Genomic DNA, 55242 nt, shown 5'->3' with positions numbered 1-55242 from the left:
GGAATTGTTGCAGCGCTTAGATCTCCATCCCCAAGAAGTGAAACAAGCCGCGAATATTGAGGCTCAAATTGACCAACCCGTTTCAAGACAAGCTGGACACGCTCTCTCGGCTTGAGAAGCGCCGCACGCTGATCCCCATCGACGGGATCGATTTCAGCTCCAATGATTATTTGGGCCTATCAAACCACGACGGCATCCGTCACAGCTTGGTGGAAACCTTGGCCAACGGCGTCGCTTTGGGCGCGGGCGGCTCACGCCTGCTGCGTGGCAACCACCGAGAGCACGAAGACTTGGAAGACTTCGCCTGCGCTTTTTTTGGTGCTGATAGCGCGCTGTTTATGGCCACGGGCTATCTGGCCAATTTGTCCTTGCTCACCACCCTGCCCCAACGCGGCGACGTGATTTTGATGGATGAACTGATCCATGCCAGCACCAAGGAAGGGGTTCACGCGGCCACGGCCAAGCACGCCAAGTTCACCCACAACGACGCCGGGGCCTGCGAAGATGCCCTGAAACGCGCTCGTGATCGCGGCGCCAAAGACGTCTGGATTGCGGTGGAAAGCGTCTACTCTATGGACGGCGACGTGGCCCCGCTGGAAGACTTGATCGCCATCGCAGATCATCATGGGGCTTACCTGATTGTCGATGAAGCTCACGCCACGGGCATTCATGGACCGGACGGCAAAGGCTTCGCCGCCGCCTTTGAAGGGCGCGACAATGTGGTGGTGCTGCACACCTGCGGCAAAGCGTTGGGCCAAGCGGGCGCACTGCTGACCATGCCCCACGTGATGAAAGACTACCTGATCAACGCGGCGCGCAGTTTCATCTACACCACCGCGCCCACGCCCCTATCTGCGGTCGCCGTGCAGCGGGCCCTGGAAGTCGTCCACCGAGAGCCCGAACGCCGCGATCGCTTATTTGATTTGATCGCTTACGCGCATCGCATTTTTAAAGACGCTCCCGGAGTCATCCCCGGCGAAACGCAGATCATGCCTTTGATGGTGGGGTCAGATGGAGACGCCCAGGCCTTGGCCCTGCACCTGCAAGCCCAAGGCTTCGACATTCGCGCCATCCGCACGCCGACAGTGGCCGAAGGGGCGGCGCGGTTGCGTTTGTCGATCACGCTGAACGTCACCAAAGCCGACATTGATGCCTTGGCCGACGCCTACATAAGCAAGGTTGGATGATGAAAAGCCTGATCGTCACCGGAACCGATACGGGCGTGGGCAAGACCGTGGTGGCGGCCATGCTGACCCTGGGCTTAGACGGCGTCTATTACAAGCCAACCCAATCGGGCAGCGCAGACGGCACCGACAGAGACACCATTCAGAATCTGACAGGCTTGGGTGATGAGCGCATCTTAGAAAATGGCATCACCCTCAGCCAACCGCTGTCGCCCCATCGCGCCGCCGAATTGGACGGCGTTGAAATTGACTTAAACGCCCTCACCCCGCCCCCGCAAACGGGTCGCCCCCTGATCATCGAAGGGGCGGGCGGCTTGTTAGTTCCGGTCAATCGCGACACCTTGTTCATCGATCTGTTCGCGCGCTGGCAGCACCCGGTCGTGTTGGTGTCACGCACCGGGTTGGGCACCATCAATCACACCCTGCTGTCGTTAGAAGCGCTGCGTCATCGCAATATCGATGTTTTGGGCGTGGTCTTCGTCGGTGATGAAAATGCCGACACCATCTGCACCATTGCAGACATGGGCCGTGTCAAAGTCTTGGGCCGTGTGCCGCTGATGGATGACATGAACGCGGCACACCTCACCCACATATTTGAAACGCACTTTCGCCGTGCAGACTTTGAAGGTGACGCATGAGCTCGCCCATTTGGCACCCCTTCACCCAACACGCGCTACAGCCCCACATGACGCCCATTGCCCGGGCCGAAGGCGCTCACCTGTTCACCGATGAAGGCCGGCGCATCATTGATGCCATATCGTCTTGGTGGGTGGTGACCCATGGCCATTGCCACCCGCACTTGATCGAAGCCGCCCACCAACAAGCGGGCAAGTTGGACCAAGTTATTTTTGCCGGACACACCCATGAACCCGCCGAAAAGTTGGCCGCAGCACTGGTGGAGATGACGCCCCAAGGTCTCGACAAAGTGTTTTTTTCCGACAGCGGTTCAACGGCTGTGGAAGTGGCGTTGAAGATGGCACTGGGCTATTGGCATCACTTGGGCGAAGGCAAACGCAACCGCATCATCGTCATGGAACACAGCTATCACGGCGACACCGTCGGCACCATGTCAGTGGGCGAGCGCGGCACTTTTAACAAGCCCTATGCATCTTTGTTGTTTGACGTCGACACCATCCCCTTTCCCAAACCGGGGCACGAACACGATACAGTAGCTGCCTTGGAGCGCATCCTCATTGACCATCCAAATCAAATCGCAGCCCTCATCGTTGAGCCTTTGGTGTTGGGTGCGGGTGGTATGCTCATGTACAGCGCCGAAGTGTTGCGCGATTTAAAGCAGCTCTGCGAACGCGACGACGTTGTGTTCATCGCCGACGAAGTGATGACCGGATGGGGCCGCACCGGCACCTTATTTGCGTGTGAACAAGCGGGCATTGCGCCCGATATCCTGTGTACGTCCAAAGGCTTGACGGGCGGCTTTTTGCCGTTGGCGGCGACGCTCTGCCAAACGCGCTTTTATGACGCCCACTTCAGCGAAGACCGATCCAAGATGTTTTTTCATTCCAGTTCCTACACCGCCAATCCCATCGCCTGCGCGGTGGGCTTCGCCAACACAGAATTGTGGCGCGCTGAACCCGTTCAAGAGCGCGTCGACACCTTGGCGGCCCATCAAGCGGCACACTTGCAGAACCTTAAAGGCCATTCTGGATTTGAAAACCTGCGCCAATGCGGCACCATTTCAGCGTTGGATGTGAAAGTTTCAGATCAAGGCTACCTGTCCAACATTGCGCCCAAGCTTTACCAACACTTCCAAGGCTTGGGCGTATTGCTGCGGCCCCTGGGCAACACGATCTATGTCCTGCCGCCCTATTGCATCAGCGCCGATGATTTGAACGCAGTCTATGACGCCATTGCCGATGCGCCGAACGTGTTAAAGCTCTAGTGCCGATTTGAGGCGCTGAGAGAGACGTTTAATTTCGCGTTCAAAGTAGCTTTTGTCGTCGAACGCGCGGGCCAAAACCAGTCCCCCTTGGATACGCGATAGAGTTTCTTCCGCCAAATCTTCTGCCACCGCTTTTTTCACACCGCCCCGACACAAGGCGGCGACAAGCGCCGTATTCCACCGCAAAAAATATCCATTCACGGCCGCACCAAATGTATCGCGGGTATCACTGAGAGCAAAAACGCCCACCAAGCACACCCGTCCACCACATTGAAAGTACGTCATGCATGCTTGCAACATGTCTTGCACCGCCAAGGCGGGCTGAATGTTTTTATCGTCTAAGGGTTGGAACACATGATTTTCGAACCAGGTGTCGATGTCGTTTAACACGGCACCAGCCATCTCTTCTTTGCCGCCGGGAAAAGCGTGATAGAGACTTCCTTTTCCCAGCCCGGTCGCGGCACTGATGTGCGCCAAACTGGCGCCTGCAAAGCCGTATTCGCGAAAGACTTCACTGAGACCTTGAACGACCGTTTGAGGGCTTTGCACACGCGCTGGCATGAATTTACGTCTTTACTGGATAAGGGGTTACAGGCGCAATGCGGTGCACCAGAACGGCCACAAGGACCAACGCAAGACTGCCCAACAGCGTCGGAAAAATCAAGTAATCAAACCCAGCCCCCGCCATCATCACGACAAGAGGATCGGCGCCCGCAGGGGGATGTGTAACGCGCAGCGCCGCCATGACGGCGATGGCCAAGCCGACTCCAATGGCCATGCTCCACCACGTTACGGGCAAAGCCATTAAGACGACCAAACCAATCAACGTCGAAACAAAATGTCCGCCAACCACATTAACAGGTTGCGACAGCGGACTGATGGGCACGCTGAACAGCAACACACACGTCGCCCCAAACGGGGCCATCAGCCAAGAAACACCGGATGCTTCACTCATCATGGCGACCAGTGAAATGGCAACTGCACCTCCCAATCCAGCCTTCACAACCGTGCGTAAATCCGTCACCGGTTGAAGTCTTCGCAAATAGCCGTTCATGTCACACTCCCGTTCTGTACTGAACGGTACAATGGCAAAAAAGCAAACACCTGTCAAGGGCGGCAAGTCCCTCCCCTACAAACCACGGATCATCATCTGAAAAAATCGCGGCTGATTATTCGTTCAAAAACGCTTCGATTAAAGCTTTCGCTTCATCGGATTGCCAATCCGCCATACCGATCACACCGCCGCGCATCCGCCCGGTTTTGTCGAGCACGAATGTGGTCGGTAAGGTGTCCAGATCAAACGTGCGCAAAAATTTTGAATCTGGATCATAATAGGTGGTCAGCGCCATCAATTTACGTTTACGCAAAAAGTCCGCAGGCGTTTCGCGCCCTTGTTTGCCGCTGGCGACGGGCACGACGGCAAAATCGCGCCCGGAAAAGGCGTTTTGCAACGCGTTCAGGTCCGGCATTTCGGCGATACATGGCGGGCACCATGTAGCCCACAAGTTAAACACAACGATCTTGCCACGAAAGGCTTCAAAGGTCACGTTTTGGCCGGCTTCATCCTTCATGACAACGCCCGGAATAAGCGGGCCATCAGTCAGCAAACTAAAGCCGTCAAGTTGATCGGCGGCCTCCGCTACGCTCAGTTTTGTATTGGGCGCGTGAACGGGTACTTTTGGGGTCGATTGCAAAAACACGCCCCCCCCAGCCGCAATACACACGAAAGCGATCAATAAAATAACAGGAGTCCGTTTGAACATAAAAATTTCCGCTGACGAGGCTGTGGGGAAGTGGTTCTATACCGCCATCATATCAGACATATTTGCCAAGACGTCAACTTTACAAAGCGGAGAAATTTAAAATGAATGGCTCAACGTCAACACCCCCAACAGCACGGTGACGCCCCCGATGCCCCCTTGCAGCAGGTTCTGGCTCCAGGTGAGAACCTTACTGGAATACACCAAGGGCACGGCGATCACCGCGGACAAGGCCGCCATACCCATCATCGAACCGACGCCAAACAAGGCAATGTAAAATAACGCAAAATCAGGGTCGATTACCGTCGAAGCGGTCAACACCAACAGAGCCGCAGACCCGGCCATCCCGTGCATCATACCAATCAAAACCGTGCGGTAGGGGATCGTGGGCACGTGTTTGTGATCGTGGGCGCGGGTCGTATGGGGCACTTTGGGTTCATGGCTGTGAGCATGAAAGTGGGCAATGCCGTCCTTGTGGCGGTGGACATGAAAATGCACCCGTTCGCGCCACAAGCGCCAAAGCACACTGCCGCCCAAGGCCAGCAACATGACGCCAACGCCCGCTTCCAACCAACGCGCAATATCGGCCTCAATGGATTTCCCAAGATAAAAACACCCCCCGGCCAAGGCCATCAAGGTGATGGTGTGGCCAAGTCCCCAAACCGCGCCATGGGCAATGATGCGTCGAGCGGTTTTTTGTTTTGTTGCAATGCTGGCGACCGCCGCGACGTGATCGGCTTCCAGCGCGTGCTGCATGCCTAAGAAAAATCCCAGAAACAAAATTGAAATCATTGCCCCACTCCCGCATCCTGAGATGCCTGTTTGCCAACACTTCGTCCCCCTGCACTTCGGCCACCCGCACTTCGATTTGCTGCACATGGCAACCGTAACGTAAACACCGCGCCGCCGTCGGGACTGTTGGCGACCTTCAAGGCTCCACCATGGTCCTTGGCAATGCCGTAACTGATCCACAAGCCCAGCCCGGTACCTTCACCCACTTTTTTGGTGGTAAAAAAGGGCTCAAACACTTTCGAAGCCACATCGTCGCTGAGGCCTGGACCATTATCGCGCACATAGACCATTATGCTGTCACCCGCTTGATAACCTTCAACCGAAACCTGCGGCGCGGTTAAGCCCGAAGTGGCATCCAATGCGTTTTCAATCAAGTTGACGAAGATCTGATGAATTTGACCTTCGTGGCCGCTGACAAACAAATCGGCGGGGATATCGACGGTGAACTCTTCTTGGCGACGACCTCTTTTCGAAACCCAGCGCAGGGCCGTATTAACGACCTTGGCCAAATCGACAATCTGTGGCTCATCAGTGGATGAAAAAGACAAACGGCGCAAATTCGAGACGATGTCGCTGATCCGTTCCGCACCTTCCAATGTGCCTTCAACCAAAGACAGCAGATCGGACAAGACATGGTCGATCTTCGACGTTTTACGCAGGTCTTCCCGCTTGGATGCATCCAGACCGTTATGGATCGCCTTTAGATACTCGGCCAAGCGACGGTAATAAACGTCCAGCATATGGATATTGCCGTAGATGAAGCTGATGGGGTTGTTCAGTTCATGGGCGACGCCCGCAACCAAGCGGCCGAGGCTGGCCATCTTTTCTTGCTGGATCAATTGCTGCTGAACTTGTTTAAGCTCTCGATGCGCCAAGTTGAGCGCTTCGTATGCACGGCGCAACTCTCCAACGGGACGCCCCGTAAGGACAAGCCCGGCGCTCTTGCCATTGTGATCCAAGCGGGCGGAACAATTGATGGCAAAGATGTCCGTTACTCCGCCAGCCGTTTGGAACTTCACTTCGCAATCACGAATTTCGTTGTTCACCCAGCCCCCCAACACGGCGGACAGATGATCGTCATTGCCGTCTGCGATCAAGGATTTGAGCGGCGTACCCGACAGCGTATCGGATTGTTTGCCAATCAAGTTTGCCATGGCTGAGTTGACTTGCTGCACTTCGCCGTTTTCATCGCACACAATCAAAATGTCGGAAACGGATTCAACCACGCTGGAAATAAACCGCTGAGCTTCTTCCAGCGCCGCATTCTTTTGCTCCAAGTCAACTTCATAGCGAATGAGATCGGAATACACTTCATCCATCTTTTGAATGACTTCGACCCACGCCGATTCCTGGGTGTCGTCAAAGTGCAATGCCTGAATCTCGGTGACGTGATCAAGAAGCTTTTCGGGGTGCTCACCCATGTCGCCCCCCTTCCAGCCAGGTCACCTTTTTCAAATCATAGCGGTCCAGCTTTTTGCGCAAGCCCACTCTAGACAGGCCCAATTCATCCGCGACGCGGGTGATGTTGCCGCGATGTCGGACCAAAGCGTCGGTGATCAATTGGCGCTCTAAGAATTCGACTTGTCCCTTCAACAAACCGACTTCCCCAATCAGTGCGTTTTCGTTACTTTCATAGTCTCGCAAAATCTTTGGCGACAAAACATTTGTGCCGAGCATCGCATCATCCGTCAGCGTCACCATGCGCTGAATTTCATTTTGCAGCTCCCGCACATTACCCGGCCACGGATAGGTCTTCATGGCCGCCATTGTGGCAGCGTTAATCCCCTTCACCACCTTACCAAAAGAAGCCGCCACATCGCTCAGCACATGATGGGTCAACGGTTCAACGTCCATAACCCGGTCTCGCAGAGGCGCAATGTGGATGGGAAAGGCCGACAAACGATAATACAGATCACCGCGAAAACGTCTGGCTTCAACTTCGTCTTCAAGATTTTTGTTGGTGGCAGCGACGACGCGCACGTCTACCTTGCGAACTTTTTGCGCGCCCAGGGGGCGGACTTCGCCTTCTTGTAAAACACGCAACAGTTTCACCTGAAAGGCCGGAGACGTTTCACCGATTTCATCTAAAAAGATAGTCCCGCCGCTGGCCACTTCAAACAGACCGATGCGGTCTTGATAGGCTCCGGTAAAGGCCCCCTTTTTGCACCCAAACAATTCACTTTCCAAAAGCTCATCGGGTAAAGCGCCGCAGTTTTCGACGACAAACGGCTTGTCTGCGCGCGACGATCCATAATGAATGGCGCGCGCCAGAAGTTCTTTTCCGGTGCCCGATTCACCCGTAATCAGCACCGAAATATCAAACTCCGCGCAGCGCTTGGCCAAATTGATGGTTTCGCCCAATGCACTGCCTTTGCCGTGCACAATGCGGTCGAAATGAAAATGCTTTTTGGCGATGGTCTTTTTTTCCGACACCTGACGTTTTAGGGTCTGGGTCGTCAACTTCATTTCCAGCGCTGCGGTTTCATTTTCCTTTTGCAGGTCGAGAAGTTCATGCGCGCCGCGCACGATTTCGATCAACTCCTTGGGGTGCCAGGGTTTGGTGATGTAGCGATAAATGCCCGCATCATTGACGCCGGCGATGATGTCAGCGGAATCCGAATAGCCGGAAATGATCATGCGCACGGGATCGGGCCAAGCCTCTCGCACACGGGACAAAAACTCGACACCCGTTTCGTCGGGCATGCGCTGATCGCACAAAATGACGTGGATCATTTCCGATTGCAGCAGTTTTTCCGCTTCCTGAGTATTGGACGCCATCAGCACGTCAAAATCTTCCGACAAAACGCGGTTCAAAGTTTCGAGCGAGCGAACCTCATCATCTATAATCAATACGGTGGCGCGCCCCGTCATAGCGCCTTGCCTTTGCGCATATTAGTCAGTGGGCGTTTCGCCCTGTGCCGAGCCAACGATGCAGGTGTGCGCGATTTGGGCACGCGGCAGATAAAGTTGTAACGCGCGATGTGGTAACTGGGATCAAATCCATAGAAATTCAGCTTCATCACGGCCAGTTCCTCTGCACGGTAACTTTCCAACGGCTTTTCGGCTTCGTCTTGCTTCCGTCTTGTGCGCTTGACCTCAAGCAAGTCTGCCAATCCGACATCCGTTGACAGCGCAGCCAAGTGATCTTTCAAGCGTTCATCAAAAACCTCGACATCGCCTTCGAACACATCATCAACAAGGCCAAGGCCGCTCGCTTGAACCATGCCCACGGGCAGGCGTGTTTGCATAACGGCAGCAGCGTGCTCTTCACCCACCCGACGCGGCAAGACGTAGGTCCAGTATTCAGAACCAAACAAGTTGCCCATATCTTTGTAATGCGGGTTCAAGACGACACCTTCGCGGCCAATCACTCGGTCCGCACCCAGGGCCAAAAACACCCCCCCGGCTCCGGCATTACCCCTCAGCGCGGCAACGACCAGATGCGATGTGGTGGTGATGATGGCGCGAGCCAAATCGTCAATCGCGTTGATGGCATGCCACGATGCATCTGCGGGGCTTTCGGCCTGTTCGATCCAACCAAGATGGATGCCGTTTGACCAATATTCAGAACCTCCCATGAGGCAAACAATCTTGGTTGGCCGGGAACAAGCCTCTTGATACGCCGCCAGCAATCTTTCGCTTTGGTTGGGTGTCAACGCCCCCCCTTGGAAATCAAAATACAGATAACCTACATCACCGCGTTCTTCATAACGGATGTCCGCGATTGCTTCGCCCAGCGCCAAGTCATCAACTGCGCTTTGCAAAACGGTCACGGCAGGCAGCTTCAAGGACCGGGGAGCGTCTTCGCGCATGTACCCCACCCAGACGGCACCGTCCCGCGTGCCAATGGCAACGGCCCCTTGGGCAGACTTGGCCAGCAACGCCCCCGGAGCCCCGTTCAGACCGTCTGCTGCGTGAGCGTCAAACACTCTGAGGGGCCGTCTGTCCAATTCTGCTACTGCGCCCGGTTGACCGTCGGCACTTTTGATTTTGCGCAAAACCGTTTGCACATCATCCGCCGCCCAATCAATAGCGCGATCAGCGCGTTTACACAGGGGGTTTTCTCGTCCCAGCAGCGGCACTTCTGGACAGCCCACGCGCCCCAACGGGCCGTCGCCGTTTTCAAACCGAGACAAGGCTTCCGCCAAGGCTGAAGAGGCCGCCTTGGTCACTTCGTTGCGATAAAGGCTGGATTTTGGCACGGGGCGCAGGGGAAACGTTCGCCACGCCCACACCGGGCCGCCATCCAGCTTTTGCTCAGCTTGCAAAATGGTCACGCCACCCTGGGCATCCTTGTTCAGTATCGCCCAGTCCAAGGCCGATGGCCCCCGGTCGCCCGGTGGGCCAGGATGAACGATAAACGTCGGCACCGCTGAGATGACGTCATGAGGCACGGCGCGTTTTAAAAACGGCGCGACAATCAGATCGGGGTTAGAAAGCGCCACCGCTTCCCGGCACAGCGCATCATTAACGTCCAGTTCAACCGTCACGTCGTGTCCCGCTTCACGCAGGTCGACATGAAGGCGTTGGCTCAAACTGTTGAAGCTGTGACAAAGCAAAAGGATGCGCATCAATACGTACTCACCTAACAAGTCCTGGTGGTCTAACAAATCCTGGGCAGTTGTTCACCCGATAGCCAATCGACCATGCGTTCGCCGCCAAACGCGGTTTTCATACGCACAAAATTGCGTTCATCGGCCACCACCTCGCCAATCACGGCGGCGTCCTGACCTAAAGGATGGGCGCGCATCAGGGCCACCAAATCATCCGCCGCTTCGGGCGCGATAATGGCGATAAGCTTGCCTTCGTTGGCGACGTTCAGTGGGTCCAAGCCTAACAGCTCACACGCGGCAACGACTTGGGGTTTCAACGGCACGTCCGCCTCACGAATGCACATACCGACGTTCGATTGTTCGGCCAGTTCGTTCAAGGTCGCCGCCAGACCGCCACGGGTGGGATCGCGCATGCACCGAAGTGCCGCGCCGTGACCCGCCACCATGTCCGCAATCAGGGTGTGCAAAGCGGCTGAATCTGATTCGATTTCAACTTCAAACGACAAATTTTCCCGCTTCGACATCACCGCGACACCGTGATCGCCCAGGGTTCCACTAACAATGATTTTATCACCCACCCGCGCTTTGTCGCCGGACAGCTCCAAACCCTTGGGCACAACGCCGACCCCCGCCGTGGTGATGAACACGCCGTCGGCCATGCCCTTGTTCACCACCTTGGTATCGCCGGTGATGATGGGCACGCCAGCCGCCCGCGAAGCGGCCCCCATGCTGTCGACAATGCGTTTCAGGTCGGCTAACGGAAAACCTTCTTCGATGATAAATCCGGCGGATAGATATAGCGGCTTGGCGCCCGAAAGCGCAACATCGTTGACGGTGCCGTGCACGGCCAGGGAACCTATATCGCCGCCGGGGAAAAACATCGGTGTAATCACATAGCCATCTGTGCTCATCACCATGCGACCTTCGCCAACATCAAAGGCTGACTGATCGTTGCCTTGGGCCAAAAAGTCATTGTCGAACGCATTTTTAAAGATCACTTCGATCAAATCGTTCATCGCCCGCCCGCCCGCACCGTGGGTCAAATTGACCCGGCCCGATTTGATGTCCAGCTTGGCTTTGCGCGTTTTCATGTTGTTCATGCTCGTGCCTTGTTATTGTCGGCCTTATCTTCATCGCGAAAACGCCCATAGGTCCAATGCGCAGCACAGGAACCTTCGGACGAGACCATACACGATCCCATCGGGGTGTCGGGCGTACACGCGGTTCCGAACAGTTTGCAGTCGGTGGGCTTTTTGACGCCCCGCAAAATCGCCCCGCAATCGCACGCCGGGTTATCTGGGGTGGGCACATAGGTCATCGAAAACAAGCGCTCCGCATCAAATTCGCTGTAGCTATCCTTGATCCGCAGCGCGCTGTAAGGGACTTCGCCCAAGCCCCGCCATTCAAAGGTTTTACGCAATTCAAACACGTCCGCCACATCGCGTTTGGCGTGTTCATTGCCGTGGCGTTTGACCGCGCGGGAAAATTCGTTTTCAACCAAATTGGTGCCCGCGTTGACTTGGCGCACCAACATCAAGATCGCTTGAATCATGTCCAACGGCTCAAACCCGGCGACCACCACGGGGCTGTGAAATTCTTCCGCGAAATATTCATAAGGCTGGGTGCCGATGACGGTGCTGACGTGGGCCGGACCGACAAACCCGTCCAACTGCACCGTGCCCAGTTCCCGCACGTCGGGGCTTTCCAAAATATTTTGAATGGCCGCCGGTGTCAGCACATGATTGCAAAAGACTGAAAAGTTTTTCAGTTTCTTTTTCGCCGCCACCTTGATTGCCAACGCCGTCGGCGGCGTCGTGGTTTCAAATCCGATGGCAAAAAACACCACCCGGCGTTCCGGTTCTTGTTCGGCGATCTTCAACGCATCCAAAGTCGAATACACCATGCGAATGTCGGACCCGTCCGCCTTGGCTTGCAGCAGACTGCGGCGCTTGGACGCGGGGACACGCATCAAGTCACCATAGGTGCACAAGGTGACATTTTCACGCGACGCCAATTCAATGGCCTGATCGATGCGCCCCACGGGCAAAACGCACACGGGACAACCGGGACCGTGAATCATGTGCACATTGTCGGGCAACATATCGGCAATGCCGTACCGGGAAATCGCATGGGTATGTCCGCCGCAAAACTCCATGAAGGAGTAGTGACGTTTTGGATCGGCTTCCGCACGAATGCTGGCAGCTATCTTCGCCCCCAATTTACCATCGCGAAATTCGTCAACGTACTTCATGACGTGACCGCCGCCAGCGCGCCTGCAGCTTGCATTTCATCGAACAGCGCCAACGTCTTTTGCGCTTCTTCCGGGTCAATCACCGACAACGCATAACCGACATGGACAATCACGTAATCGCCCTCCACCACATCCGGCGTCAGTGCGATGGAGATGTCTTTGAGCACCCCATCCAAATCGACTTTTGCCATGTCATCGCCAAGGCGTTCTTTGACCCGGGCCGGAATTGCCAGACACATGCGCTAAGCCTCCTTTGATTGGGTTTGGGTGGCTTCGGATTTGATCCAAGCATACCAGTCATCCAAACCTTCGCCGGACGTGGCCGACACTTGCAGCACACGAATATCCGGATTGACGCGTCGGGCGTTTTCAATGCAGAGATCCACGTCGAAATTCAAGTACGGCAACAGATCAATCTTGTTCAACAGCATCAACCCCGCCGCATGAAACATATCGGGATATTTCAGCGGCTTATCTTCACCTTCGGTCACCGACAAAATCACAACTTTGAGTTTTTCCCCCAAATCAAAACCCGCCGGGCACACCAAGTTGCCGACGTTTTCAATGAACAACAGACTGTTTTTTTCAGGAGCCAGGGACTCCAAGGCGCGACCGACCATGTGGCCGTCCAAGTGACAGCCCTTTCCAGTGTTGACCTGCACGGCCTTGGCCCCGGTGGCGCGAATGCGTTCGGCATCGTTGGCGGTTTGTTGGTCGCCCTCGATCACGGTGATGGGCACATCGCCCTTTAAGTCGGTGATGGTGCGCGCCAGCAAGGTCGTTTTACCGGAACCGGGGCTGGAGACAAAGTTCAAAGCCAGAATACCCAGCGCCTTCAAGTAGCCGCGATTTTCAGCCGCGTAAGCATCATTTTTCGACAAGATATCTTGTTCGATTTGAACCATGCGGCTTTGGCTCAGACCTGGAGCATGGGCATGCGCCGGCCCCTGCCCATAATCGTGATTGTGACCATGATGATGCTGTTCATGACTGTGGTCGTGACTGTGGCCATGGTCGTGATGATGATCATGGTCGTGACTATGCCCGTGGTCATGCCCGTGACTGTGGTCATGATCGTGGTCATGAGTGTGGGCATGAGGCGTCTGACCATCGATTTTGGTTTCGCCTTGGGCGCATCCACATACGTTACACATCAGTTGACCTCCAAATCTTTGATCCGCAGTTCATCGCCGCTGGTGACTTGCAGTTGAAATCCACCACATTCGGGACAAGCGTCATAACGCTGGGAAATTGGAACGGGCTTTTGACAAGGCATGCACCACGCCGTGCCGTCCACGGTGATGATTTCCAAGACGGCATTTTCCGCCAGGGAATTCTTTGTCACAACATCAAACCCAAACTTCAACGCTTCCAATTCAACCCCCGCCAGAGCGCCAATTTCCAAGCGGACCTTTTCCACAGACGTGAACTTCTGCTCGGCGGCTTGGTCTTCAATGACCTGAAGAATACCTTCGCAGATGGACAGTTCGTGCATCAGGTTATCCTCACTTCATAGGCCACACACGGGTCGATGGCGCTGATCACGGCGTCGGCCTGTGCTTTCAGGTCAGTCACATCTCCATCCGCAAACGACAACGCCTTCAGCGCTTTGGCCGCGATGCCTTGGGGGTGGAAATTCCATTCCGTCGGCGCCAAAATCCGGTATTGGTCCACTTTGCCTTTGTCCATCCACACGGCATGGGCAAGGCGACCACGAGCGGCTTCAACTTGAGCCAAGCCGATACCCTTTTCGACAGCCGTTGCGATGTCCTTGTTCAGGCCCCCTATGGTTTCACTTTTCGACGCGTCAAGCAATTGTCGCATGTGGTCAGGAATCTTGGCCAATTCCACCAACAAGGCGATCAAGCGCGTCATCAAACCCGTACCGCTTTGGGCCATCAGGTCGCGGATCACGCTCTCTTGGGCTTGGCGCGCCAACGGGGTCGTCTCATAAGAATGCCCCTGCCAGGTCGGGAAAGCAATAAAATCGTCTGTTTTCATGGCATTAACCAAGTCCGCCCCCTTCAACAGAGGCAGCCCATCCAGTGCGCCCGCGCCACCGATGCGCCACCACTCTTTTTGATCGATTTGCCCCAACAGAGCCGCCACATCCGTGGATTGCGCTGCGATCCACGGCGCCAGCGCTGCCGAACCTTGGCGAGCACGCCATGTACCTAAGGGCTCCCCATACACGGCGCGGGCCAAATAATCGTCTAAACGGTCAATGTGTTCCGCCAGATCGCCTGCACAATCGCCATCAGCACCTAACTTAAAAACCGAGTCCAGCGCCGCTTTCATCTGCTGGGTCATCGGCATAATGTCACCAATGCCAAACCGTTCAGAGGGACGGCCGATCATCATCACCAAGCGCAACAGGTGTTCACGCGCCGTTTCCGCCCAAACCGCTATTTCTCGCGCTGCCCGTATGGAAGGGCTCACGTGAAGGCCCAATGCGTGTTCAAAAGCCCCAACAGCGGCACACGTTTGCGCGGTTCCACAAATGCTATAGAGCGTCGGAATCAGGGCCAATACGTTTTCGGGCGTTTTCCCGGCAAACAAGGATGTGATGCGCAAGGGACGCGAAGACGCAATGCCTACGCCGAGAACCTTACCCCCTTCCACCTCGAAGCTGATATCTAGACGCCCTTCAATGCCCATAAGTCGCTATTCGCCTTCATTCCGCCCACTTGATGACACTTAGATGGTAAACCTCAGTATGGACCAAAACCAACCGAATAATCGGCGAAATCATGATAAATTGAAGCCTCAAACCAGAGGGCGTGATCCGGTCCGGACGCCACCGCTCAAAAATGCCCGGCGGCCCATTTCTTTTGGCCTGGTTTTGTCCAACGTCGTTTCACCATCTACGACAGGGTTTGCAGCGGCACATTCCTTTTTTTTGATGGATTCCATGGTTTCGCCGTCCAAGAACATGGCGAGGCGTTTTTCATCGAGTTCGTCTTCCGGATGTTCGTTTTCGACCATCAAAACTTCCAGGAAGGCCACCGCACCGGCAACGGCATGGGGCTGATGTTCAAAGTCGTTCATCGGTGAATGCAGGGCAAAACCGTAAAAAGGACCGACACCGTCAATTTCATTGGCCATAAAGTCGTAGGCACGTGCCGGAAAGGTGAAGGACCGCTTGGTTCCCACAGTGACGTTGCTCCAATCTTCGTCATCGCCCGGGAACACCGCCAGGGTCATCAGCCACGGCGTCACGATGATGCCAACAACACGGCCGTCGTGTTCCATGAATCCCACCGTTTCAACCTCCAGCATGGTATTGACGATGGGAAGCCCCGTCATGTTTTCACGAAGGATGACGTCAAAGGCTTGTTGAACGTCTATGGCGAGTTGCTCCGGTGATTTCATGATTGACTCTCTTGCTTTACAGGTTGGCGATATCGGGGAAATAGCGGTCGACGTCAATCGTCTCTTCGCCGTTCATGATGGCGGTTAACCCATCCAGCGCTGAATTGATTTGGGCGGCGTCTTGTTCTGAAATCACTTCGCGCGCTGAACCTAAAAAGTTCAACACCCAGGTGCCGACGGGTTGAGATCCAATCAGCATCAAGTTGACGTCCTCAATGCCATTTCGACCTTCGCCGCGGGCGACAAAATCGCCCGCTTCAACGATCTTCAGGGGCACGCCTACGCACATGATCCAGCCGCTTCCAACTTGGCCTGCTCCGCCCAATAGCACGGCAGGCATTCATCGCGTTTGGCGAACTTAACACCCAGGCTGGCAAGCTCTCTCACCAACATCGCGACCATTTCGCTCAATCCTGCTTTTGCTTCATCGCTGAGACCCAGCTTGTTTTCCAGGTGATGGGGAACCATGCCAATGATGGTGACGTGTTCCGGGGCATCGCCGCTTAAGGTCATCAAGGCCAACAGATCTGACAAACCCAGTTGATGGTTGGACAGCTTGGTTTGAAAAAACGCCGGAACTTGATCGTCGGCAATGCGCACGATGGTACCGGCGGGGGCGCCGGTATTGATCGCATCGGCGACGATCAAGTGCTTGACCCCACGCATGGGCTCAAGCAGTTCCGTGCCTGTGGTGCCGCCGTCCATAATGTCGACGCCACCGGGGCTGGACGTGATGATGAAACGGCTTTCGAGTTCTTCGATGGCGCGCACACCAACACCTTCATCTTGCATCAACACGTTGCCCATGCCGATGACCAGGATTTCACCATTGCCGTAAATTGAATAGTTCTCTGTCATAATGCTTTGACCTTCACGATTTCCTTTTGTTCCGTATCGACCATGTGAATGGCACACGCGATACACGGATCAAAGGAGTGAACGGTGCGCAACACTTCCAAGGGATTTTCCGGATCGGCCACCGGGTTGTCCATCAATGATGCTTCATAGGGTCCCGGCTCATCATTCGCATCGCGGGGTCCGGCATTCCAGGTGCTGGGCACCACGGCCTGGTAGTTTTTGATCTTACCATCTTCGATAACCACCCAATGCGACAATGCTCCGCGCGGTGCTTCGTGGAATCCAAAACCTTCAATTTCACCCTTGGGGAAGACCGGCGCGTTAAACGTGTCGGCATCGCCCGAAGCAATGTTTTCCACCAACTTGGTCCATTGATCTTTTAAGACATCGATCAACACCGCACAGCGCACCGCGCGTGCCGCGTGACGGCCAATGGTCGAATGCAGCGCCGACATGGGAATTTCAGATGCACCGGAAACCGTTTTGATCACGCCAATGGCTTGATTGAGATAGTTGGTGTAACGCTCATTGCCCGCGGCGACGGAAACCAACACGTTCGCCAACGGCCCCACTTCGGCACGCTTGCCGTAGAACGTCGGCGCTTTAACCCAAGAATATTTGCCTTCGTCCTGAAAGTCTGTGTATTGCGGATTGGTTTCGCCCTTGAACGGGTGCAAAGCCTTGTCGCCTTCATACCACGAATGCTTCGAGCTTTCCGCCACACCGTCACGGAAGTAGGAATCGTTGAAGTTGGTGATCGGTTTATAGCTGGCCAGATCGCCGTTTTCAATGTAACCGCCAACCATATCGAACTTGGTGCCTTTGGTGTCTTGCGGGCAATCGGGAACCGACAGGTAATTCATGACGCCACCGCCCAGTTTGGTCCAATCCAGGTAGAAAGCACCAATCGCCGGAACGTCCGTCAAATACGCGGATTTGACAAACGGCTCCAACTTATCAATGAAGCCTTTGACCAACATCAGACGTTCAATGTTCAGCACCGACGGCGCCTCATGGCTGATGGAATTGCTGATGCCGCCGACCGCAACGTTTTGGATGTGCGGGCTTTTGCCGCCCAAGATGGCGACGATTTTGTTGGCGTGGTTTTGGATGTCAAGCGCCTGCAAGTAGTGCGCAACGGCCAAAAGGTTCACTTCCGGCGGCAACTTCATGGCCGGGTGGCCCCAGAAACCGCTGGCGAACGGGCCCAGTTGGCCGCTGTTGACGAAGGTTTGCAGTCGTTCCTGAACGGCGCGCATTTCGTGTTCGCTGTTCATGTGCCAATCAGAGAGGCTTTCCGCCAACTTAGAGGTGGCCTTCGGATCGGCCTTCAACGCTGAAACCACATCCACCCAATCCACCGCAGACAGGTGATAAAAGTGCACGATGTGATCTTGCACGGCGTGGGCTGTCTGGATGATGTTGCGCACCAGTTGCGCATTCACCGGAATTTCCATTTGCAGCGCGTTTTCGACGGCGCGAACAGACGTGATGGCGTGCACCGTTGTGCACACGCCACAGAAGCGCTGCGTGTACATCCAGGCTTCGCGCGGGTCGCGGCCGATCAAAATCTTTTCGATGCCGCGCCACATCTGGCCCGACGACCACGCTTTGGTCACTTTCCCATTATCAACTTCCACATCAATACGCAGATGGCCTTCAATCCGGGTAATGGGGTCAACGGTAATACGTGTTGTCACGATCTTTTCTCCTTAGCCGAATGGTTCAGGCGTGTTCGCTGCGATGCAGAACAGGCATGGTTTTCACGATGATCAAATAGACCATTATTTCGATTGCAATGATGCCCAAGGTCACCATGATTTCCGGAACAGAGGGGAAGTATGAATATCCAGGTCCCGGATTGTAGGTGAATAAAAAGGCGTTAAAGCGATAAAGCGATCCGGCGAACAACATGGACACGGCGGCAATCAACAAAGCTCCACCGTTATGCCGTTTTGTTGCCGACAAAAGGACGAATGCCGGGAAGATAAACAGCGCCATTTCCAAAATGAACATCGCGCTGGAAAAATCCCCCGCAAACATCAGGCCCAATTTCCCCTGCCCCGCCAAGACGCCCAAGCGAACCAGAACAAACACAGCCATCAAGCCCACAGCGATTTTTCCCAATACACCCAACAAAGGCGTTTCAGATTTACCGCCAAAGCGGACATGAGACAGCGAGGCTTCGAAGATGACGATAGAAAAACCCATGATCAACGCACTCACCACTGCGAACAGCGGTTGGAACTGCATGGTCTGCCACAACGGATCAACCTTGTAGCCCATGGCGATCAGCAAAGATCCCAGCGATGACTGGTGCATGGTTGGCAACACAACGCCCAAAGCGATGAACAAGAACAGCACCTTGTTGAGGGCTTTGAGCAAGCCTGTTGCACCGATCTTCTCCAAGAATGCAGGCGAGAATTCAATAATCAGTACGATGATGTACAAAGCAACACACAGGCCGACTTCTAACATCACGGAATTGAAGTTCCAGTTCCAAGGCAGAAAAATATTATAAAATTGCCACCAACGGCCCATATCGAAAAACGCACCAAAACCACCCAGGGCATAGCCCAACAGACTGGCCAACAAGGCAGGGCGCACGAGGGGATGGTACTGGCCTTTGTTAAAAACATAGACGGTGAACGCCAAGGCATACCCGCCACAGGCCAAGCCCGTGCCGATCACCACATCGTAAACCACCCAAATCCCCCACGGGAACCCGCCATTGATGTTTGCCACCGCACCCATGCCGTAAACAAAACGCTGGATGATAAAATAGACACCGATGGCGGCGATCACGCTGAGGATCATAAACGGTAGCGTGAAGATCCGTCCGCCGGCTTTTTCATGCGCGCTCATGAGCCTTCTCCTTCTTCGTCGGTATTGCGTTTGACGACATAAGACAGCCCCGCCATCAAGACGGCCGGCAATGCCAGATAACTGTACAGAGAATGCTGCACCCCTTCGGCGACCGAACACGCAGACCGCTCACCCAATGGCGGCAAGCCCAGCTTGTCGAACGAAATGGCCGATATGTGCATGACGTTGGTGCCGCCCGCTTCCGTTTCCCCCCAAATGTGTTGTTTGTAGGTGGGGACACGTTTGTCGTGATAGCTGCCGGGGTTGCTCACATCGCCGCGAGGATAGGTATAGGTATCGCCGGGTTTCAATTCCATGCGACGCTTGGCTTCGGCCAGCAAGGCTTTGCGCGTGCCAAATAACGTTGCGCCCGTTGGGCACACTTCGGAACACCCTGTCAGTAGACCGTTGTCGATGCGTTCCACACCTTTCTGGTTGCACATCTGACACTTCATGATCTGCCCGAAGGGCTTGTCGTATTGGAACTGAGGCACGTTGTAGGGACACCCCGCCATGCAGTTGCGACAGCCGATGCAGGCATCAGGGTTGTACGAAACGATGCCGGTTTTTTCGTGCTGCGTCAGGGCCGTCACGGGGCAGACGGAGACACATCCCGGGTCCACACAATGCATGCAGCTGCGCTTTTCAAACGCAAAGCCGTTGTTTTCAGCGTCCTTGGTCGAACCGTCACCATTTTTATAGGTTTTGATAACGTTCAAGGTGTCACCCGATAAGTCGCGGGCTTCATCCCAGGCCCGGATTTCACTTTCCGTAACCGGGGGCATGTCGTTCACTTGTTTGCACTTGGCAACGCAGGCTTTGCAGCCAACGCACAAGGTTGAATCAAACAGCATACCGATGGCGTCTTCTTTGGGCTGAAGGTTGGGGCGTGCTTCGGCGGTGACCGGGGCCAAAGCCCCCCCTGTGAGCACCGCCGCGCCCGACTGTAAGCTTCCTTTGAGGAAATCCCTGCGTTTCATGACGCGCCCCCTTAACTGTTTTGGTCGTCGGAATTGGAACTGTCGTCAGACGCGCTCAGCTTTTTCGCCGCAACCAATGTTGCCCCGACAACCGCACCGACCGCAGCACCGCCCAACGCCGCCGCCCCCGGTGAAACACCACTTGAGCTTTGACGATCATCAATGTCGGGGAAATTGTTCGGCGGCGTATGAGTCTTCACATCCGCAAGCGCAAACATCGGCTTGTTGAAGCCGATACCTTCTTCGGAACAGCCAAAGCACGGATGGCCAACCCCGATGGGCCACACACCGCCGCCGACATTGTTAAATTCAAGGCTGGGGCAGTTGTTGTAGGTTTCCGGTCCCTTACAACCCAACTTGTACAGGCAGTGACCCAGCTTGTGACCTTCATCGCCAAACTCTGTCGCAAACCGCCCCGCATCAAAGTGCGGACGACGATAACAGTTTTCATGAATCAAACGACCATAAGCCCATTTGGGACGGTTCTGCGCATCCAACGGCGGCAGTTTGCCGAACGTCACGAAGTACAAAACCGTGCCCAAGAAGTTCGCCGGGTTTGGCGGGCAACCAGGAATGTTCACCACGGGCTTGCCCGGCAACACAGCCTGAGCACCTTTGGCCCCTGTTGGATTGGGCGATGCCGATTGAACACCACCCCAGCTGGCGCACGACCCAAACGCAACAATGGCGGCGGCGTGTTCGGCGGCTTCGCGGGTCAGGTCCAACATGGTTTCGCCGGCAATTTTGCAATAGATGCCGCCATCATTAACCGGAATGGCGCCTTCGACCACCAACAGGTACTTGCCCTTGTTGGCTTCCATGGATTTTTTCTTGATCTCTTCAACCTTGTGCCCAGCACCCGCATCCAGGGTCTGGTGGTAATCCAACGAGATCATGTCCAAAATCAGGTGCGCCAGAGACGGCTGTTCGGAGCGCAACAGCGATTCCGTTGGTCCGGTACATTCTTGTCCATGCAGCCAAATCACTGGCGGGCGCATCTTAGGCTCGGCAATCGCCTTCGCCATGGCGAACGCAGATTTTGTCGACAGCCCCAAGGACCCTGCAACGCCCATACAGAACGTTAAAAAAGTTCGGCGCGAAACGCCCAGTCTCTTTTCGACTTCAGAAAAATCAAAGCCATCCGTATCAAATTCTTTTTCAGCCATCAGGGCCTCCGTTATCAAGCGGGCGTTTCATGACCACGGCCTTTTGACAAAGCCGACGGCGCAGCACTTAGGCGGCAATACTGCAGCTTCTGTGCCAGCTTCTATTTTCCTGAAAAAACAACTTGATAGGGCGCACTTTTGTTTGACGCAAAACTGAAATAGCGCAGAACAATAAACTTAGTACCCACTATCGGATACTAAGTTTTCATCATAAAATATCGTGAAATTAGAGATATTTAGGGCAAACCGCGGCGTTCACGGCATGCCTAATGTACCGTGCACACCATGCAGGGATCAAAGGACCTGACCACGTGCTGCACGGCAACGGGGTCTTGTTCCCCGTTGCGAACGGGGGTGCCTACCAGCGCTTGTTCAAGCGGTCCCGGCAGACCACTCGCGCACCGTGGGGAAAAATTCCACGTGGTGGGCGCGATGATTTGATAGTGCGACAAATGACCGTTTTGAATCTCCAACCAGTGTCCGAGACTGCCCCGCGCCGCTTCCACAAGACCAACGCCCGCGCCGCTCTCGGGTAACGCGTCGGGCAGGCAAAACGGTTCCCCCGGCTGCAGGGCCCGAACCCAGTCTTCCAAGGCCAGAACCAGGCGGGCCGTTTCAATCAGCCGCGCAACAATACGCACCTGAACGTTGCTTTGGCCCAACTTGAGAAGGTCCCTCACCAAAGGCTGCGCATCAACGGCTTGCCGCGCCAATGCGCCGACTTCAACGGGCTTTGCATCCAGACGTGGCGCTTTGCACCACGTGTAGGCGCCGTCTTTGTTCACATCGATGTGGGCAGACGACTGGCCGGGATGCCCGCTTTCCCCTTGCATCCAAGTGCTGGTCAAATCCTCGCTCAAGGTTGCAACATCAAGGGCGTGGCCGCCTTGGGTATGGTCAAAGACACCTTGGACAAACAGCGCGCCTTCGCCCGATGCATACGCGCCAAAGCTCATCAAGGGCAAAGAGGTTTGCCCCAACGCCTCCAAGCCGCACGCCGCAGATACAGACAGAAAATGCGCAAAATCCCCGCTGGGGTGCTGATCCGCCCACGCCAACAGCGCTTGGGTATCGGCAAGGCTTATCACCGCCTCCAAGGTGTCCGCGAACAGCGTCCTTTCCAGATAAAGGCGCAGATCATGGACGATGGACAAAAGCCGCACCTTGCCCCCTTTATCCACGGACTTGGTGGACCCGCCGGGCTGGAACGCAAGGCTGTGCGGCCATTTCCCGGCCAAAATACCCATCACGTGCAAAAGGCGCTGACGTTGTTCCAACCACGCCATCGCGCCTGTGCCTTGGGTGGCCTTAAACCGCGCCGCCGTTAAATCAAACCACGCTTCGCCCGCATAAACATCGCGGGCAAAATCGGGCATGAAAAACAGATAAAAGTGGGTCAGGTGATCGGCCACATTTTCTGCCGCATGGGCGATGTTGGCCGTCAGAACGCCGTTGGGGGGCGGCGTAAGGCCAGCGACCGATCTTAACGCCGCCGCCGCCGCCAAAGATTGCGAGACCGAGCAAATGCCGCAAATGCGCGGTGCGATCACCAAAGCATCCAACGCCGGGCGCCCCTGCAAAATGGCTTCAAAACCGCGATAGAGAGGAGAGATCGCCTGTGCCTCAACGACCTGGCCGTCATGGATTTCCAAGTTGACCTCCAAGTCGCCTTCAACGCGGTTAAAGGGCCCGACCAACAGCCGTGTCATGGCTTATCCCCTTTAGCCTTTTTTGCACTGGTGTTTTTTGGGGCCGGGCGCACGGGCGGCACAATCACATGGTCGGCATGGGCATTGCGGCGCACCCGGTCCGGGGTCGCCGATTTGGAAAGCGCCGCAAGCGCAACAAACCAGGCTTTGGGCATATCGACCGGCAAGCCCACCGGGATACCCGCAAGCTTTGGAGTTTCATGATAGTTTTGGATGTTCTGAAAACCGGGAGCCGTACAGGCAATGCACGAAAAACCGCCCTTGGTGCAGGACCCTTCGCCATTCCAACCGCGCAGATTGCAATCGCCTTGGGCTTGGGTTGCGCGACAGCCTAAGTTTTCCATCAAACAACCGCGATCGGACAAGGTCGCCGCACTGGCCTTGAATTCATAAAACTCGTTGCGGTCACAGCCATGGTGCGCCAAATGGTTGGAAATAAACCGCGGCCGCCCCAGGGCATCAAGGTCTTCGCCCCTGAGATCGCCCATGGACAAGGCGCTCAACGTTTCCATGATCCACCCGGGATGCGGCGCACAGCCGGAAATGTTGATAACCGGAAGACCGGCCCCCGAGACAAAACTTTTGCCCAACAAGCCACCCACGTGGTCATCCAAGTACTGCAACCCGGTGGCTTCCGTTACGTCGCCTTTAGCGGCGGGAATGCCACCAAAGGCCGAACAGGTACCGACCGCAACAACGTAGCGCGCACGCCCTGCAAGATCGCGAACAAGATGAGCGAAGGGACGGCCAAAACTTGCCGACATTTGAAACTTACCCGACCCCTTCGGCCCGGTCATCAAGGTGCCTTCGACACACAACGCGTCCAGATGCACACGATCATTTTCAATATCGTCCAACAGGGAACGGACTTCCGAACCGGTCGCTTCGCTCAGCGCCGGATGCCATAACACGTCAATGGCGCGCCCGCGCAGTTCGTCAAAAAGGTTGCGGCTGCCCGCTTCCAAAACAGCCATGGTGCACCCGCCGCAAGACCCGGCTTGTAACCACAAAACTGTAAATGGGTCGCGCCCCAACGTGTTCTCCTATGTTTAGTAGGATAAACCTCGCATTTAGAAAGGGCCGCGTCTAGGGTCAAACACCGCCGCTGTGGATGATCTCATAGTACAGCACTTCAAGTTCGTTCTTGTGCTTGGTTTCTTCGTTGGCGAGATACTTAAACAGGTCATGGATAGGCCCCGGTTCGGTGCTGTCAGCCAAGGCGAGATACTGCTCCATGGCGGTATGTTCACGCATCAAGGCATATTGCAAAACGGTCTGGTCGTCAGGGTTTTCACCCAAATCGGGCACATGCACACAATCTGAAAACTTGCGGTCACTGGCTGGATCTTCGATTTTGATTTCCCGTGCCTCATCTAAGTCATGACGTTGGGCCAACATGGAAAACAGATCCAAGTGGCTCTGTTCTTCTTCGGCCAATTCTTCCACCAAGTAGCGGATGTGCTTGCTGACCTTGGGGGCTAAGTCGTGATAAAAATCCCGTGCGGTGCGCTCGAACTCGGTCGCCACCTCCAAGATGTCTTTCAGTTTGGTCAGGTGTTTAAGCTTTTCGTGTCCATGGCCGTGGGTCATGCCTTGACCTCCTGCTGTGCAAAAAAGCCGTGGACGCTTTTGGCCACCCGGTGACCATCGGCGACGGCGTGAACAACGTCCGGACCGTTTACACAATCCCCGCCCGACCACAGCCACGGCAAGGATGTTCGTCCATCCCCATCCACTTTAAGCCGCCCGCGGTTCCATTCCAAGGCTTCCGTCAACGCCTCGCCCAACAGGCTCACGTCAGACGCTTGACCGATGGCTTCGATGACCATTTCACCTTCGTGAAGGCATTCATCCGTTTCATCGTAACTGGGGGCAAAGCGTCCCTGATCATCGAAAATAGACACCACCCGCCACGTTTTCAAACCGCGCAGGTTACCGTTTTCGTCGATCACCATTTGCTGAGGGCCACGTGCATCTATAATCTCAATGCCTTCTTCGCCGCATTCTTTCACTTCATCGGGATCGGCCAAGAAATGGGCGCGATCTTCCAGCGCCGTCACGGTCATGTTCACTTCACCGTACGTCTGCTTTTGCAATCGCGCCACACTGCGGGCGATGTCCATGGCGACATTGCCGCCACCGATCACAACCGCGGTGCGCGGCACATCAAACGTTTTGCCGTCGGTGATGTCGCGCAACAAATCCACTGCCTTGGTCACGTTGGCATGTTCGGCCCCCGGGATGCGGGTTGAACGGCCCAGATGCAAACCAATTGCCAGCACAGTGGCATCATAGTCTTGCTTCAATTGATCCATGGTGATGCCCATGTCGTTGTTGGGGCCGATGCGGGTATTGCAGCGGATGTCCACGCCTTGGGCCTCAATCACACCGATGTCTCGATCCATAGCATCGTAAGGCAACCGATATTCGGGAATACCGTAGCGGGGCATGCCGCCGGGTTTGTTCAGGGCTTCGAAGACCACCACTTTGTGACCCATCCGCGCCAAATCAAAGGCCGCCGTTAACCCCGCAGGGCCAGAGCCCACCACCGCAACGGTTTTACCCGTCGCGGGTGCGGGCGCACCGATGATGTCGACATAGCGCTCATAGGGGACTTGGTCCGTAATGTGGCGTTTCAGCCAGCGGATCGCAATCGGGTCTCCTTCGTACTGCGCGGCACAAACCGTTTCGCACTTATGGGTACAAACCCGTCCGCACACTTGGGAAAACGGATTGGTTTCATACAGCAGTTTCAGACCAAGTTCATAATCGCCTGCACGCACGGCGGCGATATAATCGGGGATCGACATATGGGTCGGACAGGTGGCGACGCACAAGCCGCACGCCACACAACGGTCAGCCTCCAACTTGGCCTCGGCAACCGAATATCCGTTGACGATTTCGGAAAATGAATTGATCCGAACATCGGCATCAGTTTCGCCCATGGGAATGCGCGCATGCAAGTTCAGGCGGTGAGCTTCGGGGCGTTGATAACCCAACTCGGCATCGTCCCATTCTTTTTTATCGACACCCGGCGTATAGAGATAAGCATCCGCGTCCCGCTCCACCCACTGATAGGCGTTGGACATGGTCAGCGACCCGGTGGTGCAAATGTCAACGCACAGCGCGCACCAACAGCAGCGGCCATAATCAATGCGCGGACGCAGCCCGGAATCATCGCCTTGGGTGACAATGCCGTCGACCGGCAACATATCGATGGCCCCGTTCTGGCAAATCGCTTCACAGGTGCCGCAGCCGATGCATTTTTCCATATCGTTTTGATGAAAACCGCGATAGCGCGCCGAACCTGGACGATCATTGATGGGATCGGGGATCGTCACCGGATCGCGAAGGATATATTTCCACGCACTAAAGGGGGAGAGAACGTCGCGTAAGCTCATTTCTATCTCTCAATCTCGGGTGGGTAGGTGTGCAGCGAAACCATCAGCGCCGCCACGTCGGAAATGTTGACGTTGACGATCAGTCGTTCCAAAAGTGCGACGGCATGGGTGTACGATGGCCCCCGCACATTCACGCGGCGGGGATAACCGCTGCCGTCCGTGACCAGGTAATAGCCATACTCACCGCGCGAACATTCGCCCCGGATATAGGTTTCGCCACGGGGGATTTTCCAATGCAAAACATTGGGCAGCTTGGTCATCAACGGTCCGGTCTTGGGCATCTTGGCAATGATTTGGCGAACCAAGTCGATGGACACCAAAACATCACGACGGCGCACGTCTGCACGGGTGAAAATATCGGAATCGTGTCCGATCACGGGTTCAAAATCAAGCTGCGGATAAACCAGATAGGGCTGATCCTTGCGCACGTCCTTCACCACGCCAGCGGCCCGCGCATTCGGTCCGGTGACGCCATAAGGTTCCAGCAGCGCCGGGTCGATGTAACCGACACCAACGGTTCTTTTTTTGAACACCGCATTGCAGAACATCACATCATAAACGTCGCTCATGGTGCGTTCGATTTCTTGCAGCGTTTCTTCCATGCGCCCCGCAAAGCCATCGGGCAGTCCGTCGCGCACGCCGCCGGGGAGAATAAACATGTGATAGATGCGCGCGCCCGTCAGCTCTTCAAACCGGTCCAGCATCAAGTCGCGCACATAGGTGGTCCACTGACCAATAACGCCTTGGCCCAAGCTGCCCGCCTGACCGCCCAAGTACATCATATAGCTGTTGATGCGGCCCATTTCCAAGATCAAGGTGCGGATCCAGTCTGCGCGTTCCGGCGCAACAATTCCGGCCAGCTCTTCGACCGCTGCGGCGTAACAGTATTCATTGAAATCCGGTTCAGGCACGCAGATGCGACACACGATGGGGAAGCACTGAATAAAGGTGCGCCGCTCCATCAATTTTTCAAAACCACGGTGGAGGTAACCGACATGGGTCTTCGCCTCAACCACTTCGTCGCCACACACCGTCAGCTCCAGCGACATGTTGCCGGTGATGCCGGGATGCTGTGGTCCCTGCCAAAGTTTCAGATACTTGCCCGACGTCAAATCTATGTCGAGCGAGCCATCCGCTTTCTGGCTTGGGTATTGGCTGCGATCAGGTTGGTAGAGCACCATATCAAGCCCCGTCCGGGTAGAGTTGTTTTTTCATGTATTCAGCCGGGTCGTTGGTTTCGCGACCCGCCCGATGGGTGAATGTTTCGTCGGCATATTTTTTGGTATCGAACTCGCGTCGATAGGGCGGAATGTCGGTCCAGCCTTCCAAGATAAACGGATCGTGCACGCCGGGACTGTCGGGAAAATCGATGCCGAACATCTCACACAGTTCGCGCTGATATGTCGCCGCCGTCGGCCACACATCATGGACTGTCTCCATCGACGCACCGTCGCGCGCGATCATCACACGAAGCCCCAAGTCGCGCCGCTTTTTGCGATCGCTCAACAAATAGGTCAGTTGGAAAATGCCCTCTTCCATCCAGTCGACCGCCGTCAGCAGAACCAAATGGGTGAAACCTTCCAAATCGCGCAAATGCAGCAACAGCGCGCGCAGGTGTTCGCGCTCGACGGTGATAAATCCTAAGTCTTCGCGCTGGACGGTTAACTCGCCCAGTGGAAAACGTTTGTTCAGTTCTGCATACAGTGTGCGCATTATATTTTACCAGTTGTAATCGGGCATATCCCAGTCTTGGATCACCTTCTTCTGGTTTGCCTTGTACCAGTCGAAGTTTTTTGCATAGATGTTGGCGCCTTCGCCTTCCCCTGCGCGGATAATCTTTTTCAAATCTTCAAAGCCTTTCAACAAAGCTTCGGGGCGCGGCATGCAGCCTGCGATGTACAGATCAACAGGCAGATATTCATCGAGCTTCTTGATGGTGTTGTAAGAATCCCAATACATGCCGCCGTTGATGGTGCAAGATCCCAAGCCGATGACGTATTTTGGGCTTTGCATTTGTTCGTAAGAGCGGATCACGCGCTTCAGCGTCTTCACCGACAGATAGCCGGAAATGATAAACAGGTTCGATTGGCGCGGCGTCGGACGCCATTGCACGCCATAACGATAGGCATCAAAGCGAGGCGTCATCAACGGCCGCATTTCGATGGCCCCGCACCCGGTGCCAAAACCCAAAATCCAAATGGATTCAGAGCGCGCCCAGTTGAACAGGTCTTCAACAATCTTCACATACGCCGGGGGATGAACCTTGGGCGGGGCGTCGCAATAATAATCATTGAGTGGATCGACTTCGAATTCGAAGCCGTCCGGCCCGGTGATTATACGTTTTTTCAGTTCGTCTTTCATCTCACCTCACACCCACACCAGACCCAAAACGCCCATTGGCACAGCCCAAATCAGGAACCAGCGGATCGATTGTTCGACACGAAAGCGCGGGAACACCACGCCGACAAAAACCGACACCATGTAAATCAAAAACACTTTGAGGAAAAACACCGGCCAACTGGCCGCGCCGCCAAAAAAGAGGCTCATAAAGATGGCGATTTTGGCGATGGGGAAAATCACCCGGTTGGTTTGCATCAGGGCCAGATAAGACGAATGATATTCCGTCGGCGGGCCGATGGGAATTTCTTGGGGGGCCAAAACAACGTCAAACGGCGGACGCATCATGGAGCCCAAAAACGACATCATGGCGGCCGCTACTGCAAACGGGTTGGTGAACAGCGTCCAATTCAAAATGCCGCCTTGCTGGGCGGCGACGATATCCGTAATCGACAAGGTTTGATACTGCAACGCCACCGCAAACACCGCCATCGCCAGCGGCAGTTCCGCCATGGTGACTTGCGACAACCCGCGCGAGATCCCAATGGCTGCATAAGGGTGGCCGCTTTCGCCCGCCCCCAGCGCCATCCCCAGTGTGCCGAAGAATATAAAGTACAACGCCAAAATCAAATCACCGGCGAAGGAGAAGTTTGAAAAGACTTCTGAGCCGTAAATGATCGGCACAAACAAAATCAACCCAACCCCGCCCGTCAAGCGAAACACGGGGCCCAGATAAAACATAAAACCATGGGTGATCGACGAGCGCAGGCCGTAGTTTTTGATCAGGTCGATGTAGTTCTGATAAATCGGAATCCCATGACGCCGCCCCACCCGCGCACCAATCTTGGCGATCAGCGCCGTCATCAACAGACCGTAATTGACGACGATGAACAGCGTCAAAAGCGCATAGGGGATTTTCATCCATTCAAACATCAAACCAGCCCCCCCACCAAAATCAGGTACACAACGACGACAAAGGCGAGAAGATGAAACGCATAGGTCTGTCCGTTACCGGTGTAAAGTTTGCGGGTAAACTGAGCGGTGTGATGCAATGACCCGGTCAGGCCATCCCAAAACTGGGTGACGAACGGCTGAACCATAAAGCCCAACGCTTTGCGATAAGGGGCAAAAAAGTTCCATGCAAAATGGGTCGTCTCGGGCCGATAAGGGCGTTCCGCCGCAAACACAATGTTAAACTGCTTCACCTTTTGCGCGTTGTGATTCAAGTACACCAACCACGCCAGCAAAGTCGCAAAAATCACTCCGATGGTGATCATAATGGACACCGGGCTCCAATAGCCAAAATCACTGGAGATGGTGAGCCCTTCCCAATTGAGACCGCCGTTGGGGAAATACGGGTTCAAGAAGGCATCAACACGGCGCAGCGCCAGACCGGGGAAGACTGCAAAGCCCAGCAAAAACACCACGTAGATCATCTGCGGCACAACAATCCAGAACGGGGCCTCTTTCAAGCGTCGATGTTCGTCTTTCAGCTGGCCCAAAAAGATCGTGTGGATCAAACGGAACAGATACAAAAACGCAACCGGGCCGGACAAGAAGATCAAGATCATCGGCAACCGGGCGTCCGCCGTCATAATCGCATTGTAAAAAATCCATCGTCCGCCAAAGCCCGACAAAGGCGGCACGCCGGAAACGGCAATGATGCCGATCAGCACCGCAATAAACGAAAGCGGCATCAACGCAATCAAGCCGCCCATGCGGTACATGTCGCGGGTGCCGGTTCGTTTAGCAATGCCGCCGACGGACAAAAACAACATTGATTTGTAGACATAGTGATTGATGACAAACATCAACGCCATGAGCCAGCCCAAGTGGTTCATCATCGCCAAACCAAACACCGCATAGCCCATCTGGCCAATGGATGAATAGGCCAGCAGACGTTTGGCGTCTTCTTGGAAAATCGCCATCAAGTTGCCCAGCAACGCCGACAGCGCGCCGATCCACAGCAACACATAGGTCAGCTCAACCCCATAGAACTGGGTCTTGCCCATATTCAACAACAAGACCATCAAGCCAAACAGACCCGCTTTCAGCAAGATGCCCGATACCATCGGCGAAACATCCGTCTCCGCCTCGGCATGGGCACCGGGCAACCAGATGTGCAGACCAATGGCCGCCGTCTTGGTCATGAAACCAATCGCCAACAAAATGAACACCCACGGTGCCAACGTTGCCGGAACCTGGGCCAAGGCTTCCAGGGGAATGCGGGGGGCGCCACCAGCGGCCAGGGCAAAGCCAGCCAAAATGGCGAATGCGCCGCCTAGGGAAAAGATGATGTACGAAAGCGCGTGCGGCTCGGAAAATTTACCGCGCAGGATCAAAAAGTACGAACCGACCGTCAGAATTTCCCAGGCGACAAAAAAGGAAAACGAATCTTCGGCAACGATCAACATCGCCAAACCGGCATACATGAGCATGGCGGACGGATAGAAGCCGATGCGTTTGCCGTGGGTTTCATAGCTTGCCAGCAAGATCACCGCGCCACCAATCAAAATGATCGCGCCGAAGATCAGCTGCAACTGATTGTAGTTTTCGTAACTGATGGCGAAAAAGGCCACCAGACCAACGATGGCCAGGGTGTTTTTCAGCTTGGCAGGCAGTCCCTCCAACGCCAGGAAGCTCAACGCGAACAGCACCGGCAGCGCCTGCAACACATTGGCAAAATCGGAAAGTGCACCCCAGATGTAACCAAGGCCCCAGGCGCTCACGACGCCAACGCCGATCACGACCAACTTGCGCGGCAAAAACGCCACGGGCTTGGACATCGCACTTTCAACAGACGCTTCGCGTTTGATGATGTAACCGAACCAACGGAACAAATACCCCACTTCAAGCAAGGCCCCGAACAAGATAAAGACGACCAGCGCCAAGCGTCCTTCGCTGACCAAGGCATGGACCAATTCCCACTTGGCATAAAAACCGGGGAACGGCGGCAAGCCGATCAACAAGGCCATGAAAGTGGCAAAGGCAAACACCAAAAAGGGGTTCTGGCGCAACACCGCCCAGGCGCTCAACTGGCGCTCGACCACAAGGCCCGAAACCCAGAACAAGCCAGCCTTGGCAACGGAATGGGCCAGCAAAATACCGCCAACGACAAACAAGTAATGTTCGCCCAATACGGCGCGTTGACCGATGACCGTCAGCACCAAACCGACTTGGGCGACCGAAGAATACCCCAGCAAGCGCCGATCATTGGTCTGCGACAAAGCCAGCAGATTTGAGCCCACGAAGGTCACGATGCCGACGCCCGTCGCAATCTTCGGCCACGGTTCGCCGCCAATCAACAGCACCTTATCGACCGCAAACAACATGGCCGCGCTGAAAGCTGCGGAAAACAGGGCCGAAAAAGCCGGGTGCGCGGATTCATAAATATCCAAGGCCCAGCCATTGGCGGGGAACGGCTTCAATTCCACGATCAACGCCATGAGGATGAGGAAAAACGCCAACGTCCCCCCCTTCATCAAAGCCACTGATGCCTCCGCCATGCCATCGATATTCAAGGTGCCGGTGGCGTGGTAGGCAAAAATAATCCCGACCAACAGCAAGATCGAAATGATTTGCGATATGACCAGATACTTAAAACCAGCCCCCAGCGCGCGCGCATCAGCGGACAGCAGAACCAACCCGGCGGTGGAAATAGCCGTCAATTCAATGAACACAAACAGGTTAAAAATGTCGCGAGTCAAAATGATCCCGCACAGCGCCAACACGGCGACCAGCAACACCGCCATCGCGCGTCGCCCCAGGCGCATCAAGGTGCCTTTTAAATACACGCCGACCATCAAACCCATGGCGTTGACCAACAAGACCAACACGGCTTCGGGCAGCCCCATGCGCAAATTGATGGCGAAGGGCGGATTGTGCCCCGCCGTAAACACGTCAACACCGACCGCACCGTCAAACACAAACGCCCACAGCCACGACCCCGCGACCCAGCTCATAAACGCAAGCGCCGCCAGCGTCACGCCATAGGCGAAGCCGCGCCACTCTTCGCGCAACAGGCCCAGCAAAAACGCCGCCCCCAGTCCGCCCGCAATGATGAATAGGGTGCTTACCATTTCAGATCCGTATACTTCGAAATATCAAGGGTGCGCTTGGTCTCATAGAGTTTGTAAGCATACGTCAACATCAACGCCGTCACGCCCAGGCCGATCACAATGGCCGTCAACACAAGGGCCTGGGGCACCGGATCGATGATCCGCAGAGACGCATCTGCGGCAGTGACGGCACCGTCAAGAATAGGCGCCGTGCGTCCCGGTATGTAGCCAACGGCCACCAAAACCAAATGCGTTCCGGTGCTGGCAATGGAGAACGCCACTGTCATGCGCAAAATGTTGCGGTTCGTCAGCGCGCCATAAAGCCCCATCAAAATCAAAAGAAATCCGGTTATCAAGGCAACGTAGACCATCAGCGATCCCTCGATTCAGACAGAGTGACCATCATGGAGCTGAATTCCGCACCAACCTTAAGGCCAATCAACGTGTAAATGACGGGAATAGCACCCGCTGAAAACAGCGTGCCGAACGCCCCCAGCGGCAAAATGCGATTGTCGAGAAAGCCACCTGCCAAAACCAGTCCGAGCACGCCGATGACCACGTAAAGGATGCCTGAAATGGATTCAACGCGGCTGATCAAGCGGTGATTGAAGCGTTTTGTCGGATCGCTCAACAACAGCAACAGCAACGCAGACGCTAAGATCGCGCCGCCCTGAAAGCCGCCGCCCGGGGTTAAGTGACCGTTGACAAAAACATACACGCCAAACAGCAAAACCAACGGCACCAACAAGCGTGTGCCCGTTTGCAACAACTCACCCGAAGACAGCGCCTTTTTTTCCGCCACCCCTATTATGGGTGTGCCCGACGGACGCGGTTGCGTCAAAATCAAAGACACAATGGTCGCCGTCAAAAACAGCACCGTCACTTCACCCAACGTATCAAGACCACGATAGGTGACGATGACGGCCGTAACGATATTGGCGGCACCCGTATCTTCCACACTATGATCGGCATAATAACTTGCCGTCGTGTTCAATACTTGATCGGGGGTGAAGCCCAGCAACAGGCCGACAAACATCAATCCCAGACCCGCCAACAGCAAAAGCGCCACAAACTTTTTAATCATCTTTGCCCCCCTTCACCCGTCCCATGACGAAGAAGAACAAGAAAGTCGTCAAACCGCTGCCGATGGCCGCTTCCGTCATCGCCACATCCGGTGCGGCAAGCAACACAAACATCACCGAAGCAAACAAGCTCACCGCCCCAGCCGCAAGCACGGCCATGGACAAGCTTTGTCCCCGAAGTGCCACGTAAGCACTGGCGATCATGGCGCACGCCAGCAGGAGGCTCATGACGAACATGACTGTACTCATGATCGATCTCCAGGTTCGTCGCCAAATTGGTCAGTGACCATCGTCGCCATTTTCTTGGCCCCACTGCGATAGGCCGCGCGGGCCAAAACTTGCGAAGACAACGGATTGGTGAACAGCAAAAACAAACCAATCAACAGCAGCTTTAAAGACCAGTCCGGGTGCAGACAAGCCGCCCCGGCCAACGTCAACAAGGTTCCCAGGGTTGTCGTTTTGGTGCCCACCTGAATACGATTGAACACATCGGGCATGCGGTGAAGCCCAACCCCGCCGAGAAACAGAAAAGCCGTTCCCAAAACCAACAGCAGCGCGCCTATGATGTCAATGATCGCCCCCATCACGCCTTCCTTTCCACGTAACGCGCAATCACAATCACACCGAGGAAAGACAACAACGCATACACCAGCGCCACATCCAGATAGATAACGCGGCCTTCAAACATGGCAGCAAAAACAATCCCGGTGATGGCTACAATGGTCAGAACATCAAAGGCCACAACCCGGTCAGCCGTCGTCGGTCCTTTGACGAAGCGCGCAAGGGCAAGCAAAAAGGCGCCACCAGCCAAGCCGGCGGCGACATAAATCAGGACCTCAACCATACATCCGCTCCAAATACCGCTCAAATCCAGCAACGATGAGCGTCGTGGCGTCTTCCATGTCGACCGCTTCCACCGTAACCCAATGGATATAAAGCCAGTCATCTTCCAGCTCGACCGTCAAGGTGCCCGGCGTCAAGGTGATCGAATTGGCCAGAAGCAGTCGCCCCATGCGGCTTTTCAACCGGGTGCGCACTTTGACGATACCGGGTTTAATCGGCAAAGACGGCGACAGCACGATGATGGCGAGGCGAACATTTGCGACGATCAGTTCTTTCATAAAATAAACAAAATACTGCACGCTCGCCCAAAGAGAGCTGGGCAGAATGCGAAATTCAAACAGAAAGGAAAGGCCGTCCCGAAACAACACGGCGATGACAAATGCAGCCACGCAACCAATGGCTAGAGTGTCCGGTGCTAGAGAACCGTTCAGCAAAACCCAAAACATAAACAGAGTGACAAACAGCTCAACGGACTGTCGGGTCGAGCTCAACACTTCACTGTTCATCTTAACTAGCCTTCGTTCTCGACGCCCCACACAACAATCAACCGAAAGTGCTGCGAGTGCAAGAGCACATTCGAATTCGTCTAAAATATTGTGCTCAAAAGCGTTAATTTATACGCCTTGCCTCTAAACCTTGGGCGATATGGGAACAATCTGGCCACGATCCGGTTACACCCGTATTACAGCCCACAAAAGGAACCGCTCGATCAGTTCATCCATGACGCTCAGACACAGAGAAAGCTTTCAACTTTTAGTTTGCCAGTCATGAGAGTCGCGCTAAGCTGCCCGCATGCTCAAAACTGGAAAACAGTGCGGGCCGTTACCTGGGGAGGTAACACATAGGTAAATAGCGTGCACAGGCACAAGGCTTTGCGCGCAGGAGGGGGTAAATTGCGCATAACCAAGAAGATTCTCACCGATCTTGCCATATGGATGGTGACATTCGGCGTTCTGGCAGGCATCGTCTTTCCATTTTTTGTGCAAAGTTTAGGCGTGTCAAAAGACATCGCGCTGAGTTCGTCATTTTTTTTTGCGACTTTATGTGCCGGGGTTACTGTTGGGGCCATAAACTATCTCATCGCCCTGTGGGTTATCCGCCCACGCCTGCGCTATCTTTCGCATAAAATGGGCGAGACGGGCGCGCAAATCCAAAAAGCGACTTACACCGGCGACTGGACCGGGTGCAGTCCCGAACAGTGTTCCGTCAAGGTCGAATCTGAGGACGAATTGGGCGACTGCGCAATTGCTTTCAACAACTTGCTGGACTCCTTTTCCGAATCACGAAACGTTGAACAAGCTGTTGTCAATTTCACACGATCCTTGTCGAGCACGCTCGATTTCGAGGAATTGGCGGAAAATGCCTTAGCAAAGATCGTCTGCTACACGGGTGCCCAGGCAGGCGCTATCATCGTCCAAGCCTCGGGGGAATTGGAAATTGCGGCCTCACGCGGCATCAAAAAGCCAACAACTCTGCTCGACAGCGACTTGGTACGCCACATGTTTCGCGATGGCGTCGAAATCAAATTTGAAATGCCGGAAAATCTGATCATTGACGGTATCGTTTCAGACTTTAGACCCCATGAAGTAATCGCACTACCGATCTCCTTCAACAATGTTCCCATTGCCTCTGTGGTGCTGGCTTCTTCGGCTGGCTTCAAACGGGGAGACTTGAGGGTGGCGCGCCTGTTCCGTCAAGGATTGGGGCTGGCGCTGCAGAACGCTTTGGCGCATCGCCAACTGCAACGTGTTTCTGCCTTGGACCCGCTGACGAACGCCTACAATCGCCGCTTCGGCATGAAACGGTTGCACGAAGAATTCAGTCGTGCCGTGCGCACGCGGGGAAATCTGGCCGTTATTATGTTCGACATTGACCACTTTAAAAATGTCAACGACACCTACGGCCATCTTGTGGGCGACCGGGTGATTGTCGCCGTATGTGCTGCGGGTCAACGGATCTTGCGCGAAGACGATATCTTTGTGCGCTACGGCGGTGAAGAATTTTGCGCCATTCTGCCCGGCGCTGCGGCGCAAAGCGCCCTTGACGTCGCCGAACGCATCCGCCGCGTCGTTGCCGAAACTCAAGTGGAAGAAGGTGAGCAACGGGTTAACGTCAACATCAGCGCAGGCATCGCCGTCTATCCAGACAATACGGTCGATAACGAAATCGATCTGCTGGGTCTTGCCGACAAACAGCTCTACAATGCGAAACAACGCGGTCGCAACTGCGTGTCCATCTAGGGTCAGGACCTATATATTTTCCGCCACCCCTGGCATCTGAACCCGCAGCGACCTATATCTATTTAGTGCGCAGCGTGTCATTCTTACGACTGTGCCGAGTATATTCACATAAAGTATACCCATCCTCTGTCGCCCATATCGTGGCAAAGAGGATGCATATGGCTGCTGGGATGGTCACAACTGCCCCGTCGGACATTCTTCACGTGTTTTCGTTAATTCAAGTATGGCAAGGCTTTGTGAGCCCGCAGTATGCAATGCCCTGTCACCGCAACCCGTAGCGGGTGGGGCGGCGTCGCGTGCTCGGGACCATCAGGCCGCAACTGAAATCCAGATAGGACACAGAGAATGACAAGCGAAGCCAAACACTCAAATGACGACATGGCCGAATTGCGCGCCAACCTTGAAAAACTGACGGAAGACGTCGCAAAAATCAGCCAATCCATGGCGAGTATCGTCAAAACACGCGCAGGCCAGGCCGCGGACGACATTCGCGAAGGGGTCAAGACTGCGGCTGACGAAATCAGCGAAAAGAGCAAGGACTCAAAAGACGCCATCGAAAAAACCATCCAGGAAAGACCCTTTCAAAGCCTGCTCGCGGCGTTCGGAGCCGGATTGCTCATCGCACAGCTTTTTCGCAGGCACGGATAAGACGGTAACGAGGCTCACCATGCCCACCATGAAGGTGTTCCATTGGATGGATAAGATCTGCAGGTTCCGCGAAAATATGCGTTACCGTTTAACCAGCACGGCCATACTGATGGTCGGTGCGCTCCTTATGCTTGGGGCCATCGGATTTATCGTCGCCGGTGGCTTCCTTTGGCTTTCAACTCAGGTCGAAAGCTACGCGGCGGCGCTCATCGTTGCCGGTGTGCTCTTTTTGATTGGTGCGATCGTCATTGCCGTCGCCCTTGGGCGAAACAACCGTAGCAAGTCGACAGCGCCCGCTGCCCTCACCACGCCCGACAGTGATGCACAAATGCTCTCGGATCACATGGTACGTTCTGCCCTCGCGGAAGTGGCTGAGGCACCCTTTCAAGCCGCATTTGTCGCCGTCGCGTTGGGGGTAATCGTCGGTTTGCTACGCCCCAAAAAGTCACCGTGATGGATACGGTTCCGATTGCCGAAACGCCTGAGTCCCTTGTCGATGTACCGGTTGATCCCCCAAACCTAACTCAAGACGAGTTGATGCGGGTGGTGCGCGCGGCTATGCCCGGCGCGGTGGTCGGACTTGCCGCATTGGCTTCCCTGTACACGATGTACTTTGCCGCTGATCTCATCGTACCGATCTTTCTCGCCTTGTTCCTCAGCATCATCTTGCGGCCGATGGTTCGCGGGCTGCAACATCTCGGCACCCCCCAATCCGTCAGCGCCCTGATCGTGCTGCTCGGGCTTGTCGGGGCCATCATCAGCGGCCTCATCAACCTATCGGCACCCGCCGAGCAATGGCTGCATCGGCTGCCGAGTATACAAAAAGACATTGAAGCCAAAATATGGCCCGTCACGAAGTCCATCAAACAGGCCACGGAAGCGACCGCCAGCATTGGGAAAATAGCCGATGCGGCTAGCAGCACACCGAAAAAAAGCGAAGTCACAATCAAATCGCCGTCGTATTTCGACCACGCCTTCAAATCGACGCTGCTGACATCCGTTCAGTTTTTGATCATCATCGCGTTGACATTTTTCTTTCTGACACAAAACAATCTCCAGGCGCATGCCTTACCAAAAATTCCTTGGCTAAAGCACAATGAATTGATTGAAGACATGCTGGCCTCCGTGCAGACCACAATCACCCGCTTCCTTCAGATCAGCGCCGGAATCTACGTCATGCTCGGCGTCCTTACGGGGCTGGCCATGTACGCCTTAGATATGCCCAACCCGGTCTTATGGGGCGTGCTGGCGGCGGTTCTTGGATTCATGCCGTATGTCGGCCCGATGATCGTCTTCAGCTGCATCAGCATCGTGTCGCTGCTCACCTTCGATACCTGGTGGCAGATTTTGATGCCGCCCATCGCCTACGGTGTTTTGACGATCGCCGAAGGGAATTTCGTGACGCCAACCATTCTCGGTCGACAATTGAAACTCAACCCCATCGCCGTCTTTCTGTCGATGCTTCTGTGGACGTGGGTGTGGGGCATGGCCGGCGCTATTCTTGCCGTTCCCATTTTGGTCATTGTCATCATTGTCGCCCGCCATATTGCCTTGATGGTCCGTAAATCAGACGATGTCCTCGCCGAATAAACAAGAACCGCCAATGTCTCCTTCTCATGGTTTAGGTGACGTGACACAGCTTCAAGAGATTTATTTTTGCGCCCGAATTTCCAGCAGAGTTTCCTGGGCCGTGGCTTGAGTGTCGCCGCCCGCTTCAACGGCTTTCAGCGCAGTCCGTTCAGCCTCCTCAATCTCCCCCAAGCGCATCAAGACATGCGCCAGATTATTGAGTGCCACGGGATTTTCGGGCTCGCGCTGCACGGCGGCTTGAAGCCGGGCCTTTGCGTCGTGCAACCGGTTCGTTTCAATTAAAATATTGCCCGCAGAAATCAGCGGTGCACTCGCGTCCGGCCAATGCTTGGCTGCAAAGGTAAATGCCGTTAAGGCGTCCGACACATGATCGGCGCGCTCCAACCCGTAAGCTTCTTGCAGCCAGTCCGATATAGAGGTGTTGTCCGGTACGGGTCCATTCGGTCCAACGATGACAACGCCCCAATACCCGGACCGTCGCCAGGTATGTTCAAATGTTTTCATCGGCATCACTTGCCTAAATGTCGTACCGGATCGCAAGGATACGGTTTCTGCTGCCAAGTCATAGCCAACGATCACGGCGTAATGCCAGCGCGGCACGATATCGAGCGACAGGTTTTGCAAGATCAGCACGGGCCGCCCCTGGGCAACGTTCACGAACGCATCGCTCAGGTTGCGAAGTGGCAAGGCAAGCCGACCTTGTCGGCGTGTCCCGGTGATGATTTCGGTTTGAAGGGTGCCTTCGCGACCCGGTGTATAGACGCTTTCAGCAAGGCTATCGGGCTCGGTCTTAAGGCCCGTTGTGTTCAATACGGTGGCCAACGCTGCCGGTCCGCAAAAAAACCGCGTTTGGGCGAAGAATGGCACGTCGGTCAATTCAACAGACGCACGAAGCCCTTGGGGCGGTGACGCAGTGAGTTGAGCCGTCATGGGCGTTGCCGCACAACCACTCAACGCCACCAGCGCCACCATCCCTGCAAGAGCGCGTATTTTCAAACGATACCGTTGCATAGAAAGTTCACGCTTAGGTCGGGTTTGCCGAACCTTTGTTGGTAAAGCCGAACACGCTGGTGAACCCAAGCAAGTCGGTGATCAGCAACACAACGAAAATGAATACCATCGCACCGATAATGCCGCCAACGCCTTGGCCCGCAGGAGCACTTTTAATTTGCTCGGCAAGTTTTGCGACTTCGTCATCACTGAGTGCAGCGACACGAAGATTGGCTTCGTTGGCATTTACGCCCAAAGATTCAAACTTCGTGCGAACGTCGGCGCGGCTCATGAATTCATTCACAATGGCGCGATCACCTTCCAAGGCTTGAGCCTGGGCAACACGATCATTGTTGATCAGGGCTGCGCTGACAGGAACGATGGGAACGACGGTTGCACTGAACGCGATGATCACGGCCGAAGCAATGACTTTAATGCTGAGGTGTTTCTTAGACATTTTTGTTTTCTCCATGGGTCAAAAAGACAACGGGCGGAAAATGCGCCATCACACCAATCTAAGCGGCATAACGTCGTAAATTTTCAGGACGCAAGACATGAAAAGCAAAACCATCGATTCCATTGCGATGGCTGAAGATTTATCATTGTAGAAAAACGACCGGCCAATAAGTATTCGGCCATATACGTGACATATGATATGCAATGTACGGTTAGGTTTCTGTCTTAAATTTTACCATTTATTTACTGTAAAACAATCCCCGTCACACCCTTCCCTGCCTTTAAAAATGGGTTGAATCAAGGATCATACGACATGGCCGACTTGCTCTGCGATATTGGCGGCACGAACGTTAGACTGGCCTGGAAGACCGGACAGGCTGCGTATGCAGAGGAGCGCTGCTACAAGGTCGCGGATTTTTCTTCCCTAGATGAGGTCATCAAGACATTTTGCGACGGCCGTCAAATTCACGATGCCTGCATCGCCCTGGCCGGACCGACGAGCGAAAACACCCTGGCCCTGACAAATGCGCATTGGCGGTTTTCACGCTCCGACGTCAAACGCCAATTTGCCATAAACCGCCTGGAAGTCATTAATGACTTCACCGCACAGGCCTGGGCCGTGCCTTATCTGGATGCCCATGAAAAGCACCAAATTGCAAAAGGTCAAGCCAAGGACAACACCCCCATCGCCGTTATCGGACCGGGAACCGGCATGGGGGTTTCGGGACTGATCCCGGTGCCACAGGGCTGGAGCGCGCTTTCGGGAGAGGGCGGGCATGTGTCGTTCGCGCCAGTCGATGACGAAGAAATCGAGGTCTTGCGCGTCTTGCAGAAAAGATTTGGCCGCGTATCCATTGAACGATTGTTATCAGGACAGGGCCTTGAAAACATTCATCAAGCTCTGGCGGAGATTGAGGGGTTGTCCGTTCCAACACGGACGGCACCCGCCATTTCGTCAGCGGCGCTAGATGCCGAAGCCGTTCGTGAAGGACAAGCTTCACTCGAAAAACAGGCCCTGACCATGTTCTGCGCCATTTTAGGATCCTGTGCAGGAGACATCGCCCTGACTTTAGGCGCTTGGGGCGGCGTTTATATCGGCGGTGGTATCGTGCCGCAAATTTTGGGTTTTTTTGCACGAAGCCCCTTCCGCAGCCGCTTCGAACACAAGGGACGTTTCGAATCCCGCATCGCCGCCATTCCAACCTATGTCGTCACCGCCGAACACCCAGCGCTCAAAGGCACGGCGGCGTATCTGAGCCAAACTTCATAAATCAATGTGGTCCTGGTTTAATTTTTCAGGTCATTCATACGCGTTCAAATCCTTATGATTTGATGGCTCTGAACAGTGCACCAACGGTTGTTTCAGCGGTCGAGTAGTCAGAAAACCCAACCAGTTCGGCGTCTCTGAAACCGACCTGCTGCAACATTTTAATGTAGGCTTCTGGGGCCACCGTTCCGGAAACGCAATCGGCCCAGGACTCGCATTGGTCCGCAGGGAGCTCGGCAGGGACTTGCGACCGTACCATATCGGCAAACTGCAGGCGGCCGCCAGATTTGAGAACGCGAAAGGCTTCCGCAAATACAGCCGACTTAGACGGAGATAAATTTATCGATCCATTTGAAATCACCACGTCCGCACTTTCATCATCTAAGGGCAAGGCCGAAAAATCAGCCTCAAAAGCCTCGATATGGCCTAACCCTAACACGTGCGCATTGGATTTTGCTTTGTTCACCATGGCTGGCGTAACGTCAAAACCAATGGCTTTGCCGGTTTTTCCGCACAACAACGCCGCAATGCACAGGTCGGTTCCGGCACCACACCCCAAATCCACGACCGTTTGACCTGGCAAAATATCACCGAGGTTAAACGGGCACCCGACGGCGGCAGACGATTCCCAGATGATAGCGGGAAGTGCATTTAACCAGCGTTCATCATACCCGAGCCGACGCGCATTTTCCTTACCCTTAGCCCAGCCAAAATCTATATCTGGCGATGTGGCCAGATCGGTATAAAGAGACATGATCGCAAGGACGTGGCTGCTGTTATCGACCGGACCACCTGTGTTGCTCATCTGCAGTGCACCTTATGCGTAAATGTTCATATATTTCATACAAATAACACGCAGGCAGGAAGCGATGTTCTTGTCATTCGCCACCATGCACTGATCATGAATGCGCATAATCAGTTGCGGCAGCGTGATTTTCATCCGTTCTGACATATCTTCCAGGACGGTCCAAAAGACCTTTTCCAGCCGAATCGTGGTGCTGTGCCCATGAATTCTAAATCCCCGCTTTTCAGGTATGAATTCATTCACCTGGTCGGTAGAGCACGCGTTGAACATGTGCCCCAAAAAGTTTTCAGGTTCGATTTCAATAAAAATTGACATGGCTTTGAGCCTACCTACAAAGGGGAAAAACCGAACAGCATCAATCCCATAAGACTGAGCGCAAGATCCTGACCGATATTATTTTAACGTTGTTTGCAATAATTACTACCACCCTGATTTCCGACAAGCCTAACGTAAATCAACGCTGCAAACAAAAGCAGCCCTAACACCAATAACTGGGGGAGGCTTCCTGCAAATGGAGTTTTTCAAAAAGACCCTTGATCCGGTCATTGCCTTGATGGCCATCGCCGTACTCGACATCTTTCTGTTTTTGATTGTTGGCGCATGGACCGTCGGTGGTGGTGAAACCATGATGACTGGCCTGATCGCAGAAGTGTTCATGGGCGACGATCTCAAACGCCTGCCCTTTTGGAACCTCGTGTTTAAACCCGACATCGGATATTGGAAAATTTACATCAGCCTCGGCATGTTGTTCGGTGCTTTTGTCGGCGCCAAGCTCAGCGATGAATTTTATCTGCGCTTTCCCCGTCGTATGTCGGAATGGGTGATGATCACCATCGGCGGGTTGCTGATGGGCATCGGCATCCGGTTGGCATTTGTCTGCAACGTTTCAACGTTCTTTGGCCTGACCCCGGAAATGAACTTGGGCGGTTACCTCGCCATCAGCGGCATCGTTGCGGGCGCATGGGTTGGCTCAATGATTTCAAAAAAATTCTGGAGGGTTGAGACATGTCCGTCATTGGCGAATGCATTGTGGCTTTCATATTCGGATCTTGTGTCGGCCTGTTGGTTCAGCGTTCACGCTTTTGCAATACTGCGGCGTTGCGCGACGCCATGTTATTCAGCACCTATCGCAACACCAAAGCTTTATTGGTGGCGATGATGATTTTGACCTTTGGGTTTACCTTGTTCATCACCTTTGGCGAAGGCCACACCATGCACTTTGACGTTGGCCTGAACACCTTTGCCGGGTTGTTCATTTTTGGCGTCGGTATGGTTTTGGCCGGAGCCTGCACGGTGTCCACCTGGGTCAAAGCGGGTGAAGGCAATATTGGTGCGGTGTGGGCCTTGATCTTCACGTTTGTCGGTATGTTCCTGTTTTCCCTGGTGTGGTCAGTCGATTATTGGCCCCCTGCACCCGTCAGCATGACGGGCGAACCGAACTTGGAAGCCCTGCAATTGGGCTATGCCAATGCCGCCACCTTGCAAGAAAAATTCGGCATTCCGGCCATCGTTTTCGGATTGATGCAAGTCGCCGTTTTATACGGCATCTACCGCGCGATCTTGCGCAAAGAAGCCATTCAGGCCGGGCACCACCGCGAAGTGTCTGAGAGCCACGAAGCCAGCTCAACACCTGCAGAATAATCATTTGGGAGTAAAAAATTATGGGACTGTTCAGTAAAAAACCAAAAACCGAAGAAGCGGCAGCCAGCCATGACGTTACCCTTGGTGACGGCCAGACCTACACGGTGGTTCAAACCGTCGATTGCATCGGCGACAGCTGCCCGCGGCCGCAACTGATGACCAAAAAAGCCGTCGGCCAAATCGACGTGGGTCAGGTGATTGAGGTCCAGGTCGACAATCCGTCCTCTATGGAAGCTTTGCCGCCACTGTGTGACGAAATGGCCGCAACACATCTGGAAACCGTGAAAGATGCCCGCTGTTGGAAAGTTTACATCCGCAAGGACTAAGGAAACGACATGTCCAAGATCATCATGAACATCTACAGCTGGGGTGCCTTGTTCATATCCATTGCGGGTATTGCAGCGATGCTGATTTGGCCACCGCAAAGCTTGCGCGTCGATCGCGATGGTGTGCCGCATTTCACACCCAAGGCCCAACATCCTGAAACCGGCGAAGCTGTCAGCGTGAACACCCTGATCCATCATTATCGCGGCGATTGAGGAACACCAAACCATGGATATAGAAACCACATCCCAACTCGTCATGGCGATTATCGCGTTTGGCGTCATGTACATCAGCTTCCTCAAAAACACCTTATGACTTGGCAATCGGATTGGAGATTTCCACATGGATAGAGACAGTTTGATTTTTTGCATTGGTTCGCTTGCCGTATCGTTGTTGGTGGCGGTGGTGGCCTTTCCGTTCATGGCGATGGATGAAGACATCGTCGAAAAAGCAGCCACGCCTCAGCCAGCCTATGAAATGGGCACTGTTGATGTGGGCAAAGGCTTTGGTGAACTGCCCGTTGAAGAGTTGATGGCCTATTACGTGGACAATCCACCTGCCGCCGCTGCGTCCGGGGCGGCCCCAATAGTCCGTTTCGGAGGATGTTGAGAAGATGAACAGACGTGCATTCAGTGTCGGTCTTGTGAAGTGGTGCGTGGTGCTGACGTTCAGCAGCCCTGCCCTTTCAGCTGACGACTTGATGTCTGTCGCACACGTTCAAGACGCCCGGCAAACACACGTCATCGATACGCGTGATGTAGAGGCGTGTGAAGGTGCCTCTCTCCCCGGCGCGCGCTGTCTGCCGACGAACAATTTTGTTGACGGCAGCGGGAACCACATTGGGTTTCATGCTTTGCGCTGGTTACTGGGCACGGTCGGATTAAGTGGGGCAGAGCACGTTCTGATTATTGGCAATACGCGCGAAGAGACTCGGACCGTTGGCGCACTCTTGTACCAAGCCGGACAAATGCAGGTGTCGATGCTGAACACCCCCTTTATCGCCACAGAGAATGCCCCAGGTGGCGAAACCCGCAGCATGAGCCGCGAGGTGATTTTTACTGCTCCCATGCGCGGCAACATTGATTTGAATCAGTAAGGAAGACCCATGGACGTTCTGTTGCACATTACAAATCCAGACGCGGTTCACATCGCCACCCCCTTGGCACGCGCCTTTACCAACCGGGGCACCGCGTGGGGATGCTTCCTCACCAACGATGGCGTCAAGGCCTTGGGTGATGCTGGGTTTATGGATGCGATTTCTGGTGCAGAGCGGACCGCGGTTTGCGAACATTCTTGGGATCTGCATATGAGCGGCCATGATTGCCCGGTCGAAAAAGGCAGTCAAACCATCAACAGCACTTTGATGGCGCAAGCAGCCAAAATCGTAAGCCTGTAAGGAGCCTATGTCATGACGACAAAATCCATTTTGGTCCTGGGTCGGCGCGATCACACCGAAGCCATGCGCGTGGCTGCTGGCCTGACCATTGTCGGCAACGCTGTCAGGTTGATCTTTATGACGGAACCCGTTGCAGATACCCAAGCCAATGCCGAACAGGCTGAGCTGTTGGACCTGTCCGACATCACACCCGAAACAACTGTTGCCGAAATGGCCGAAGATCTGACCTTTTTGGACGCAGATGCCTTGGGCCGAGCCATTGCCGAAAGCGACCGTGTTGTCAGCTTGTAGGCAAAAATGAAAAGACGGAGAAACCGCCATGAGGACGATTTTGGAATTAAACACCGGCTTATTTCCTGACGGCGATACGGTGGCCAATGCCATCGCAACGCGTGTTGGGCAAGACCAGGTTGTCAGCCTGGATATGAGCAACCTGAAAATCGACGACACTGAAAGTTGGGATGCGGCAGCTGTTGCCATTCTTGACGCTGATTTGGTCGTCACCGTGTAACGGATCAACCGTTACGCTTAGATCAAGAAAGGGAGTTTCTAATGATGAAAGCAAGACGCGTTCTGGGGACTTGGTTCACCATCGCTGTTGCCGCGATGATGATTTTCACTGTGAATACGGCACAGGCCGCTGATCCGTTGGTGGATGTGGATTGGGTCAAATCCAACAGCACCAAAGCGGGTGTGGTAACCATTGATGCCCGTGGCAAATCAGATTATTTACGCGGTCATATTCCCGGTGCCGTAAACACCGACTACGCCAAAGACGGCTGGCGTGTCGGCATCGATGGCGTGCCGGCCATGTTTCCGGAAGATCCCTCCAAGCTGGGCGCTTTGATCGGTGGTCTGGGCATCGACAATGCAAGCCATGTGGTGTTGGTTGCACCGGGCAACAACTCGTCCGATATGGGCACGGCCGCACGCATGTATTGGACCTTCAAAGCCCTTGGCCACGACAATGTGTCAATCCTCAATGGCGGCATGAATGCGTATTTGGCGGCTCAGGACAAAGATGGAAACCCAACCAATCCATTGGAAAAGGGTGCCGCAAATGTGACCGCCAAGACCTTTAACATTGCTTTGAGAAAAGACATGATCCCGTCCACCGCGGATGTTAAAGCGGCGTTGGACAAAGGCGTGGTCATGGTCGACAACCGTACCGCCGACCAATACATGGGCGTAAACCGTCACGGGAAATCCAAAGCCAGTGGTACGATTCCCGGTGCGGTTAACATCCCGCAAAGCTGGATGACCGATAACGGTGGCGGCATGTTCCGTTCCAAAGACACGCTTGCCGAACTGTATAAAGCAGCTGGTGTGCCAACGTCCGGCGAACAGATCAGCTTCTGCAATACCGGTCACTGGGCCTCCATTGGCTGGTTTGCATCTTCGGAAATCCTCGGCAACAAAGATGCAAAGATGTACGATGGTTCCATGACGGGCTGGACCGCCGCGAATATGCCGACGGAAGCCAAAATCGAGGTCAAATAGGCCACAACCCCATAAGGACTTTATGACACTTATAGCGACCACTTTCATAAAGTTCACATCTGCGACCGCGGTGCTGTTTGGCATCGCGGTCGTTGTCGTTTTATTCATGACCGAGACACCCGCAATGGCGGATCGTTCACTCCCGCAAGAACTGGCGGCAGAGCTCCTCATTGTCCGCAGCGACCTTGTGCGCCTCACAAATGAACCGGGGCTGCCCGCAACACATGCTGAGGGATTGCAACAGCGTATCAAAGGCTCTTTGGGGCTTTTGCCATGGTTGCTGCAACAGGCTCATGATGAGGCAGGGGCGGATCAACTGCTCAAGGCTCAATCATCGCGCCGTTTATTAATCACCGTCTTGAATCAGTTGATCATACGCCACCCCCTCGATACTGCGCCCTATGCAACAGAGCACCTAACGCCAACACAACGGCGCGAAGCTTCCGCCATTCATGATGCGTATTGCGCCAGTTGTCATGATGATATGGGTGACGGCGATGAAGCCAGCATTCTGCCCAGCCGTGACTTGTTTCTCATGGCCAAAGAAAGTTCGTCAGAAGCGTTCTTGGCGCGTCTCATAAATGGCGTAAAAGGCGACGAAACGATGCTGTTCACCAACCCCCTTACGCCACGCCAAATCAGTGCCTTGTGGCTCTATTACAGAAAACGGTAAATGTTTCGTCCCAGCATTTGATGAGTGGGGTGTTCGCGTTGACAAACAAGACAATTGAGGCTGTTCCCTGAATGTGGTAAAGATGCATATAAAATACCACTATTTAGGAATCTCCTATGTCTGAGCCGCGCCGCAACGAAATCAGGACCCAAATTGTTGATCAAACCGGCATTGATGAGGCCATGATCGAGCACCTTGTGCATCGTTTCTATGACCGCATCCGTGATGATGGAGTGCTCGGCCCCATCTTCACCGCGCACATCACTGATTGGGAGCCTCATTTGCGAACCATGTGCGACTTTTGGTCATCCGTTGCCTTGATGACGGGACGCTATCACGGCAACCCCATGGGCAAACACGCACATCTGCCTGTTGATGCTCGCCACTTTAATCGTTGGCTCGAATTGTTCGAGCACACCGCGCAAACCGTTTGCCCTCCCGCTGCAGCCGCGCACTTCGTAGAACGTGCACGACGCATCGCCGAAAGTCTGGAACTCGGCATTTCTGTTGGACATGGACAAATTTTAGCCAAAGGCCAGCGTTTCATAAATGATGATCTCAACATTTGACCAGATGATACCGCCAAAGAGGTGATTCATGAGCAACCATCAAAATAGTGATGATGATGATGATCCCCCCTCATTCTTTGCGTCCCCGCCGTGCTTCATGCACGAAATTGATCCTGTATATTCAGGTCTGCTCAACCCAGTGGATATCCGTCAGCAGGTTGACGTCACCCGCTGGCGGAAGGCTGAACGCGAAAGATTGATGTTAATAAGACAAGCGATTGGGGTCGAACAGCGTCTCGAATTCTCGCAGCAAATCGCAACTCATCTCGACCTGATCATCGGCAACCCTACAGGATTGGTGGTCAGCGTCTATTGGCCGATGCGCGGGGAACCGGGATCTGCGCGGCTGGATCGAACGGTTAACAGAACGCAATGGGTTCTGTGCCCTGCCTGTGGTCGTCGGGAAATCGCAGCCCTTAGCATTTCGGCGTTGGTCACCCGGAGAACCCCTGAAGTCCGGCGTGTGGAACATCAAGATTCCAAAAGCTGGCGAGAACGTTCGACCGAACATCGTGATCGCACCTGTGCTTGGTTTCGATTCATACTGTTTTCGTCTTGGATATGGCGGCGGTTATTTTGATCGCACCCTCGCAACTCTGTCGCCAAAACCCCGCATCCTTGGCGTCGGTTATGCCTGCACTGAAATCACAACGATTTATCCCCAACCCCACGATATTGCGATGGATATGATGGTGACCGAAGCGGGCGTGTCCCTCCCGCACAAAGAATAAGAGTGTCTGGCCAGAACAACACTGTAGCACCTCGCCCCCAGGTATTGGCCCTCATATTAATCCTGATATTGACAGGCAAAATAGTCGACGAACATGCTATTGGGTTGCATTTATTCTATATGATGCATATTATATACTTCTTATAAACGCAAAGATAAGACTGGCACAAAGTGAGTTGAATTGCCGCTGACATTCAACAGATGAAAGTAGAGCTTTGATGCGCCTGACCGCACACACGGATTACGCCCTTCGCGTTCTAATCTATCTTGGACTGCAGCCCAATCGCATGGCGACCATTCGGGAAATTTCCGACCGGTATGAGTTGTCGCGTGATCACCTGATGAAAATAGCACAAAAGCTGAGCAACGCCGGCTTTATCGAAACCGTCCGCGGCAAGAACGGCGGTATTCGTTTGGGACGCGATCCGGGAACGGTTTTGGTCGGTGACATTGTGCGCACCATGGAAGGCCGCATGGATTTGGTTGAATGCCATGGTAAAGGCAAGAACACTTGCCTGATCGTACCGGTGTGCATCTTACAAAACGTTATGCATGAAGCGTTAGAGGCCTTCTTGAACGTTTTGGATCAGTACACCCTCGCGGACCTCCTCCACCCATCCGATGCCCTGACCAAATTGGTACAACTTGATGTGAAGTACATTAAATCGGCATAAGACAGAATACCCGCACATATCACACCCAGAAAAATGAGATAGTGAGGACATTATGAAAGCACAAACTTTGAACGTAGGGTCTCTAACCGGCGACGAAGGCTATCTGTTAGACCCAACCGATTGGAACGAAAGCATCGCCGAAACATTTGCCGCAGAAGAAAACATCGTGTTGGGCGAGGAACACTGGCGCGTGATCCGCTTCGTTCGAGAATGGTATAACGAGCATGGCGTCGCCCCCAGTTCGCGCGATGCCGTTATTTTCATGAAAAACAGTGGGGCCCCTCGCAACCGCTTATTTGAATTATTTCCTTACGGATATGTGCAACAGGTCTGCAAAATATCTGGTATGAAAAAACCACGATCTTGGAGCACCGGGTAACATATTTGGAGGATGCAAATGAGCGGCAGCAAGAATTCAAGACGACCGCATCTGGAAGACTATCAACGTGCTCTTGAGAGTATGGGAACCCTCATTGATGTCGCTGCACAAGATGTGATGACCTTGGCCGAGCGCGCGGAGCATTTTTCTCGTCAACGCGCCAATGAGTCATTGAGCGTGACCCAAATCATGAGCAAACCCGTGCGCTTCGTCCATCCCGAGACTGAGATGGCAGAGGCTGCTCACCTTATGGTCACAGAACGCATCAGCGGACTTCCCGTCGTTGACGATAACGATCAGCTCATTGGTATCATCACCGAGGCCGATTTCCTCCGTGGTCTTGGGCTGCCTGCACATTACCCAACACACAATGTATGGCAAACGCTTGAGGCTATGTTCAGCCATTTTGCACACCAACCTCAGCTTGAGGTGCCAAACGACCCGGTTTCCGCTTACATGGTCCGTGACGTCATCTGCACATTACCCGACGACAATGTAAATGGTGTGTTGGAACTGATGAAGCGCTATCAAATTAAGCGGGTCCTCGTTTGTGATCATGACCATCATTTGTTGGGCGTGATCACGCGTTCGGATTTGGTTCGCGTGTTCTTCGATCATTATAAGGTGAACAACGCAAAATGAGGACCCGCCCCTAGTTTTCTAGACACCCGCGACCAAAAATATGTTAATCCTTGCTCCTGCTTGCTAGAGCTTGAAGTTGTCTGCTTACCCCAAGCTTACCCGGTATTTCATGCGCCACGGACCCCAAAAACAAAAACACCGCCAACTCATTGAGTTGACGGTGTTTTTATGGTTGCGGGGATAGGATTTGAACCTATGACCTTCAGGTTATGAGCCTGACGAGCTACCGGGCTGCTCCACCCCGCGTCAATTTTGTATACCGGGGCATGCCCGGGAGCTTGTTTTGTTTGGTTTGGCCTTGCGTTTGCTTGGCCTCACGGGCGGGCTGCTCCACCCCGCGTCAATTTTGCATACCGGTTCATGCCCGGATATTTGGATTGTTCTTTAAAGCAAAAACCCGCCCCGCATAGAGACTGGGACGGGGTTTTTGTGTTTATTGTGTTCGGATATTATTTTGTTTTGTTTTGTTTTTTTAGGCCGACTTGGAAGACTTGGCGGCGACTTACTCTCCCACACCTTAAGATGCAGTACCATCAGCGCTAAGAGGTTTCACGGCCGAGTTCGGGATGGGATCGGGTGGTTCACTCTCGCCATAACCACCAAGTCATCCAAGGCGGCATAAAAAGATTTTGCTATTTTCCGTTGCTGTAAAACAAATCGTTCCTGTACGGGTTTTCACCTGCACATGGAGAGATTTCAAGCCAATCGAACAATTAGTACCAGTTAGCTACACACATTGCTGCGCTTCCACACCTGGCCTATCAACGTGGTGGTCTTCCACGGTTCTCAAGGGAGAACTAGTATTGAGGTGGGTTTCCCGCTTAGATGCTTTCAGCGGTTATCCCGTCCAAACTTAGCTACCCTGCTGTGCCGTTGGCACGACAACAGGTCCACCAGAGGTCTGTTCACCCCGGTCCTCTCGTACTAGGGGCAAATCCTCTCAATTCTCCTACTCCCACGGCAGATAGGGACCGAACTGTCTCACGACGTTCTAAACCCAGCTCACGTACCACTTTAATCGGCGAACAGCCGAACCCTTGGGACCTGCTCCAGCCCCAGGATGTGATGAGCCGACATCGAGGTGCCAAACCTCCCCGTCGATGTGGACTCTTGGGGGAGATCAGCCTGTTATCCCCGGCGTACCTTTTATCCGTTGAGCGATGGCCCTTCCATTCGGGACCACCGGATCACTATAGCCGACTTTCGTCTCTGCTCGACTTGTCAGTCTCGCAGTCAGGCAAGCTTATGCTATTGCACTCGACGACCGATTTCCGACCGGCCTGAGCTTACCATCGCGCGCCTCCGTTACTCTTTAGGAGGCGACCGCCCCAGTCAAACTACCCACCATACAGGGTCCCGGATCCCGATAAGGGACCTCGGTTAGACACCAAAAAACAAAAGGGTGGTATTTCAAGGTTGCCTCCACATCAACTGGCGCCGATGCTTCAAAGGCTCCCACCTATCCTACACAGTTATTTTCTAGTGCCACTGTAAAGTTGTAGTAAAGGTGCACGGGGTCTTTCCGTCTGACCGCGGGTACTCCGCATCTTCACGGAGAATTCAATTTCGCTGAGTCTGCATTGGAGACAGTGGGGAAGTCGTTACGCCATTCGTGCAGGTCGGAACTTACCCGACAAGGAATTTCGCTACCTTAGGACCGTTATAGTTACGGCCGCCGTTTACTGGGGCTTCATTTCGCAGCTTGCACCACTCCATTTAACCTTCCAGCACCGGGCAGGCGTCAGACCCTATACGTCGCCTTACGGCTTAGCAGAGCCCTGTGTTTTTAGTAAACAGTCGCCACCCCCTAGTCTGTGCCCCCCGCCCCTGGTTGCCCAAAGACGGGGCCTCTTTATCCCGAAGTTACAGAGGCAATTTGCCGAGTTCCTTCAATGCAGTTCTCTCAAGCGCCTTGGTATTCTCTACCAGTCCACCTGTGTCGGTTTCGGGTACGGTCTATAACGTTGGAGTTATTTCCTGGGCCGCCTTCGCTGCACACACAATCCAATAAGTGCACACAACTTACAGCAACCGTCACTACCAACAGGTTCCGGAATATTAACCGGATTCCCATCGCCTACGCCTTTCAGCCTCGGCTTAGGGGCCGACTCACCCTGCGCAGATTAGCTTTACGCAGGAACCCTTGGACTTTCGGCGAGGGTGTTTCTCACACCCTTTATCGCTACTCATGCCAGCATTCTCACTTCCGATACCTCCAGGCAACCTCGCGGTTACCCTTCACAGGCCTACGGAACGCTCCGCTACCACTTACACTTGCGTGTAAATCCACATCTTCGGTGTATGACTTTAGCCCCGATACATTTTCGGCGCAGGACGGCTTATTTAGACCAGTGAGCTATTACGCTTTCTTTAAAGGATGGCTGCTTCTAAGCCAACCTCCTGGCTGTCTTGGCCTTCCCACATCCTTTCCCACTTAGCCATAACTTGGGGACCTTAGATGGTGGTCTGGGTTGTTTCCCTCTTGACCCCGGACGTTAGCACCCGAGGTCTGTCTGCCATGCTCTACTCATCGGTATTCGGAGTTTGGTAAGGTTTGGTAAGTCTGTGGGACCCCCTAGCCCTTCCAGTGCTCTACCCCCGATGGTAATACATGACGCTCTACCTAAATAGATTTCGCGGAGAACCAGCTATTTCCGAGTTTGATTGGCCTTTCACCCCTAACCACAAGTCATCCCCGTCTTTTTCAACAGACGTGGGTTCGGTCCTCCAGTGCGTGTTACCGCACCTTCAACCTGCTCATGGCTAGATCACTCGGTTTCGGGTCTAATACTACGAACTTGGCGCCCTATTCAGACTCGGTTTCCCTACGCCTACACCTAACGGCTTAAGCTTGCTCGTAAAATTAACTCGCTGGCCCATTATACAAAAGGTACGCCGTCACAGCTCAAGGCTGCTCCGACTGCTTGTAGGCATTCCGTTTCAGGATCTCTTTCACTCCCCTTATCGGGGTGCTTTTCACCTTTCCCTCACGGTACTTGTTCACTATCGGTCATATAGGAGTACTTAGGCTTGGAGGATGGTCCCCCCATGTTCAGACAGGATTTCACGTGTCCCGCCCTACTCAAGGACTAAAAGTGCTTCTACCCATACGGGACTATCACCCTCTATGGTACGGCTTTCCATCCGTTTTTGGTTCTACACAACTAGCCACTGGCCTGGTTCGCGTTCGCTCGCCGCTACTTACGAAGTCTCGGTTGATGTCCTTTCCTCCGGGTACTTAGATGTTTCAGTTCCCCGGGTTTGCCTCCGCACCCTATGTATTCAGGTACGGATAGAGCTAAAGCTCTGGGTTGCCCCATTCGGAAATCTACGGATCAAAGCTTACTCCCAGCTCCCCGTAGCTTATCGCAGAGTGTCACGTCCTTCATCGCCTCTATATGCCAAGGCATCCACGAAATGCCCTTCTCACACTTGAGATCTGCTCCATGTACAGACAAAAGCCCGCACAACATCCGTTCACAAGCTAGGAACGGAATTGGAACAATATTGTTTTTCCTCAGCGGAAAATAGCTGAACCTCTATACACCATGTCATCACAACACAGCTTTAAGGTTCGCGTTCAGGGTTGTTGGATAACATTATACCC

64 protein-coding genes, 1 tRNA gene and 2 rRNA genes (1 of these 67 only partly in view) are annotated in these 55242 nt (G+C 54.2%); 25 read left to right on the top strand and 42 right to left on the bottom strand.

What is annotated here, in order from left to right; all coding sequences use genetic code 11:
• The 4 genes in view from bioB to BEN30_RS13285 are tightly spaced (each overlapping or abutting the next) and all read left to right on the top strand, a layout consistent with a single transcriptional unit that may run on beyond the window.
• On the top strand, positions 1-115 hold the 3' portion of the coding sequence (gene bioB, locus BEN30_RS13300; RefSeq protein WP_069958813.1) for a biotin synthase BioB. Its footprint begins 908 nt before the window's first position; 115 of the gene's 1023 nt are visible here — the last part of the coding sequence; the start codon falls outside the window, past its left edge; its stop codon occupies positions 113-115.
• Positions 69-1187 (top strand): 8-amino-7-oxononanoate synthase, encoded by a 1119-nt coding sequence (locus BEN30_RS13295; RefSeq protein ID WP_211563408.1) that lies wholly within the window; start codon positions 69-71, stop codon positions 1185-1187. Before bioB ends, BEN30_RS13295 begins: the two co-directional genes overlap by 47 nt.
• Entirely contained in the window at positions 1184-1822 is a 639-nt protein-coding gene (gene bioD, locus BEN30_RS13290; RefSeq protein ID WP_069958811.1) for a dethiobiotin synthase, read from the top strand. Before BEN30_RS13295 ends, bioD begins: the two co-directional genes overlap by 4 nt.
• Complete coding sequence (locus BEN30_RS13285) at positions 1819-3084, top strand: adenosylmethionine--8-amino-7-oxononanoate transaminase (RefSeq protein WP_069958810.1); 1266 nt, start codon at positions 1819-1821, stop codon at positions 3082-3084. Before bioD ends, BEN30_RS13285 begins: the two co-directional genes overlap by 4 nt.
• Here the strand turns inward: BEN30_RS13285 and BEN30_RS13280 are convergent.
• From BEN30_RS13280 to BEN30_RS13110, 35 genes are all read right to left on the bottom strand, one after another.
• Entirely contained in the window at positions 3073-3645 is a 573-nt protein-coding gene (locus BEN30_RS13280) for a TetR/AcrR family transcriptional regulator (RefSeq protein WP_069958809.1), read from the bottom strand. The genes BEN30_RS13285 and BEN30_RS13280 overlap by 12 nt on opposite strands.
• Before the next feature lie 4 nt (positions 3646-3649).
• Positions 3650-4138 carry an HPP family protein gene (locus BEN30_RS13275; RefSeq protein WP_069958808.1) on the bottom strand — a complete coding sequence of 163 codons (489 nt, stop codon included), beginning with the start codon at positions 4136-4138 and terminating at the stop codon, positions 3650-3652.
• 115 nt (positions 4139-4253) lie between these two features.
• Positions 4254-4847: a TlpA disulfide reductase family protein gene (locus BEN30_RS13270; protein ID WP_084005550.1), complete on the bottom strand. Its 594-nt coding sequence runs from the start codon at positions 4845-4847 to the stop codon at positions 4254-4256.
• Between the two features lie 96 nt (positions 4848-4943).
• Complete coding sequence (locus BEN30_RS13265; protein ID WP_069958806.1) at positions 4944-5636, bottom strand: HoxN/HupN/NixA family nickel/cobalt transporter; 693 nt, start codon at positions 5634-5636, stop codon at positions 4944-4946.
• Positions 5633-7057 carry a PAS domain-containing sensor histidine kinase gene (locus BEN30_RS13260; protein WP_069958805.1) on the bottom strand — a complete coding sequence of 475 codons (1425 nt, stop codon included), beginning with the start codon at positions 7055-7057 and terminating at the stop codon, positions 5633-5635. The genes BEN30_RS13265 and BEN30_RS13260 overlap by 4 nt, the downstream gene beginning before the upstream one ends.
• Positions 7050-8507, bottom strand: a complete 1458-nt coding sequence (locus BEN30_RS13255) for a sigma-54-dependent transcriptional regulator (protein WP_069958804.1) — start codon at positions 8505-8507, stop codon at positions 7050-7052. Before BEN30_RS13255 ends, BEN30_RS13260 begins: the two co-directional genes overlap by 8 nt.
• On the bottom strand, positions 8504-10207 hold the full coding sequence (locus BEN30_RS13250) for an enoyl-CoA hydratase-related protein (protein ID WP_069958803.1): 1704 nt from the start codon (positions 10205-10207) through the stop codon (positions 8504-8506). Before BEN30_RS13250 ends, BEN30_RS13255 begins: the two co-directional genes overlap by 4 nt.
• 32 nt (positions 10208-10239) lie before the next feature.
• The gene (hypE, locus tag BEN30_RS13245; protein WP_069958802.1) at positions 10240-11289 is read right to left on the bottom strand and encodes a hydrogenase expression/formation protein HypE; all 1050 of its coding nucleotides are present in this window, start codon (positions 11287-11289) and stop codon (positions 10240-10242) included.
• The gene (gene hypD / locus BEN30_RS13240; RefSeq protein ID WP_069958801.1) at positions 11286-12440 is read right to left on the bottom strand and encodes a hydrogenase formation protein HypD; all 1155 of its coding nucleotides are present in this window, start codon (positions 12438-12440) and stop codon (positions 11286-11288) included. Before hypD ends, hypE begins: the two co-directional genes overlap by 4 nt.
• Positions 12437-12679, bottom strand: a complete 243-nt coding sequence (locus tag BEN30_RS13235) for a HypC/HybG/HupF family hydrogenase formation chaperone (RefSeq protein WP_069958800.1) — start codon at positions 12677-12679, stop codon at positions 12437-12439. The genes hypD and BEN30_RS13235 overlap by 4 nt, the downstream gene beginning before the upstream one ends.
• A 3-nt stretch (positions 12680-12682) precedes the next feature.
• Complete coding sequence (gene hypB, locus BEN30_RS13230) at positions 12683-13594, bottom strand: hydrogenase nickel incorporation protein HypB (RefSeq protein ID WP_069958799.1); 912 nt, start codon at positions 13592-13594, stop codon at positions 12683-12685.
• Positions 13594-13935, bottom strand: a complete 342-nt coding sequence (gene hypA / locus BEN30_RS13225; protein ID WP_069958798.1) for a hydrogenase maturation nickel metallochaperone HypA — start codon at positions 13933-13935, stop codon at positions 13594-13596. Before hypA ends, hypB begins: the two co-directional genes overlap by 1 nt.
• Positions 13935-15098 (bottom strand): nickel-dependent hydrogenase large subunit, encoded by a 1164-nt coding sequence (locus BEN30_RS13220; protein ID WP_069958797.1) that lies wholly within the window; start codon positions 15096-15098, stop codon positions 13935-13937. The genes hypA and BEN30_RS13220 overlap by 1 nt, the downstream gene beginning before the upstream one ends.
• 108 nt (positions 15099-15206) lie before the next feature.
• Complete coding sequence (hybE, locus tag BEN30_RS13215; RefSeq protein WP_069958796.1) at positions 15207-15812, bottom strand: [NiFe]-hydrogenase assembly chaperone HybE; 606 nt, start codon at positions 15810-15812, stop codon at positions 15207-15209.
• Between the two features lie 16 nt (positions 15813-15828).
• On the bottom strand, positions 15829-16089 hold the full coding sequence (locus BEN30_RS13210) for a HypC/HybG/HupF family hydrogenase formation chaperone (RefSeq protein WP_170827061.1): 261 nt from the start codon (positions 16087-16089) through the stop codon (positions 15829-15831).
• A gap of 2 nt (positions 16090-16091) precedes the next feature.
• Positions 16092-16670, bottom strand: a complete 579-nt coding sequence (locus tag BEN30_RS13205) for a HyaD/HybD family hydrogenase maturation endopeptidase (protein ID WP_069958794.1) — start codon at positions 16668-16670, stop codon at positions 16092-16094.
• Complete coding sequence (locus BEN30_RS13200) at positions 16667-18370, bottom strand: nickel-dependent hydrogenase large subunit (protein WP_069958793.1); 1704 nt, start codon at positions 18368-18370, stop codon at positions 16667-16669. Before BEN30_RS13200 ends, BEN30_RS13205 begins: the two co-directional genes overlap by 4 nt.
• A 25-nt stretch (positions 18371-18395) precedes the next feature.
• Positions 18396-19535, bottom strand: a complete 1140-nt coding sequence (gene hybB / locus BEN30_RS13195) for a Ni/Fe-hydrogenase cytochrome b subunit (RefSeq protein WP_069958792.1) — start codon at positions 19533-19535, stop codon at positions 18396-18398.
• The gene (gene hybA / locus BEN30_RS13190) at positions 19532-20515 is read right to left on the bottom strand and encodes a hydrogenase 2 operon protein HybA (protein WP_069958791.1); all 984 of its coding nucleotides are present in this window, start codon (positions 20513-20515) and stop codon (positions 19532-19534) included. The genes hybB and hybA overlap by 4 nt, the downstream gene beginning before the upstream one ends.
• A gap of 11 nt (positions 20516-20526) precedes the next feature.
• Positions 20527-21681 (bottom strand): hydrogenase small subunit, encoded by a 1155-nt coding sequence (locus BEN30_RS13185; protein ID WP_069958790.1) that lies wholly within the window; start codon positions 21679-21681, stop codon positions 20527-20529.
• A 266-nt stretch (positions 21682-21947) separates the two neighbouring features.
• Positions 21948-23390, bottom strand: coding sequence for a nickel-dependent hydrogenase large subunit (locus BEN30_RS13180; protein ID WP_069958789.1), 1443 nt, complete (start codon positions 23388-23390; stop codon positions 21948-21950).
• Complete coding sequence (locus tag BEN30_RS13175; RefSeq protein ID WP_084005546.1) at positions 23387-24364, bottom strand: NADH-quinone oxidoreductase subunit B family protein; 978 nt, start codon at positions 24362-24364, stop codon at positions 23387-23389. Before BEN30_RS13175 ends, BEN30_RS13180 begins: the two co-directional genes overlap by 4 nt.
• 118 nt (positions 24365-24482) lie before the next feature.
• On the bottom strand, positions 24483-24980 hold the full coding sequence (locus BEN30_RS13170; RefSeq protein ID WP_069958787.1) for a ferritin family protein: 498 nt from the start codon (positions 24978-24980) through the stop codon (positions 24483-24485).
• Positions 24977-26791 carry an FAD-dependent oxidoreductase gene (locus BEN30_RS13165; protein WP_069958786.1) on the bottom strand — a complete coding sequence of 605 codons (1815 nt, stop codon included), beginning with the start codon at positions 26789-26791 and terminating at the stop codon, positions 24977-24979. The genes BEN30_RS13170 and BEN30_RS13165 overlap by 4 nt, the downstream gene beginning before the upstream one ends.
• Before the next feature lie 2 nt (positions 26792-26793).
• Positions 26794-27972 (bottom strand): NADH-quinone oxidoreductase subunit D, encoded by a 1179-nt coding sequence (locus tag BEN30_RS13160; protein WP_084005544.1) that lies wholly within the window; start codon positions 27970-27972, stop codon positions 26794-26796.
• A gap of 1 nt (position 27973) precedes the next feature.
• Positions 27974-28504 (bottom strand): NADH-quinone oxidoreductase subunit C, encoded by a 531-nt coding sequence (locus tag BEN30_RS13155; protein ID WP_069958785.1) that lies wholly within the window; start codon positions 28502-28504, stop codon positions 27974-27976.
• A gap of 6 nt (positions 28505-28510) precedes the next feature.
• Positions 28511-29152, bottom strand: a complete 642-nt coding sequence (locus tag BEN30_RS13150) for a NuoB/complex I 20 kDa subunit family protein (protein ID WP_084005542.1) — start codon at positions 29150-29152, stop codon at positions 28511-28513.
• 6 nt (positions 29153-29158) lie between these two features.
• Entirely contained in the window at positions 29159-30061 is a 903-nt protein-coding gene (locus BEN30_RS13145) for a respiratory chain complex I subunit 1 family protein (RefSeq protein WP_069958784.1), read from the bottom strand.
• A complete protein-coding gene (locus tag BEN30_RS13140; protein WP_069958783.1) occupies positions 30061-33207 on the bottom strand; it encodes a proton-conducting transporter transmembrane domain-containing protein in 3147 nt (1048 codons plus the stop codon). Before BEN30_RS13140 ends, BEN30_RS13145 begins: the two co-directional genes overlap by 1 nt.
• A complete protein-coding gene (locus tag BEN30_RS13135; protein ID WP_069958782.1) occupies positions 33201-33557 on the bottom strand; it encodes a sodium:proton antiporter in 357 nt (118 codons plus the stop codon). Before BEN30_RS13135 ends, BEN30_RS13140 begins: the two co-directional genes overlap by 7 nt.
• Positions 33557-34270, bottom strand: a complete 714-nt coding sequence (gene mbhE, locus BEN30_RS13130; protein WP_069958781.1) for a hydrogen gas-evolving membrane-bound hydrogenase subunit E — start codon at positions 34268-34270, stop codon at positions 33557-33559. Before mbhE ends, BEN30_RS13135 begins: the two co-directional genes overlap by 1 nt.
• Positions 34263-34517 carry a hydrogenase subunit MbhD domain-containing protein gene (locus BEN30_RS13125; protein WP_211563406.1) on the bottom strand — a complete coding sequence of 85 codons (255 nt, stop codon included), beginning with the start codon at positions 34515-34517 and terminating at the stop codon, positions 34263-34265. The genes mbhE and BEN30_RS13125 overlap by 8 nt, the downstream gene beginning before the upstream one ends.
• Positions 34514-34852 carry a monovalent cation/H(+) antiporter subunit G gene (gene mnhG / locus BEN30_RS13120; protein ID WP_084005540.1) on the bottom strand — a complete coding sequence of 113 codons (339 nt, stop codon included), beginning with the start codon at positions 34850-34852 and terminating at the stop codon, positions 34514-34516. The genes BEN30_RS13125 and mnhG overlap by 4 nt, the downstream gene beginning before the upstream one ends.
• Entirely contained in the window at positions 34852-35112 is a 261-nt protein-coding gene (locus BEN30_RS13115; protein ID WP_069958779.1) for a monovalent cation/H+ antiporter complex subunit F, read from the bottom strand. The genes mnhG and BEN30_RS13115 overlap by 1 nt, the downstream gene beginning before the upstream one ends.
• On the bottom strand, positions 35105-35617 hold the full coding sequence (locus tag BEN30_RS13110; protein WP_069958778.1) for a Na+/H+ antiporter subunit E: 513 nt from the start codon (positions 35615-35617) through the stop codon (positions 35105-35107). The genes BEN30_RS13115 and BEN30_RS13110 overlap by 8 nt, the downstream gene beginning before the upstream one ends.
• A 387-nt stretch (positions 35618-36004) precedes the next feature.
• Here BEN30_RS13110 and BEN30_RS13105 point away from each other — a divergent pair, with 387 nt between their 5' ends.
• The 4 genes from BEN30_RS13105 (at position 36005) to BEN30_RS13090 (ending at position 39589) form a co-directional block, all read left to right on the top strand.
• Positions 36005-37351: a GGDEF domain-containing protein gene (locus tag BEN30_RS13105; protein WP_139135033.1), complete on the top strand. Its 1347-nt coding sequence runs from the start codon at positions 36005-36007 to the stop codon at positions 37349-37351.
• Positions 37352-37696: 345 nt separating this feature from the next.
• On the top strand, positions 37697-37999 hold the full coding sequence (locus BEN30_RS13100) for a DUF883 family protein (RefSeq protein ID WP_069958776.1): 303 nt from the start codon (positions 37697-37699) through the stop codon (positions 37997-37999).
• A gap of 19 nt (positions 38000-38018) precedes the next feature.
• On the top strand, positions 38019-38453 hold the full coding sequence (locus BEN30_RS13095; protein WP_069958775.1) for a phage holin family protein: 435 nt from the start codon (positions 38019-38021) through the stop codon (positions 38451-38453).
• Complete coding sequence (locus tag BEN30_RS13090) at positions 38453-39589, top strand: AI-2E family transporter (RefSeq protein WP_069958774.1); 1137 nt, start codon at positions 38453-38455, stop codon at positions 39587-39589. The genes BEN30_RS13095 and BEN30_RS13090 overlap by 1 nt, the downstream gene beginning before the upstream one ends.
• Positions 39590-39649: 60 nt before the next feature.
• Here BEN30_RS13090 and BEN30_RS13085 read toward each other — a convergent pair whose 3' ends face one another.
• Both BEN30_RS13085 and BEN30_RS13080 read right to left on the bottom strand, forming a co-directional pair.
• The gene (locus BEN30_RS13085; RefSeq protein ID WP_069958773.1) at positions 39650-40600 is read right to left on the bottom strand and encodes a PA2778 family cysteine peptidase; all 951 of its coding nucleotides are present in this window, start codon (positions 40598-40600) and stop codon (positions 39650-39652) included.
• Between the two features lie 13 nt (positions 40601-40613).
• A complete protein-coding gene (locus tag BEN30_RS13080; RefSeq protein ID WP_069958876.1) occupies positions 40614-41036 on the bottom strand; it encodes a PA2779 family protein in 423 nt (140 codons plus the stop codon).
• 312 nt (positions 41037-41348) lie between these two features.
• Here BEN30_RS13080 and glk point away from each other — a divergent pair, with 312 nt between their 5' ends.
• Positions 41349-42305: a glucokinase gene (gene glk, locus BEN30_RS13075; RefSeq protein ID WP_084005536.1), complete on the top strand. Its 957-nt coding sequence runs from the start codon at positions 41349-41351 to the stop codon at positions 42303-42305.
• Between the two features lie 52 nt (positions 42306-42357).
• Here the strand turns inward: glk and BEN30_RS13070 are convergent, their stop codons facing one another.
• Together BEN30_RS13070 and BEN30_RS13065 are read right to left on the bottom strand one after the other, a co-directional pair.
• The gene (locus BEN30_RS13070) at positions 42358-43107 is read right to left on the bottom strand and encodes a methyltransferase domain-containing protein (protein WP_069958772.1); all 750 of its coding nucleotides are present in this window, start codon (positions 43105-43107) and stop codon (positions 42358-42360) included.
• A 12-nt stretch (positions 43108-43119) separates the two neighbouring features.
• Positions 43120-43422, bottom strand: a complete 303-nt coding sequence (locus BEN30_RS13065) for a ribbon-helix-helix domain-containing protein (protein WP_069958771.1) — start codon at positions 43420-43422, stop codon at positions 43120-43122.
• 196 nt (positions 43423-43618) lie between these two features.
• Here BEN30_RS13065 and BEN30_RS13060 point away from each other — a divergent pair, with 196 nt between their 5' ends.
• From BEN30_RS13060 to BEN30_RS12985, 16 genes are all read left to right on the top strand, one after another.
• Positions 43619-44266: a YeeE/YedE thiosulfate transporter family protein gene (locus tag BEN30_RS13060; protein ID WP_069958770.1), complete on the top strand. Its 648-nt coding sequence runs from the start codon at positions 43619-43621 to the stop codon at positions 44264-44266.
• On the top strand, positions 44218-44748 hold the full coding sequence (locus BEN30_RS13055) for a YeeE/YedE thiosulfate transporter family protein (protein WP_069958769.1): 531 nt from the start codon (positions 44218-44220) through the stop codon (positions 44746-44748). The genes BEN30_RS13060 and BEN30_RS13055 overlap by 49 nt, the downstream gene beginning before the upstream one ends.
• Positions 44749-44768: 20 nt before the next feature.
• Positions 44769-45074, top strand: coding sequence for a sulfurtransferase TusA family protein (locus BEN30_RS13050; RefSeq protein ID WP_084005532.1), 306 nt, complete (start codon positions 44769-44771; stop codon positions 45072-45074).
• 9 nt (positions 45075-45083) lie between these two features.
• The gene (locus tag BEN30_RS13045) at positions 45084-45287 is read left to right on the top strand and encodes a hypothetical protein (protein ID WP_069958768.1); all 204 of its coding nucleotides are present in this window, start codon (positions 45084-45086) and stop codon (positions 45285-45287) included.
• A 127-nt stretch (positions 45288-45414) separates the two neighbouring features.
• Positions 45415-45681, top strand: a complete 267-nt coding sequence (locus tag BEN30_RS13040; protein WP_069958767.1) for a hypothetical protein — start codon at positions 45415-45417, stop codon at positions 45679-45681.
• 4 nt (positions 45682-45685) lie between these two features.
• Positions 45686-46168 (top strand): rhodanese-like domain-containing protein, encoded by a 483-nt coding sequence (locus BEN30_RS13035; RefSeq protein ID WP_069958766.1) that lies wholly within the window; start codon positions 45686-45688, stop codon positions 46166-46168.
• 9 nt (positions 46169-46177) lie between these two features.
• Positions 46178-46468 (top strand): hypothetical protein, encoded by a 291-nt coding sequence (locus tag BEN30_RS13030; RefSeq protein WP_069958765.1) that lies wholly within the window; start codon positions 46178-46180, stop codon positions 46466-46468.
• Between the two features lie 12 nt (positions 46469-46480).
• Positions 46481-46759, top strand: coding sequence for a hypothetical protein (locus BEN30_RS13025; protein WP_069958764.1), 279 nt, complete (start codon positions 46481-46483; stop codon positions 46757-46759).
• A gap of 28 nt (positions 46760-46787) precedes the next feature.
• Positions 46788-46979 (top strand): hypothetical protein, encoded by a 192-nt coding sequence (locus BEN30_RS13020; RefSeq protein ID WP_069958763.1) that lies wholly within the window; start codon positions 46788-46790, stop codon positions 46977-46979.
• Between the two features lie 41 nt (positions 46980-47020).
• The gene (locus BEN30_RS13015) at positions 47021-47968 is read left to right on the top strand and encodes a sulfurtransferase (protein ID WP_084005530.1); all 948 of its coding nucleotides are present in this window, start codon (positions 47021-47023) and stop codon (positions 47966-47968) included.
• Between the two features lie 22 nt (positions 47969-47990).
• Positions 47991-48641, top strand: coding sequence for a hypothetical protein (locus BEN30_RS13010; RefSeq protein ID WP_139135032.1), 651 nt, complete (start codon positions 47991-47993; stop codon positions 48639-48641).
• A 116-nt stretch (positions 48642-48757) separates the two neighbouring features.
• Complete coding sequence (locus tag BEN30_RS13005; protein WP_069958761.1) at positions 48758-49210, top strand: group III truncated hemoglobin; 453 nt, start codon at positions 48758-48760, stop codon at positions 49208-49210.
• Positions 49211-49521: 311 nt separating this feature from the next.
• The gene (locus BEN30_RS19240) at positions 49522-49941 is read left to right on the top strand and encodes a 5-formyltetrahydrofolate cyclo-ligase (protein ID WP_211563413.1); all 420 of its coding nucleotides are present in this window, start codon (positions 49522-49524) and stop codon (positions 49939-49941) included.
• Positions 49942-50158: 217 nt separating this feature from the next.
• On the top strand, positions 50159-50614 hold the full coding sequence (locus BEN30_RS12995) for an Rrf2 family transcriptional regulator (RefSeq protein ID WP_069958760.1): 456 nt from the start codon (positions 50159-50161) through the stop codon (positions 50612-50614).
• A gap of 52 nt (positions 50615-50666) precedes the next feature.
• Positions 50667-50993, top strand: a complete 327-nt coding sequence (locus tag BEN30_RS12990) for a TusE/DsrC/DsvC family sulfur relay protein (RefSeq protein WP_069958759.1) — start codon at positions 50667-50669, stop codon at positions 50991-50993.
• A gap of 18 nt (positions 50994-51011) precedes the next feature.
• Positions 51012-51635: a CBS domain-containing protein gene (locus BEN30_RS12985; protein ID WP_170827059.1), complete on the top strand. Its 624-nt coding sequence runs from the start codon at positions 51012-51014 to the stop codon at positions 51633-51635.
• Between the two features lie 169 nt (positions 51636-51804).
• Here BEN30_RS12985 and BEN30_RS12980 read toward each other — a convergent pair.
• The 3 genes from BEN30_RS12980 to BEN30_RS12970 form a co-directional block, all read right to left on the bottom strand.
• Positions 51805-51881, bottom strand: a tRNA-Met gene (locus tag BEN30_RS12980).
• Between the two features lie 243 nt (positions 51882-52124).
• Positions 52125-52239 (bottom strand): 5S ribosomal RNA (gene rrf, locus BEN30_RS12975).
• 88 nt (positions 52240-52327) lie between these two features.
• Positions 52328-55073 (bottom strand): 23S ribosomal RNA (locus BEN30_RS12970).
• Positions 55074-55242: the final 169 nt, after the last annotated feature.

Origin of the sequence: Magnetovibrio blakemorei (assembly GCF_001746755.1) — a bacterium.
GTDB lineage: Bacteria > Pseudomonadota > Alphaproteobacteria > Rhodospirillales > Magnetovibrionaceae > Magnetovibrio > Magnetovibrio blakemorei.
Note: the sequence above shows the minus strand (reverse complement) of the source record. Positions and strands in the feature narration are given on the sequence as shown.

Bases quoted from the DNA above. Each gene is read 5' to 3' on its own strand.
- hybA (WP_069958791.1), bottom strand. From the start codon at position 20,515: ATGAAACGCAGGGATTTCCTCAAAGGAAGCTTACAGTCGGGCGCGGCG.
- BEN30_RS13030 (WP_069958765.1), top strand. From the start codon at position 46,178: ATGGACGTTCTGTTGCACATTACAAATCCAGACGCGGTTCACATCGCC.
- BEN30_RS13005 (WP_069958761.1), top strand. From the start codon at position 48,758: ATGTCTGAGCCGCGCCGCAACGAAATCAGGACCCAAATTGTTGATCAA.
- BEN30_RS13020 (WP_069958763.1), top strand. From the start codon at position 46,788: ATGAGGACGATTTTGGAATTAAACACCGGCTTATTTCCTGACGGCGAT.
- BEN30_RS13125 (WP_211563406.1), bottom strand. From the start codon at position 34,517: ATGAGTACAGTCATGTTCGTCATGAGCCTCCTGCTGGCGTGCGCCATG.
- BEN30_RS13080 (WP_069958876.1), bottom strand. From the start codon at position 41,036: ATGTCTAAGAAACACCTCAGCATTAAAGTCATTGCTTCGGCCGTGATC.
- hybB (WP_069958792.1), bottom strand. From the start codon at position 19,535: ATGAGCGCGCATGAAAAAGCCGGCGGACGGATCTTCACGCTACCGTTT.
- BEN30_RS13085 (WP_069958773.1), bottom strand. From the start codon at position 40,600: ATGCAACGGTATCGTTTGAAAATACGCGCTCTTGCAGGGATGGTGGCG.
- BEN30_RS13070 (WP_069958772.1), bottom strand. From the start codon at position 43,107: ATGAGCAACACAGGTGGTCCGGTCGATAACAGCAGCCACGTCCTTGCG.
- BEN30_RS13145 (WP_069958784.1), bottom strand. From the start codon at position 30,061: ATGTTTGAATGGATGAAAATCCCCTATGCGCTTTTGACGCTGTTCATC.
- BEN30_RS13015 (WP_084005530.1), top strand. From the start codon at position 47,021: ATGATGAAAGCAAGACGCGTTCTGGGGACTTGGTTCACCATCGCTGTT.
- BEN30_RS13185 (WP_069958790.1), bottom strand. From the start codon at position 21,681: ATGGCTGAAAAAGAATTTGATACGGATGGCTTTGATTTTTCTGAAGTC.
- BEN30_RS13235 (WP_069958800.1), bottom strand. From the start codon at position 12,679: ATGTGTCTGGCAATTCCGGCCCGGGTCAAAGAACGCCTTGGCGATGAC.
- BEN30_RS13060 (WP_069958770.1), top strand. From the start codon at position 43,619: ATGGAGTTTTTCAAAAAGACCCTTGATCCGGTCATTGCCTTGATGGCC.
- BEN30_RS12985 (WP_170827059.1), top strand. From the start codon at position 51,012: ATGAGCGGCAGCAAGAATTCAAGACGACCGCATCTGGAAGACTATCAA.
- BEN30_RS13140 (WP_069958783.1), bottom strand. From the start codon at position 33,207: ATGGTAAGCACCCTATTCATCATTGCGGGCGGACTGGGGGCGGCGTTT.
- hypA (WP_069958798.1), bottom strand. From the start codon at position 13,935: ATGCACGAACTGTCCATCTGCGAAGGTATTCTTCAGGTCATTGAAGAC.
- hypB (WP_069958799.1), bottom strand. From the start codon at position 13,594: ATGTGTAACGTATGTGGATGCGCCCAAGGCGAAACCAAAATCGATGGT.
- mnhG (WP_084005540.1), bottom strand. From the start codon at position 34,852: ATGGGGGCGATCATTGACATCATAGGCGCGCTGCTGTTGGTTTTGGGA.
- BEN30_RS13285 (WP_069958810.1), top strand. From the start codon at position 1,819: ATGAGCTCGCCCATTTGGCACCCCTTCACCCAACACGCGCTACAGCCC.
- hypD (WP_069958801.1), bottom strand. From the start codon at position 12,440: ATGAAGTACGTTGACGAATTTCGCGATGGTAAATTGGGGGCGAAGATA.
- BEN30_RS12990 (WP_069958759.1), top strand. From the start codon at position 50,667: ATGAAAGCACAAACTTTGAACGTAGGGTCTCTAACCGGCGACGAAGGC.
- BEN30_RS13025 (WP_069958764.1), top strand. From the start codon at position 46,481: ATGACGACAAAATCCATTTTGGTCCTGGGTCGGCGCGATCACACCGAA.
- BEN30_RS13135 (WP_069958782.1), bottom strand. From the start codon at position 33,557: ATGGTCTACGTTGCCTTGATAACCGGATTTCTTTTGATTTTGATGGGG.
- BEN30_RS13040 (WP_069958767.1), top strand. From the start codon at position 45,415: ATGGATAGAGACAGTTTGATTTTTTGCATTGGTTCGCTTGCCGTATCG.
- BEN30_RS13045 (WP_069958768.1), top strand. From the start codon at position 45,084: ATGTCCAAGATCATCATGAACATCTACAGCTGGGGTGCCTTGTTCATA.
- BEN30_RS13090 (WP_069958774.1), top strand. From the start codon at position 38,453: ATGGATACGGTTCCGATTGCCGAAACGCCTGAGTCCCTTGTCGATGTA.
- glk (WP_084005536.1), top strand. From the start codon at position 41,349: ATGGCCGACTTGCTCTGCGATATTGGCGGCACGAACGTTAGACTGGCC.
- BEN30_RS13150 (WP_084005542.1), bottom strand. From the start codon at position 29,152: ATGAAAGACGAACTGAAAAAACGTATAATCACCGGGCCGGACGGCTTC.
- BEN30_RS13110 (WP_069958778.1), bottom strand. From the start codon at position 35,617: ATGAACAGTGAAGTGTTGAGCTCGACCCGACAGTCCGTTGAGCTGTTT.
- BEN30_RS13100 (WP_069958776.1), top strand. From the start codon at position 37,697: ATGACAAGCGAAGCCAAACACTCAAATGACGACATGGCCGAATTGCGC.
- BEN30_RS13220 (WP_069958797.1), bottom strand. From the start codon at position 15,098: ATGGGCATTGAAGGGCGTCTAGATATCAGCTTCGAGGTGGAAGGGGGT.
- bioD (WP_069958811.1), top strand. From the start codon at position 1,184: ATGATGAAAAGCCTGATCGTCACCGGAACCGATACGGGCGTGGGCAAG.
- BEN30_RS13270 (WP_084005550.1), bottom strand. From the start codon at position 4,847: ATGTTCAAACGGACTCCTGTTATTTTATTGATCGCTTTCGTGTGTATT.
- BEN30_RS13255 (WP_069958804.1), bottom strand. From the start codon at position 8,507: ATGACGGGGCGCGCCACCGTATTGATTATAGATGATGAGGTTCGCTCG.
- BEN30_RS13165 (WP_069958786.1), bottom strand. From the start codon at position 26,791: ATGAGCTTACGCGACGTTCTCTCCCCCTTTAGTGCGTGGAAATATATC.
- BEN30_RS13275 (WP_069958808.1), bottom strand. From the start codon at position 4,138: ATGAACGGCTATTTGCGAAGACTTCAACCGGTGACGGATTTACGCACG.
- BEN30_RS13095 (WP_069958775.1), top strand. From the start codon at position 38,019: ATGCCCACCATGAAGGTGTTCCATTGGATGGATAAGATCTGCAGGTTC.
- hybE (WP_069958796.1), bottom strand. From the start codon at position 15,812: ATGAAATCACCGGAGCAACTCGCCATAGACGTTCAACAAGCCTTTGAC.
- BEN30_RS13170 (WP_069958787.1), bottom strand. From the start codon at position 24,980: ATGACCCACGGCCATGGACACGAAAAGCTTAAACACCTGACCAAACTG.
- BEN30_RS13180 (WP_069958789.1), bottom strand. From the start codon at position 23,390: ATGACACGGCTGTTGGTCGGGCCCTTTAACCGCGTTGAAGGCGACTTG.
- BEN30_RS13010 (WP_139135032.1), top strand. From the start codon at position 47,991: ATGACACTTATAGCGACCACTTTCATAAAGTTCACATCTGCGACCGCG.
- BEN30_RS13055 (WP_069958769.1), top strand. From the start codon at position 44,218: ATGTTATTCAGCACCTATCGCAACACCAAAGCTTTATTGGTGGCGATG.
- BEN30_RS13250 (WP_069958803.1), bottom strand. From the start codon at position 10,207: ATGCGCATCCTTTTGCTTTGTCACAGCTTCAACAGTTTGAGCCAACGC.
- BEN30_RS13260 (WP_069958805.1), bottom strand. From the start codon at position 7,057: ATGGGTGAGCACCCCGAAAAGCTTCTTGATCACGTCACCGAGATTCAG.
- BEN30_RS12995 (WP_069958760.1), top strand. From the start codon at position 50,159: ATGCGCCTGACCGCACACACGGATTACGCCCTTCGCGTTCTAATCTAT.
- BEN30_RS13050 (WP_084005532.1), top strand. From the start codon at position 44,769: ATGGGACTGTTCAGTAAAAAACCAAAAACCGAAGAAGCGGCAGCCAGC.
- mbhE (WP_069958781.1), bottom strand. From the start codon at position 34,270: ATGATTAAAAAGTTTGTGGCGCTTTTGCTGTTGGCGGGTCTGGGATTG.
- BEN30_RS13115 (WP_069958779.1), bottom strand. From the start codon at position 35,112: ATGGTTGAGGTCCTGATTTATGTCGCCGCCGGCTTGGCTGGTGGCGCC.
- BEN30_RS13265 (WP_069958806.1), bottom strand. From the start codon at position 5,636: ATGATTTCAATTTTGTTTCTGGGATTTTTCTTAGGCATGCAGCACGCG.
- BEN30_RS13035 (WP_069958766.1), top strand. From the start codon at position 45,686: ATGAACAGACGTGCATTCAGTGTCGGTCTTGTGAAGTGGTGCGTGGTG.
- BEN30_RS13155 (WP_069958785.1), bottom strand. From the start codon at position 28,504: ATGCGCACACTGTATGCAGAACTGAACAAACGTTTTCCACTGGGCGAG.
- BEN30_RS13280 (WP_069958809.1), bottom strand. From the start codon at position 3,645: ATGCCAGCGCGTGTGCAAAGCCCTCAAACGGTCGTTCAAGGTCTCAGT.
- BEN30_RS13160 (WP_084005544.1), bottom strand. From the start codon at position 27,972: ATGGTGCTCTACCAACCTGATCGCAGCCAATACCCAAGCCAGAAAGCG.
- BEN30_RS13175 (WP_084005546.1), bottom strand. From the start codon at position 24,364: ATGGCTGTTTTGGAAGCGGGCAGCCGCAACCTTTTTGACGAACTGCGC.
- hypE (WP_069958802.1), bottom strand. From the start codon at position 11,289: ATGAACAACATGAAAACGCGCAAAGCCAAGCTGGACATCAAATCGGGC.
- BEN30_RS13065 (WP_069958771.1), bottom strand. From the start codon at position 43,422: ATGTCAATTTTTATTGAAATCGAACCTGAAAACTTTTTGGGGCACATG.
- BEN30_RS13205 (WP_069958794.1), bottom strand. From the start codon at position 16,670: ATGACAGAGAACTATTCAATTTACGGCAATGGTGAAATCCTGGTCATC.